This is a genomic window from Lacinutrix cladophorae, assembly GCF_053604645.1.
Genome location: NZ_JBSHNR010000110.1, coordinates 230,687 through 288,357 on the forward strand (window position 1 = coordinate 230,687; position 57,671 = coordinate 288,357).

Genomic DNA, 57,671 nt, shown 5'->3' on the forward strand with positions numbered 1-57,671 from the left:
TTCGGTACGAATAGGAATATTCTGTAAGTTTGGGTTGTTGCTACTTAAACGTCCTGTTGCAGCAACGGTTTGCATATAATCGGTATGTACTCTTCCTGTAGCTTCTTCTACCTGTAAAGGTAAAGCGTCTACATAGGTGCTTTTTAGTTTTGCTAAACCGCGATACTCTAATATATTTCTAATAATTTCGTGGTCTTTGGCTAAAGCAGATAAAATATCTTCTCCCGTTTTGTACTGTCCTGTTTTTGTTTTTTTAGGCTTATCTACCAGTTTTAGTTTTTCAAATAAAACGATTCCTAATTGCTTTGGTGAGGCAATATTAAATGCTTCGCCAGCAACCTCATAAATTTTAGAAACTAAGGTTTCAATGTCTTTGTTTAAGTCTTCCGAAAGCGAATTTAAAAAAGGAACATCTAGATTAATACCTTCTAATTCCATAGCAGCCAAAACGCGTAGTAAAGGCACTTCTATGTCGTCAAATAATTTTTGTGTGTTGGCCTCTCCTAATTCTTTTTCAAAATGCTCTTTTAACTGTAACGTAATATCTGCGTCTTCTACAGCATATTCGGTTTGCTTGTCTAAGGGAACCTCACGCATAGACAATTGGTTTTTGCCTTTTTTGCCAATCAATTCGGTAATCGAAATTGGCGTGTAATTCAGGTAGGTTTCTGCCAGCACATCCATATTATGTCGCATATCTGGATTAATTAAATAATGTGCTAACATGGTGTCAAACAGTTGTCCTTTTACTTGTATGTTATATTTTGCAAGTACTTTGATATCGTATTTTAAATTCTGACCAATTTTCTGAATGTTTTCTGCTTCAAAAAAGCATCGTAATAATTCGATGATAGCTTGTGCTTCTTCTCTTTCTTCTGGAAATGGAATGTAGAACCCTTTACCGGTTTCCCAAGAAAATGAAATACCTACCAGTTCGGCGGTTAAGGGATTTAAGCCTGTGGTTTCGGTATCAAAACACACGCTAGTTTGGTTCATTAAGTTTTTAATAAATAGCTTGGTAGCCATTCCTGGCGCTATACTTTGATAAAAATGCGAGGCTGTTTCTGCGGTTTTACGTACAAATGCATTGGTTTCTGTTTTCGCTTCCGCGGAATTTGGTTCGCCTCCAAATAAAGAGAATTGCCCAGCTCCAGCATTTTCTGCTTCTTTTGGTGTTACTTTTGGTGCTTCTTTTTTGGAAACTATTTCGGTAGGCGTAGCAATTGCTTCCGCTGAAAATGTTTTTAAGAAATTATCGATTAAACGTCTAAATTCTAATTCCTGAAAAATTTCGGTCACTTTAGGAATATCTGGTTCCGACATTTCAAAATCCTTAGCATCAAACTCCACAGGAACATCTAGCATGATGGTTGCTAATTTTTTAGAAAGCAATCCTAATTCTTGATTGGCTTCTACTTTTTCTTTCATTTTTCCTTTAAGCTCGTGCGAATTTGCAAAAAGGTTTTCCATACTACCATAAGCAGCTAGGAATTTCTTGGCTGTTTTTTCTCCAACTCCAGGAAGCCCTGGAATATTATCGCTGGCATCTCCCATCATTCCTAAAAAATCAATCACTTGTAACGGATCTGTAACCTCAAATTTCTTTTGGACTTCTGGTATTCCCCAAGTTTCATAACCACCACCAAAAACAGGTCGATACATAAATATATTTTCGGAAACCAATTGCGCAAAATCCTTATCTGGAGTAACCATAAAGGTTTGGTAGCCTTCTTTTTCGGCTTTTTTTGCTAAGGTTCCAATCACATCATCTGCTTCAAAACCTTCTTTTACCATGATTGGAATATGCATGGCTTTTAAAATTTCATAAATATATGGAACAGCAGTTTTTATACCTTCTGGAGTAGCGTCTCTATTGGCTTTGTATGCTTCAAACATTTCTACACGATCTGCACTTCCGCCTTTATCAAAACATACGGCTAAATGGTCTGGTCTTTCTCGTTTAATAACGTCTAAAAGCGAGTTCATAAATCCCATAATAGCAGAAGTGTCTTCGCCTTTAGAATTGATTCTTGGGTTTTTAATAAAGGCATAATACCCTCTAAAGATTAAAGCGTAAGCATCTACAAGAAATAGGCGTTTTTGTTGTGACATGGTAAATATTTTGAAAGGATTTCAAAGCTACGAAAAAGTTATTAGACCTGTAGAATTTTAAAAGGACACTTTCTTTTTTTCGAACCTATAAATAGCATTATGCTTACTCCATGGATACTAAAAGGAAAGTCCATGTGTGATTTTTAGTAAATATTTTGTTTTTTTTAGACATAAAGGCGTGTTTAGTTTTCAGTAGCAAAGTGTATCTTTGAAGTATAAAAAGAATACTAATGAATACATTTTCAATTGCCATTCATGGTGGGGCAGGAACTTTAGTAAAAGGAATGATGACACCAGCATTGGAAGCGAAATATAAAGCCGCTTTACAATTAGCTTTAGATGCAGGATATAAGGTGTTAGAAAATAATGGTACAGCAACTGAAGCTGTAGAAAAAGCAGTTGTTGTTTTAGAAGATTCACCATTATTTAATGCAGGAAAAGGGTCCGTCTTTACAGCAACCGAATCTCATGAAATGGATGCGTCTATTATGGATGGAAAAACTTTAAATGCAGGAGCAGTAAGTTTAATTACTGGAATTAAAAATCCGGTTGCATTGGCTCGTGATGTTATGGAAAAAAGTGAGCATGTTTTTCTGGCAGGAGCAGGAGCAATGCAGTTTGCAAAAGAGCTAGATTACACTATTGAAGATGCCTCGTATTTTTACGATGCATTTAGACATAAACAGTGGGTAGAAATTAAAGATACCGATAGTTTTCAGTTAGATCATGCGAAGAAGAAAGATTCTAAATTTGGAACTGTTGGTGCTGTTGCATGTGATAAGGATGGTAATATTGCAGCAGCAACTTCTACAGGAGGAATGACCAATAAAAAATGGGGAAGAGTAGGAGATAGCCCTATGATTGGTGCTGGTAATTATGCGAATAATAAAACGTGTGCAATTTCCTGTACAGGAAGTGGAGAGTTTTTTATTCGTGGTGTGGTTGCTTATGATGTTGCCTGTTTAATGGAACATAAAGAAATGAGTTTAGAAGACGCATCTAACGAAGTAATAAACAAACGTATTCTAGAAATAAAAGGTGATGGTGGTCTTATTGCTGTAGATGCCAAAGGGAATATTGCAATGCCTTTTAATACCGAAGGTATGTATCGTGCTAGTAAATCTTCTACTGGTCAAGAGGAAGTTTCTATTTATAAATAATACATTATTATTGACTTCTCGATACTGTTTGCTCATGCTTGGCAGAGCACTCGAAGTGACAAGTAAGATGCTAATTTAGTTTTATTGTCAGTTCGAGTGAAATTGTTTTTTTACAATTTTGTATCGAGAACCAATAAGTAAAATTAAAGACGAGGTGGTTTGCGTTAGGGATTGCAGCGACATCCTTTTTTATTTTTCTTAAAAAAGATAAAGCGGAAAGCGCGACCTTTAGGTAACGCCCAAAAAAACATTAAGCTTCTACAAGTGTTGGAGTTCAGATAAAAGGTGCTTCAATAGGTAATACTTTTACCTTTTTGTTTTTAATGTTAAAACGGTCACCATTAGATAAAATGTGTGTTTTTAAATTGGTTAAAGACATTGGTGTGCCTTCTTTTAAACGCTTGTGGTTGTTGTGTTTTATTTTTCTACCATCAAAAACAATTACCATTCCAGAGCCAATTACTCGTAGTCTACCGTTTTTAATAATTAATCCTGTGTCCTCTGCTAAACCAATACCTACAAGTTTTGGGAATTGTGCAACGGCTTCCGACACACGACCAAAACGACCTCGTTTAATAAAATGAGTGTCAATAATTAATTCCGGAATTAAAGCCAGTCCCTTGTACATGGTTACCGCACCTTTAATAAATGCTTCCGATGCGCTTCCTCCAGCAATCATTTCGTTAGACATCATCATGGCTCCCGCACTGGTGCCTGCAATTACAAAACCTTTTTCGTTTTTGTAGCGTTCTGTTAAAATAGTGTGTATGGTTGTGCCTCCAATTTTATCAGTGATTTTAGATTGATCGCCACCAGAAAACATTACGCAATTTGCGTTTTGTATTAAATGTATAGCGTCTTGTTTTTCAGAATCTTCTTTACTTCTTATATCCAGTATAGTTACATTTTTACAACCTAAAGTGGTAAAGGCTTCCATGTAATTTTCGCCTACTTCAACAGGAATACTAGATGCTGTAGGTATAACAACAATATTTGCATCTATTCCTCCAGCCTCTTTAACTACATGAAATAAAATACCTTCGTCAATAAATTCGAGGGTATACATTTCGTTTTCTTCAATACCTTTATCTTCATTTCCTCCAATAGGAATTAACGTTCCGTTAAATCGATGCATCTATTTTTCCTTAAAATTTTAAAGTGCAAAAATAGACTAATTTTTTGCAGAATTTGTATATATTTATAATCTTTCACATAAACTAACTTAAACCTAACCTTGCATGAAGATACGCGAAATTAACGCCATGAGAGGGCCAAACTACTGGTCTGTAAGACGTCACAAATTAATTGTAATGGTTTTAGATCTTGAAGAAATGGAAGAATTGCCATCGAATAAAATAGATGGATTTCCAGAAAGATTAAAAGCCATGTTTCCTAGTATGTATTCGCATCGATGTTCGGAAGGTTGCGAAGGTGGTTTTTTTATGCGAGTAGATGAAGGTACTTGGATGGGACATATTATTGAGCATATTGCTTTAGAAATACAAACCTTAGCAGGAATGGATACTGGTTTTGGAAGAACTAGGGGATATGGAGAAGAAGGTGTCTATAGCGTTGTGTTTTCCTATATTGAAGAATCTGTTGGGCGATTTGCTGCAAAATCTGCAGTACGAATTTGCGAAGCATTAATTGCTGGCGAAACGTATGATTTAACAGAAGATATTCAAGAAATGCGCGAGCTGAGAGAGTCGGAAAGATTAGGTCCTAGTACAGGGTCAATTGTGGAAGAAGCTGAAGCACGAGGAATTCCTTGGATACGCTTAAATAAATACTCCCTTTGCCAATTAGGGTATGGTGCGAATCAAAAACGTATTCAGGCCACTGTAACTAGTGAAACAAGTAGTATTGGTGTGGAATTAGCATGCGATAAAGAAGATACAAAATACTTGTTAGAACAAGCTGAGGTAGAAGTGCCTCGAGGTGATATTATTAGACGCGAGCGTAGTTTAGAAGAAGCCTGTAAATATGTTGGTTATCCATTAGTGATTAAGCCTATAGATGGAAATCACGGTCGTGGTATTACAGTAAATATTAATAATTATGAAGATGCTTTAACTGCTTTTCATCATGCAAAAGATAGCTCTAAAAGTGGTGCGATAATTGTCGAAAAATTTATTGTTGGTGAAGATTATAGATTACTAGTTATAAATAATGTTTTGGTTGCTGGAGCTATTAGAACTCCTGCGCATGTTATTGGTGATGGAAAATCAACGGTTCAAGAATTAATAGACAAAGTAAATAGCGATCCGCGTCGTGGTTTTGGACATGAAAATGTATTAACCAAAATTACTACCAACGAGCTCACACAAACCATTATAAAAGATGCTGGATATACTTTAGAATCGGTTTTGCCAGCAGAGGAAAGACTTATCTTAAAAGATACAGCAAACCTAAGCACAGGTGGAACAGCTGAAGATATTACAGATATTATTCATCCTGCAAACGTAAGTATGGCAGAACGTATTTCTAAAATTATAGATTTAGATATTTGTGGAATTGATATTATGACCACAGATATTACAAAACCTTTATCCGAAACTGGTGGTGCTGTTTTAGAAGTAAATGCTGGTCCAGGATTTAGAATGCATTTAGCACCAACCTCTGGATTGCCAAGAAATGTTGCTGCTCCTGTAATTGATAAATTATTTCCACAGAAAGGAGATACTGGACGTATTCCAATTATTGCTACATCTGGAACCAATGGAAAAACGACAACAACAAGATTAATTGCGCATATTGCGAAGATGAACGGTCATCGTGTTGGCTATACCACAAGTGATGGTGTATACATACAAAATAGATTACTCATGACCGGGGATTGTACAGGTCCTGCAAGTGCAGAATTTGTATTAAAAGATCCTACTGTAAACTTTGCCGTTTTAGAATGTGCAAGAGGTGGATTGCTTCGCGCCGGATTAGGTTTTAAAAAGTGTGATGTTGCGGTAGTAACTAATGTAGCTGCAGATCATTTAGGCTTAAAAGGTATTCATACCATCGAGCAATTAGCTAAAGTAAAAGCGGTAATCCCAGAAACCGTTTTACCAGATGGCTATGCCATTTTAAATGCAGATGACGATTTGGTTTACGATATGCGACGCAATGTAAATTGTAATGTGGCCTTGTTTTCTATGGATGAAAACAATCCAAGAATTAAAGCTTTACAACGCTTAAATGGAATCACTGCGATTTACGAAAATGGTTGGGTTACTATTTGTAGAGGCGAATGGAAAATGCGCATCATGGAAGCAGTAAATATTCCATTAACCTATGGTGGGAAAGCAAAATTTATGATTCAAAATGTACTAGGAGCTGTACTTGCTGCCCATGTACAAGGCATTAGTATTGAAGATATGAAAGCAGCATTAGAAACTTTTATACCTTCGGCTTCACAAACACCTGGACGTTTAAATTTATTCGAATTCAATAATTTTTCAATCCTATTAGATTATGCACATAATCCAGCAGGAATGCGTGCTTTACAAAAGTTTACAGACGAGCTAGATGCTACTGTAAAAGTTGGAATTATTGCAGGAATTGGAGATAGAAGAGTAGAAGATAATAATGAAATGGGTAGTATTGCTGCCGAAATGTTTGATGAAATAATTATTCGTCAAGACAAACGCTTACGCGGAAAAACAGAAGAAGAACTTATTAAAATGCTAGATGATGGTATTAAAATGAAAGATCCGAATAAGAAAACAACCATCATTCCGTCGGAAAAAGAAGCGATTAAATTTGCGGTTAAAAACGCAGTAAAAGGTTCGCTAATTATTTTGTGTAGTGATGTGATTCCGGATGCTTTAGAATTGGTAAAAAAGTTTAAAGAACAAGAGGCTAATGGCGAACTAAACTATGCAGATTAATGAAGGATACGGCGAATAGATTTTCAGATGTATTTAATAAACAAAAAGCGAATCAATTTAATATAGGAAATACAACCTATATGCAACGTATTAAAAAGTTAAATGCCTTAAAAAAGGCTATTGAGGTTACGTATAAAGATAAAATTCGTTTGGCTTTGCATGCCGATTTTAAAAAACCTTTTGCCGAAACCGATTTAACAGAAATTTATCCTGTTCTTGGAGAAATTAAATTCGCGAAGAGCAACTTGAAATCTTGGATGAAACACCAAAAAGTGGATACGCCAATGGCTTTAATTGGGTCTTCTTCTTGGTATGTATACGAGCCAAAAGGGGTTTGTTTGCTTATTTCGCCTTGGAATTTTCCACTAAACTTAACTTTCGGACCGTTGGTTTCTGCTATTGCTGCAGGTAATACCGTAATTATTAAGCCTAGTGAAATGACACCACATATCTCTGCTGTTATGGCCGAGATTGTTGCTGCACTTTTTAATGAAAATGAAATTGCTTTGGTAGAAGGAGAGGTCGACGTTTCTACCGAATTATTAAAACTACCATTTAACCATATCTTTTTTACTGGATCTCCACAGGTTGGAAAAATAGTAATGAAATCTGCTTCATCACACTTGTCTTCCGTGACTTTAGAGCTTGGTGGTAAATCACCAACCATTATAGACGAAACCGCAAACTTAAAAACTGCTGCAAAAAGAATTGCTTGGGGGAAATTTGTAAATAGTGGACAAACCTGTATTGCTCCAGATTATATTTTAATACAAGAATCTGTAAAAGATAATTTTGTAGCTGAATTAAGGGAGCAATTAAAGTCGTTTTTTACCGAAGATACTTCGGCTTCCGATTCGCTTTGTCGTATTGTTAATGTGAAACATTTTAAACGTTTAGAAGCACATTTAGAGAATGCAAGGTCGAATAATGCAACTTTTGAAATTGGTGGGCAAATAGCTTCTGAAGATAATTTTATTGCGCCTACAATAATTTCCAATTTACCAGAAGATGCTTCCCTTTTGCAAGACGAGATTTTTGGGCCTATTCTTCCTATAAAAACATATACAATTCTAGACGAAGCAATAGACTATATTAATGCTAAAGAAAAACCTTTGGCACTTTACATATATAGTAAAAGCAAGAAAAATATAAATCACGCTATAAAAAATACAAGAGCAGGAAGTACAGCTATTAATAATAATGTGCTGCAATACTCAAACCATAATTTACCTTTTGGAGGGAGTAATAATAGCGGGATTGGTAAAGCACATGGTGTTTTTGGCTTCCAAGAGTTTTCTAATATGCGTTCGGTATTAAAGCAACATACCAAAGGTTCTATTGAATTATTATTTCCGCCTTACACTAGTTTTAAGCAAAAAATTATAGACGTAACACTAAAGTGGTTTTAAATAAAAAAGAGGCGTATTAGTTACCTAATTACCTCTTTTTTCCGATTAATAGCGTCTTTAATATTTTATTGAATGACAATCCTTTTGGTTACTTGTCCTTTTTCGGTTTCTATTTTTAGTAGATAGATTCCTATTTGAAAACTACTAACATCTATCGTTTCCGATTTTGTTTTAAGTACTTTTTTTCCTAGCATATTAAATAACTCAATAGAAGAAATAGAAGTGTTATTGATATTAGAAATAGTAATTACAGTATCTGCGGGATTAGGATATACATGTATAGTATTCTCTAAAGAAGATATGTTTGTACTTAATGTTTTTGTGCTTTGAATGGTAAAGTTTTTATAAGATTCATTGTCTGCAAGAGCTAAGGTTCTAAAAACACGAAGCTTGTATTCAGTTCCGTTTGTTAATCCTGCAATAGTACCTTCATTAGAAAAACAACCTAATTCATTTCCATTACAGGCATCGTAAAGTGCAAAGTTATTCCATCCTATATTACCGTCAATAAGTATATAACCGTCAATTGGCATTGTGAAATCATACCAAACATCTGCGTAATCTTGAGCGGTAGTTCCAGTGCAGCCTATTTCATTATTAATAGTGGCGCCACCAATACCGAAGTTTACAGTAGTTGGTGTTTCGGTAACAATAATGTTTTCTGCAGAAGCGCAATCGTCGTTATTAATTATTTCGAATGCTTGAATAGTAAAGCTTCGGTAGGTGTTATCTGCGCTATTTTCTGTTCTAAAAAGTCTCAATTTATAATCTACTGTAGCGCTTAATCCTGTAAAAAGTTGGTTGGTATCATCACATTGAATTTGTGTGCCTCCGCAAGAATCATAAAGCGCTAATTGGTTCCAATTGATACTTGCATCTACATAAAGGTTTCCGTTTACAGGCATGGTGAAATTGTACCAAATATCTACATAGTCATCTACGGCTCCAGTGCAACCAACTTCGTTGTTTATGGTTGCTCCTCCAATTTCGAAATCTATGGTAGTTTCTGTTGTTGTTACGGTAATGTCTTCCGCGGAAGCGCAATCGTCGTTGGTTACATTTTCGTATGCCTGTATAGTAAATGCTAAGTAATTGTTCTCTGCATTGGCTATAGTTCTAAATACACGAAGTTTGTAGTTTGTTCCTGAGCTTAGGTTTCCAATTAATTCGTTAGTAGATCCACAATGTATTTGTGTGCCACCACAAGCATCATATAGAGCAAAGTTATTCCAGTTAATGGCTCCTTCAATATATAAATTCCCGTTTACTGGCATAGTAAAATCATACCAAATATCTACATAGTCATTTGTCGTTCCTGTACATCCTTCTTCATTATTTATGGTTGCCCCTGCAATTTCAAAATCGACAGTAGTTTCCTCTGTAGTAACGGTTAATGTTTGTGCAGAAGCACAATCGTCGTTTAATGCTTCCGGATATGCTTTTATAGAAAAACTTAAGTAGGTATTGTCTGCAAGCGCAACAGTTCTATAAAGGCGTAATTTATAATTTGCTCCCGCTGTTAAACTAGAATATAATTCATCGGAAGAACCACATTGTATTTGTGTACCACCACAAGCATCATATAGAGCAAAGTTGTTCCAGGTACTTGCTCCTGCAACAAATACGTTTCCGTTAAAAGGCATGTTAAAATCGTACCAAATATCTACATAGTCACTTGTCGTTCCAATACATCCTTCTTCATTATTTATGGTTGCCCCTCCAATTTCAAAATCGACAGTAGTTTCCTCTGTGGTTATGGTAATGTTTTCGGCAGAAGCACAATCGTCATTTGTTGCTTCAGGGTATGCTTTTATAGAAAAATTTAAGTAGGTGTTGTCTGCAAGTGCAACGGTTCTAAAAAGGCGTAATTTATAATTTGTTCCCGCTGTTAAACCAGAATACAGTTCATCGGAAGAACCACATTGTATTTGCGTACCACCACAAGTATCATATAATGCAAAGTTGTTCCAAGTACTAGTTCCTGCAATAAATACGTTTCCGTTAACAGGCATGTTAAAATCATACCAAAGATCTACATAGTCATTTGTCGTTCCAGCACATCCTTCTTCATTATTTATGGTTGCACCACCAATTTCAAAATCTACAATAGTTTCCTCTGTTGTTACGGTAATATTTTCTGCGGAAGCGCAATCGTCGTTTGCTACTTCAGGGTATGCTTTTATAGAAAAATTTAAGTAGGTGTTGTCTGCAAGTGCAACCGTTCTAAAAAGGCGTAATTTGTAATTTGTTCCCGCTGTTAAACCAGAATACAGTTCGTCGGAAGAGCCACATTGTATTTGTGTGCCACCACAAGTATCATAAAGTGCGAAACTATTCCATGAAGTTGTTCCTGCAATAAATAAGTTTCCGTTAACAGGCATGTTAAAATCATACCAAATATCTATATAATCACTTGTCGTTCCCGTGCACCCTTCTTCATTATTTACGGTTGCACCGCCAATTTCAAAATTAACAATAGTTTCCTCTGTAGTAACGGTTAGTGTTTGTGCAGAAGCGCAATCGTCGTTTGCTACTTCTGGATATGCTTTTATTGAAAAGTTTAAGTAGGAAGTGTTGGTTGCTAGAGCTGCTGTTCTATAAACACGTAATTTATAATTTGTTCCCGCTGTTAAACCAGAATACAGTTCATCGGCAGTACCACATTGTATTTGTGTGCCGCCACAAGTATCATAAAGTGCAAAACGATTCCACGAACTTGTTCCGTCAATGAATATATTTCCATTTATAGGCATATTGAAATCATACCAAATATCTGCAAAATCAGCTGCTGTATCTCCATCGCATCCAACCTCGTTATTAATTACTGCGGTACTAATCTCAAAATTAACAGCAGTAAAATCGGTTGTAACGTTTATAAATTCTGCATTAGCGCAATCGTCATTTGCAGGCTGAGAAACTGCAAATTGTGTTATTAGTATGGTGCTTAATAAAAAGTATAGTTTTTTCATGGTTTAGTGTTTTAAAAGTGCTAAATATAAGTTGTTTATATATTTTTGTGAAGTAGATTTACTCCTTATTGTATAGTTGGTTATGTATTTTGTATAGCTGGTGTTTTTTTAAAAGAAAGCCACTGTTTTAAGTAGCTTTCTTCTTTAAAAAATAGTTAAATTCACTTCAACCATTTCGATTAATAGCATCTTCATGTTTTATAACTTGTTTATAGCATAGCATAAATTTAGTTTCTGAATGTTCGTTTTTCGATGTTGTAAAATTCGTATTTTATTAAGAATGTTTTTTCATCCTAATGGGTGATTTTTTAGAAAACAAGATGTTGTACTTTTGTGTCCTAATGATTAAAAGCAAATGAAATTTTCCTTAATACTCTTTTATTCTTGTATGCTAACTTGTTTCTTGTCTTATGCGCAAGATGCAAAACCAGATGGCTACCAGGATAGTTTGCAATCTGTAATTAATACAAGCACCATTAAAAAAGAAAAAAAAGAAGCTCTCTTTGTATTGGGAGAATATTTAGTGCAACGCGATCCTGAATTGGCAAAAAAAATAGCCAACCAGTTACAAAGTGAATTTATTCTAGAAAAAGATAGTATTGAAATAAGACGTAATAATTACATTTTTGCTGCAAGCAGTAGATGGCATGGGGATTATGCTACAGCGCTTAACTATTATCAAAATATTTATAATTATTCTAAAACGCATAAAGACGCTTTAGATATTGCAACTAGTGGACATTTTATAGGTACCTTAAATATGTATTTAGGTAATAATGTGGTTTCTCAAAACCATTTAATTGAAGCTGCTAAAATTTACGATAGTATTGGAACTGCCGAGCAAAAAGCTAGAATTAATAATTCGTTGGCTGGTTTTTATATGAATATAGATCAGTTAGAAAAAAGTAAAGAACAATATCTAAAAGCATTGCAGCAGTTCGTAACGTTACAAGATAGCTCCGGAATGGCGGGAACCAATGCTAATTTGGGTTTGTTGTTTACTAAATTAGGCGAATTTGATAAAGCAGAAATGCATTTAATGAAACAAAAAGAACTCAATAAAGTATTTCCTACACTACGAGAAATGGGGTTTCATCATGACTTTTTAGGGCTTTTACGTCAGGAGCAAGGTAGATTAGAAGAAGCGTATTCAGAACATTTTAAAGCATTGAAAATTAGAGAAAACTTAAGCAGTACCTATAATTTATGTGAGTCTAAATTAAATATGGGTGACATTCTTATTAAATTAAAAAAGTATCCCCAGGCGATTTCTCATTTAAAAGATGTGTTTAAATATGACGAGCATGAATCACTATACCAACAACAAACGGCATATCAGCTATTATCGGAAGCTTATGAGAAAAGTGGAAATTATAAAGAAGCTTTAATCGATTTTAAGTCTTATAAAAAGATTAGTGATTCTATTTACTCTAACGAGTCTATTGAAATTATAGCAGAAAAAGAGGCCTTATATAAAAAACAAAAACAAGATGTTAAAATAGAATTGTTAAATAAAGAGAAGGAAGTTTCTGAAGCTAAATTTTCTAGAACAAGAACAATATCTATTGGTACTTTTATTGTGTTGTTGTTACTAACCATTGCAGTGTTTAGTCTTTATAAAATGTATGATAAAATAAAAACAAAAAATCAAATTATTACCAAAGCACTAAAAGATCGCGAATTACTATTGCATGAAACGCATCATCGTGTAAAAAATAATTTACAAATGATTTCTAGTTTACTTAATCTACAATCTAAATATGTAAATGATGAAAAAGCTTTTGAAGTATTACAAAATGGAAGAAATCGAGTGCAGTCTATGGCGATTTTACACAAAAATTTGTATGCAGGTAAAGATTTAACTTTAGTAAATATTCAAGAGTATTTCGAAGAGCTTGTAAATAGTATATTAAACTCGTACAAAAAAGCAGAAAAGGAAATACAAGTTACTATTCAAGCAAAAGAAATAGACATGGAGATTGAATCTGTTGTGCCTATAGGTTTAATTGTGAATGAATTAATAACCAATTCTCTAAAGCATGCTTTTGAAGGCGAAATAGATGCAAAACCTGAAATTAAAATTGTAATGAATGAATATGCTAACACTTATGAGTTATCCGTTAAAGATAATGGCGTTGGTATTAATGAAGCAATTACCTTAGAAAAATCAACAGAAACATTTGGGCAACGATTAATTAAATCGTTTGTTCAAAAATTAAAAGCTACTCTAAAAATAGATAACAAAAACGGTACGGAAGTGGTATTAAAGATTCCTAAAAAGTTAACGAAGTAAGTTATTTAATAAGTTTATAGTTTCCAGACGTGTATGCGTATTTAGTTTTTCGTAAATATTTTTAACATGTGTTTTTATGGTATTGATACTTATAAATTGATCGTCTGCTAATTGTTGGTTGTTTTTACCATCATATATTCCTTTTAAAACATCAAACTCTTTTTGTGTTAGTGGCGTTGTAACTAGTTTATTAATGACTTCTCTATCCAGTTTTAAAGGAAGAATAAATTTTGAAAAATTATAAAAAGCAATTTCAATACTTGTAAATAATTCTTGCTCATTAAATGGCTTTACAATGTAGCCCATTGGCAAAGTTTGTTTAGCTTGATTTATTATTTCTTTTCCAGAGTAAGATGTTAAATAAAGAAAAGGAATTTTACGGGTTTTATTAATATGTTCTGCAATTTGGAAACCTTCATAATTTCCTTCTAAATTTATATCTAATAAAACAACATCTGGTTTTGTTTTTTCAATGCAATGTAATGCTTCTTCCATATCGTAAGCGATACCAGAAATTTGATAGTTTACACTTGTAAGCATGTCCTTAATATCTTCAGCAATAATAGGGTCATCTTCAATAATTAATATTCGAATAGCTGGCATACAAATTCTATTTCAATTTTAATGTAAATTTATAAAAATGGAAACTAAAGTTATTTGTAATTTATAAATAATTTCTATGTAAAAATATCAAAACCAGTTATTTAGTTTTTTTAAATTAAATTATTAATATGTAACACCCTGTTTATCTAAAACCGTTTTTGTTCTAAATGCATAAAATAATAAATAAGCAAAACATAATGCAGCAATCCAATACGAAGATTGAATATTAAAAACATCTGCCAGTTTACCTTGTAGCGGTGGAATAATAGCGCCACCAAGAATCATCATAATTAAAAATGCAGAACCTTGCGATGTGTATTTCCCTAAGCCAGCAATACTAAGTGTAAAAATGCAAGGCCACATGATAGAGCAAAATAATCCGCCAGATAAGAAAGCAAATAATGCAATATTACCTGAAGAAAACAAACCTATTAATATAGCAATAACGCCAAAAAGGCTAAATAGTTTTAATGTTTTTACAGGATTGTCTTTGGCTAAAAAGAAACCAACAATTTGTACCGCAATGCAAATCGCAAAAAAGAAAATTTGATCTAGCGAGTATTTGCCAAAGTTAACTAGTAGAATGACTCCAAAAGCGATGTAAGGTATTATAATTAATAAAGCTTTTTTTAGTCCTTTACTAGGGTTAAAAACTGTTATAGCACCAACCCAACGGCCAACCATTAATCCTCCCCAGTATAGAGAAATGTAAGGCGCTAATTGTCCATCATTTAATGTTGGTAAGCCTAATGCGTTTAAGCTTGTTCCATGTATTGCTTGTTTTAATAATTCGCCTAAATTACTACCTATTGTAACTTCTACTCCAACGTAGGTAAAGATAGCCAGCATGCCTAATACAAGTTGTGGGTATTTCATTGCTCCCCAACCTTCAGCTTTTTTTGAAGAACTTGAGTATGCAAAAACAAGACTTCCAATAACAGCCAATAAAGCAATTATTAATAATATTAATCTTTTGTGTTCTAAAGTTTCCGAAGATACTTCCCCACTTGTGTAAGTGCTAAAAATATATCCAAAACAAGCAATGATTATTATCGTTAAAACGAGAAGAGTATTTTTCGCTTTATTAGCAGGTTCAAAAGCGGTTTCCGATTTTAAAGCAGGTAGTTTTTTTGAAAAATGAAATAAAGCTGCTGCAGCTAAAAACAATAACCCTACACCCATATATAGCCCTTGAATTGTAGTTAGTTTAATTTCGTTATTTTTAATCATAGTAGTTAATTCTTCACCAGATAATGGTGCCGAACCAAAAATTATAAATGCCACTACAATTGGTCCAATGGTAGTTCCAAAAGAGTTTATTCCTCCTGCTAAATTAAGTCTGTGAGATCCTGTTTCTGGATCACCAAGAGCAATTGCAAATGGGTTAGCAGCTGTTTGTTGTAACGAAAAACCTAACCCAACAATAAATAGAGCAATTAAAACAAAATAAAAAATTTGTGTTTGACCTTGTTCGGCTCCCAAAGTTGCAGGAAACATTACAAAAGCACCAACAGCTGAAAGGAGTAATCCATAAACAATACCATTCTTATAACCCCAAGAATTTAGTATGTCTTTTTTTATAGAACTAGATAAAACAAATAAGAATAATGCGCCTAAATAATATGCACCATAAAAAGCAAAATCTACTAATTGCGATTGAAATTGGTCAATATTAAAATAGGTTTTACAAAAAGGTATAAATACACCATTAGAAGCAGCTATAAATCCCCAGAAAAAGAATACTGTAACTAAGGTTGTTAATGCCGATTTGTTGTTTTGATTATTCATATGTTTAATTAATTAGTTGGCTAAATGTAATTAAAATAAGTTTTAAAATTCCTGATTTCTATGGTATGTATTGTTTTTGTATGGTTATTTATTGCCGATTTTAGTCTTTAAAATTAAAATATAACAAGGTTTATTAACACGTTCTTAAGTAGATTTCATTTTTATATAAATTATCTTTGCAAGACTTAATAAACTAAAATGCGATTTATAATTCCTTTTCTTCTAGTTTTTATCCTAGAACTGTATACTTTTTTTGCTTTACGAACATTAACAAAAAACAAAATGATTCTTATTGGTTTTTGGGTGTTGTTTGCTATAATTTGTACGGTGTTTTTTTACCAAATTACTTTTGCAGGAAAAGAGAGTAGGTTTAGTTTAAACACAGGTTATGCTATTGCTTTGTTTTTAACTTTTGTAGTTCCAAAACTTTTTGTGTTTGCCTTTCTTTTTTTGGAAGATATTTTAAGGGTTTTTCAAACACTTTTTAATTATTTTCAACACGATAGTAGTCTTAAAGAGGCTATCCCTTCTCGAAGAAAGTTTATTAGTCAAATAGCGTTAGGTGTTGCAGCTATCCCTTTTGCTGGTTTTGTTTATGGTGTGTTTAAAGGGAAATATAATTTTAAAGTAATAAAACAACAAATTGTTTTCGATGATTTGCCAGAAGCTTTTGATGGTTATAAAATTACTCAAATTAGCGATATTCACTCTGGAAGTTTTGATAATAAAGAGAAAATAGAATATGCTGTTAATTTAATCAATGAGCAGCAAAGTGATGCTATTTTATTTACAGGAGATTTGGTAAACGCTGTTGCGGAAGAAATGCATCCTTGGATAGATACTTTTAATAAACTAGAGGCAAAAGATGGATTGTTTTCGGTTTTAGGAAACCATGATTATGGCTATTATGCTTATAAAACAAAGGAAGAAATAGAAGAAAACCATAGAAAATTAGGAGAGATACATAAGCAAATTGGTTTTGATTTATTGCTGAATGAAAGCCGAACCATCGAAAAGGGGGGTGAAAAAATTAATATTCTTGGTGTAGAAAATTGGGGAGCATCTAGGCATTTTCCAAAAAGAGGAAGCTTAAAAGAAGCAACAAAAAACGTTGAAGATAATGGGTTTAATATTTTATTATCTCACGATCCTTCACACTTTGATTTTAAAGAAGTTGAGGTTAATAAAACAGACAGGTACTTGTTGGATAAAGTGTTAGATGAAACGAATATTATTGATTTTGAAAAGAAAATTCATTTAACTTTATCTGGACACACACATGGTATGCAATTTGGTATCGAGATTCCTTTTTTAAATTTTAAATGGAGTCCCGTAAAATATCGCTACCCTAAATGGGCAGGTTTATATAAAGAAGCAGGACAATACCTGTATATTAATAGAGGTTTTGGTTTTTTAGCTTTTCCAGGCCGTGTTGGTATTTGGCCAGAAATTACAGTTATTGAATTAAAACGTGGTACAATTAGTGCATAATTATCAATAAATGTTATATTTAATATAAAATAGTTATTTTTACTATACCATATTTTACCAAAAACTATTGCGTATGTCAAAATTTGGAGAACTTATAGATGTTGAAATCCCTGTACTATTAGACTTTTTTGCAGTTGATGAACAATCTCATGATATGCACGCAGTATTGCGTGATGTAGCTGCTGCTCTTGGAGATAAGGCAAAAGTGATTAAAATAGATGTGCATAAAAATCAAGAACTCGCAGAAGCACTACGAGTGAAGAGTTCGCCTACTCTAATTATCTACAAAAATGGCGAAATGAAATGGAGGCAAACAGGAGAACAAGATTCTGATACACTTATTGGTTTAATTCAAGAGTATGTTTAATTAAGAAATACTTTTAAAAAGATATCCTTTTTTACTAAAATGTTCTAATACCTTAGGTAATGCATATTGCATGTTTTTGGAGGCTTTAATGCTATCATGAAACACAATAATATTTCCAGATTTAGCTTTTGTGATCACATTTTTTAAGCTTGTTTTTCTAGAAATAGAGCTGTCCCAATCTATAGATAGTACAGTCCACATAATTATTTTATATCCAATATTTATTAGTGCTGTTCCTTGTTTTGGTGTTATTTGTCCGTATGGAGGACGAAATAATTTGGTGTTAGATTTTATTTTAGAATGAATTACATTTTGAGCAAGTTGTACATTTTCTAAATAATCTATAACCGAAGTCTTCCAACCTTTTACATGATTGTGTGTGTGGTTTCCTATGGTGTGACCTTGCGTTATTATGTCTTGAAATATTTCGGGATGCTTTTCTATATTGTTTCCAATACAAAAAAAAGTTGCTTTTGCATTGTACTGTTTCAATAGGTCTAAAACCCAGTTTGTTATTTCTGGTGTTGGGCCATCATCAAAAGTTAGGTAAATTTCTTTAGTATTAGAAGCTATTTTCCATGTATACTTAGAAAATAGCTTCTGAACAATTAAAGGTGTTTTTACAGGAGTAAAATTCATGTTTTCCAGATCTTATTCTGGTGCTATAACGGTATCTTTTTGATGCAAATCTATGTCTTCTTCTTGTCTTCTTGTCGTTTCATCAGGAATTCCTGCGTTGAAATGATCAAACAGCTGTAAGAAGTTTGTAAAGGTTTTCGCTTCTGTTTTTGCTAATTCATCATCATAATCTAAAACAACATCTACAAGTGCCTTATAGCGCTCAATATCTGTAATAATAAGTTCGCCTAATTCACGTTGTTTACTTTGCTCTAAAGTACTGTAATAGGTTAGGTTTTCTTGGTATTTAATACTTACATCTTTAAAGAGTTTTCGTGCTTTTTCTTTTGCATCAACTTCATAATAAGCACTTATATAAGGTTCTAATAAGGTATAGTAACCAAAATAATCTACAGGCATTTTATCCATTGCTAAATCGGCAATTTCTTCGGCTTTATCTGGTTTGTCTTCGTTTATAAATTGCTCTATTAAACGTGCTAGATTTCCTCTATAGGTAATGGAGTTTGTTCTAGTTTCAACGTCATGATAAATGTCTGGACTGTTGCTATTTCCCCAATCCCATTTTTTAACAATGTTATACATTTTTTCACTATCTACTCTTCCCATGTCAAAAGGGTTTGCTCTGTCTACAGGAGTTTTAATAGGTGTTAATTTATAGCACATACCATCTAATTGAAGGTAATCTTTCATCCAGATGTAATCATCTTCAGCAAAAGCACCGCCAGTAAAGTAAATAGGTCTTTTCCAATCGTTGTAGGCAACAATATCTAGCATTAAAAGACGGTTTTTATAAAGTGCACCATCTGTAATTTTAATTTGAATATGATCTTCAATTTTTTCAGCGTCCTTCGCTTTTACAATTCCATGTTTTAAAGCATTCTCTTTGTTTACGGGAATAACAACATCTTCTACAGGGAAATAATTTGAGTTTACTAATTGACTTGGGTAATCATTAGGGTTTTCTTGTTGTTGTTGTAAAATATATTTAAATTTAGTTTTTGGGTTTTCACTTCCAATAAAATCTAAAAAATCTTTAATCATCATAGTGTCTTGAGAAATTTGTCTTTTCATCACATAATCTCGAGTACCATGTTTGTATTGGTCGTGTGTAAAATGTGATGGAATTGGGTCACTCTCATAGGCTTTACGTTTCATTTGGTCTATATACCAATCGGTTTGAAAAAGACTGGTGTTAACCACACGAACATCTGTTCTGTAACCTTCAATTTCTTGTGCATACCAAAGCGCAAAAGTATCATTATCTCCAATAGAGAATAGAATAGCATTTTCATCACAAGAGTCTAAGTACATCTTGGCCATTGCTTTAGCTGTATATTTTCCGGATCTGTCATGATCATCCCAATTGTTTGCGGCTAAAATTCCTGGAACTAAAATTAAGCAAATCAATGTGATTCCTGGGGCTAGCATTTTTGAGGATGCATACTTTTTGAGCGCATCATAAATTGCATAAACGCCAAAACCAATCCATAAAGCAAATACATAGAATGATCCAACTACAGAGTAGTCTCGTTCACGAGGTTCAAATGGTCTTACATTAGTGTATACTTGAATTGCTAATCCTGTAAAAAGGAAGAACACAAGCATGGTCCAAAATAATTTTTTGTCTTTATTAAAAAGAAAGAACAAGCCAATTAACCCAAGAATTAATGGAAAGAAGTAATACGTGTTTCTAGCCTTATTGTTTTTAATGTCTCCAGGTAGGTTTTCTTGCGATTGATCTAAGTGCCAAGAGTCGATAAAATTAATACCACTAATCCAGTTTCCATGGTTGTCATATTCGCCTTGCATATCATCTTGTCTTCCTGTGAAATTCCACATAAAATAACGCCAATACATGTAACCTAATTGATATTCAAACATGTAAACAATGTTGCTCATTAAGGAAGGTTTTTCAATGTCAAGATATTGTGGGCCAAATTGCTTTAAAAAATTATTGTAATCTTCATAATCAATTAACCCTTGAGATAAATCTGATCGAAAATCTGAAATAGATTTACGCAATTCATTTTCTAATTGGTATTCTGGTTTTAGTTTAAAATCTAAAATACCAGTAAACATTAAGTAGTTTTCTGCATTTTCTGCACTCCACATTCTTGGCAGAATAGAAGCGTGCTCATGATTATAGTTTTGCTTCGCTTTTTTGTAATCGTTTACAATTACATATTCTCCCTTTGCTAAGTCTTTTTCGTATTTAGGTTTGTCGTCTACGTAAGGTTCAATTGTATCTAAACCAGAATATTGATCTGTAAATTGTGGACCATAAAACAAGTGTGTTTCTGGATATTGTTCTAAGTTATAATAGGCTAATAGTTCTCTAGCACTAGAGGGGTTATTTTCGTTAATAACCACATTTGCATTAGCTCGAATAGGAAGCATGGTCCAAGAAGAAAAACCAATAACTATAAATGTCAAGCATAAAATACCTGTATTTAAATGCTTGTAATTTTTCTTTCTGGTGTATTGTAATCCAAAATAAACTAATGCAATTAAAAGTAATGCGGCAATAATAGATCCAGAATTAAAAGGAAGACCGATTGAGTTCACAAAGAAAATTTCTAAAACACTAAAGAATCTTAAGATGTTAGGTGCTAAAAGTTTAAATATAAAAAGAAGAATTGCAACAGTAACAATGTTAGCAACTATAAAACTTTTGACAGTAATTTCTTTGAAGTTTTTAAAATAGTAAATAAGCCCGATTGCAGGAATAGTAAGTAACCCCATAAAGTGTACACCAAATGAAAGCCCAATTGTAAAAGCAATTAAAATTAGCCAGCGGTTACCTCTAGGAGCATCCATTTCTTGTTCCCAGCGTAAGCCTAGCCAAAATAAAATAGACATAATTAAAGTAGCCATAGCATACACTTCTGTTTCTACAGCGTTAAACCAAAAAGAATCTGTAAATGTGAAAGCTAAACTACCAACAAGAGCAGAACCTAAAATAGCTACAGATTGATTTTTGCTTAACTCGGTATTATTAGCAACTAGTTTTTTTAGTAGAAGACTAATGGTCCAGAACATAAATAAAATAGTAAAAGCACTAGATACAGCACTCATCATATTCATTAGTAATCCAATTTGTGAAGGTTCTAAAGCAAATATCGAGAAAAAAGCACCAAGCATTTGAAATAGTGGCGCTCCAGGAGGATGTCCTACTTGTAATTTTGAAGCAGTTAAAATGTATTCGCCAGCATCCCAAAAACTAACTGTAGGCTCAACAGTTAGGCTATATGTTATTAAAGCTATTAAAAAAGAAAACCAGCCTAAAATGGTGTTCCATTTTTTAAAATTGAATTGTTTCATGTATCTATCTTGTTAACATGGCGAATTTAATAATAAATATGAAATGAGCATAGATTTTAAGGTTTTCATAACTAAATTGCTAAAGATTATGGGCTAAATTACAGAAGTGAAATATCGGTTATATTAGTGTTTTAAAAGAAAGATGAAATTTTAATTTTTTTTCTTTAAAAAAGTTTGCTCAAATAAAACTTTGTGTTAAATTTGCAATCTCGTTTTGAGATATTGGCCCATGGTGTAACTGGCAACACGTCTGTTTTTGGTGCAGAAGAGTCTAGGTTCGAGCCCTAGTGGGCCAACATTAATTAAATTAATCCTTACTTTAAATAAGTAAGGATTTTTTTGTTTTTAGTATATGGTAAGCTAGAAATTAGTGCTTAGCGCACAGTTATAAAGAGCTAATAAAAAAGACTTTCTTTTAGTGAAATCTTTTTTGTTTCAATGATTTGTAAATTATATCTTAAAAGTAATTACAGGGCGTTTAGCATGATTTACAAGATCTTCGCTAATACTTCCGTTGAAAAAATGTGCAATTCCTTGTCTACCATGTGTGCTTATTCCTATTAAATCTGCACCAATAATGTGCGAAAAATTTAAAATTCCTTTTTCTACAGATTCGTCATTAAAGATGTTGATCTTATAATTAGTAAAGTCATAGTCTTCAATAAATTCTAAGATTCTTGTGTTGGCTGTAGCGGTAGTTGTAAATCTATTTGGTGTATTAACAAATAATAAATGGATTTTAGAATTAAAAAGTTGAGCAAACTCAATCGCTTGTTTGTAAGTCTCCTTACTGTCATTCTTAAAGTCTGAAGCAAATACAAAATCATTCACAGTAAAATTTTTATGATCATTTTTAATTACAAGAACTGGAACATCAGAAGAACGTACTACTTTTTCTGTATTCGAGCCAATAAACATTTCTTTTAAGCCACTAGCTCCATGGGAGCCCATTATTATCATGTCAACATTGTTTTCTTTGCAGGTTTTTTTTATTCCATCAAAGGTTTGATGAAAGTTAACGGTTTCATGTACTGTTATTCCTTTTAAAAAATCTTGCTCTAAAATTTCTTCAAATTTTTTGTGTGCCAATTTCATAAAAAACATTGCTTCTGGGATGTTTCCTGCTGTATCTCCTCCAAGTTCGGGTATTTGATTTAAAGGTAAATCTAGCATATGAAGTAAGAAGATTTCACCATTATTTTTTTTTGCAAGTTGCGCAGCAACTTCAAGAGCGTAATTTGCTTGATCTGAAAAGTCTGTTGGTACAAGTATTTTTTTCATAATATTTATAAAATTTAGTTTAGAGGAATAGCTTCTTAAATTTAAGAAATATAAATGACATTTTTTTGCTTTGAGGAATTTTTATGGATTTTTTATAAAAAAAAGAACGCTTCGTTTATGTGTAACTTATTTTCTTTTAATTATTTAGTTTCGTTTCTGTTCGATTTAGAATAATTAAAAGTAAAATGGATAGTGGCATTGAGGGGATACCTTATCAACTAAATAGATTCGTGTTTTTTCTGGTTGATTTTTTAATGTAAAAATATATTTTAAAAAGTTGAAAATTCATAAGTTATAGAGGTTAAAGAGAACAAGTGATCATTTGTAATTGTTAATGAGAGCGATTAGAAAGTAGTTTAGCTTTTGAAGAAAAAGAAATTCTTTAAATTATAACTATTGTTGTTTCAACAACTTTTGCAATTCAAGATAAAAATTGTATATTTGCAGCGTTGAAACGAAAAAGAAAAAGATGAGGGGACGAAAAGTCCCCTCTTTTTATACCAAAAAATGTTTAAGAATACAGTACAAGACTTGTTAGAAGCTGGTTTAGAAGAAAAACCGAATCTTTTCCTTATAGAGTTTTCTATAGCACCAGATAACGCAATAAAAATAATTTTAGATGGCGATAATGGCGTAACCGTAGAAGATTGTATCTTTATAAGTAGAGCTGTTGAAAATAATTTAGACAGAGAAGAAGTAGATTTCTCCATAGAAGTAGCATCTGCAGGAGCAACCTCTCCTTTGTCACATAAGCGTCAGTACATCAAAAACATTGGTAGGTCTTTAGAAGTTAAAACAAAAACAGAAAATATAGAAGGGAAGCTTACAAAAGCTACCGAAAATGAAATTACTTTGCAATGGAAAAGCAGAGAGCCTAAACCAGTAGGTAAAGGTAAAGTAACAGTCCAAAAACAGGCAGATATTGCCTACGAAAATATTGTAGAAGCAAAAGTTATGATTAAATTTTAATTTAAAGGAGTTATGGAAAATCTTGCATTAATTGATTCTTTTTCAGAATTTAAAGACGATAAATTAATAGATCGTGTAACCTTAATGGCTATTTTAGAAGATGTTTTTAGAAACGCCTTAAAAAAGAAATTTGGAGATGATGATAATTTTGATATTATTATTAACCCAGATAAAGGGGATTTAGAAATTTGGAGAAATAGAATTGTAGTCGCAGATGGTGAAGTAGAAGAGCCAAATCAAGAAATATCGTTAACGGAAGCACAAAAAATAGAACCAGATTTTGAAGTTGGTGAAGATGTATCCGAAGAGGTAAAGTTAATAGACCTTGGGCGTCGTTCCATATTAGCATTAAGACAAAACTTAATATCTAAAATTCACGAACACGACAATACTAATATTTACAAGCAATTTCAAGAATTAGTAGGCGAAATTTATACAGCAGAAGTTCACCATATTCGTCACAGAGCTGTAATACTTTTAGATGATGAAGGAAATGAAATTATCTTACCAAAAGATAAGCAAATCCCTTCCGATTTTTTCCGTAAAGGAGATAACGTAAAAGGAATCATTGAAAGCGCAGAGTTAAAAGGAAACAAGCCAGCAATAATCATGTCTAGAACTGCACCAGCATTTTTAGAAAAATTATTTGAGCAAGAAATCCCAGAAGTTTTTGACGGTTTAATTACAATTAAAAATGTTGTGCGTATTCCTGGCGAAAAAGCAAAAGTAGCTGTAGATTCTTATGACGATAGAATAGATCCAGTAGGAGCATGTGTAGGTATGAAAGGATCTAGAATTCATGGTATTGTTCGTGAATTAGGAAACGAAAATATAGATGTAATTAATTACACAAACAATTTACAATTGTATATTACAAGAGCATTAAGTCCAGCTCGAGTAACATCGATTAAAATTGATGAAGAAAACAAAAGAGCAGAAGCAATTTTAAAACCAGAAGAAGTAAGTAAAGCTATTGGTCGTGGAGGACACAACATACGTTTAGCTGGAAAACTAACAGGTTACGAAATTGACGTATTTAGAGAAGGAGCAGAGGAAGATGTAGAATTACGAGAATTCTCAGATGAAATTGATGGGTGGATTATAGAAGAATTTAGCAAAGCAGGACTAGATACAGCAAAAAGTGTACTAGAACAAGACGTTGCTGATTTAGTAAAACGTACAGATTTAGAAGAAGAAACAATAAACGAAGTTGTTAGAATTCTTAAAGCAGAATTTGAAGACTAACACATTTTAGGTTATATTACAAGTAATTTATGGCTGGAACAGTAAGATTAAATAAAGTATTACGCGAGCTTAACATCTCTATCGATCGTGCAGTAGATTTTTTAGAATCTAAAAGCATCGAAATAGAGAAGCGTCCTACTACAAAAATTTCAGAAGAAGTTTATCAAATTCTTTCAAACGAATTTCAAACAGATGCTACCAAAAGAATGGCATCACAAGAAGTTAGTGAAGCAAAACTCAAAGAAAAAGAGGCTTTACGTGTTCAACGTGAGAAAGAATTAGAAGAAAAACAAAAAGCTGAAACCAAACGAGAAGAAGCCAAACAACAAGAAATTGTTAAAGCAAAATCTACTCTGTCTGGACCAAAGCAAGTTGGTAAAATAGATTTAGATCCAAAAGCTAAAAAAGCTGTAGAGGAACCAAAACCTAAGACCGAAAAAGTTAAGCAAGAAAAAACGGTTAAAGAAGTAGCTCCAACACCTATAGAAGTAGAAAAACCTAAGGAAACCAAACAAACAGAAGTAGAAAAACCTGCTAAAGTTGAAAAGGTAGAAACTCCAGTTCAGGTCGATAAAGTTAAAAAAGCTGAAATAGTAGATAAAGTTGAAAAACCAATAACTACAAAAAAAGAAGAAGCTAAAACCGAAAAAACCAAAACAGAAGATCAACCAATTCTGGAAGAAAAGGTAGAAACAAAATATCAAAAACTTACTGGTCCTAAAATTTCAGGTACTAAAATTGATTTAAGCCAATTTAATAAGCCTAAAAAGAAAAAAGAAGACAATAAGAAAGACGATAAATCTTCAGATAATAAACGTAAACGTCGTAGAATTTCTAAACCAGGAGATAATAGGTCTGGAGGAAATACTGGTGGTAACAACAGATTTAAAGGAAACAAACCAGGGCAAGGCAAAGGAAGAAGAAATATTGTTAAAGAAGAGCCAAGTGAAGAAGACGTTAAAAAACAAGTACGTGAAACCTTAGAAAAACTACAAGGTAAATCTAATAAAGGTAAAGGTGCTAAATATAGAAGAGACAAAAGAGATCAACACAGAGAACAAACGGAGATTGATCAACAAATAGAAGCTGCAGAAAACAAAATTCTTAAAGTAACCGAATTTGTAACTGCAAATGAAGTAGCAACCATGATGGATGTTCAGGTTACACAAATTATATCAGCATGTATGTCACTTGGTATGATGGTAACTATGAACCAACGTTTAGATGCCGAAACACTTTCTATAGTTGCAGACGAATTTGGTTATCAAGTAGAATTTATTACTGCAGATATCGAAGAGTCTATTGAAGAAGTTGTCGATAAACCAGAAGATTTAAAACCACGTGCACCAATTGTAACTGTAATGGGTCACGTTGATCACGGTAAAACATCACTTCTAGATTATATTCGTAAAGAAAATGTAATCGCTGGTGAATCTGGAGGAATTACACAGCATATTGGTGCTTATGGTGTAACCTTAGATAACGGGCAAAAAATAGCGTTTTTAGATACTCCAGGTCACGAAGCCTTTACAGCAATGCGTGCGCGTGGAGCGCAAGTAACAGATATCGCTATTATTGTTGCAGCAGCAGATGATGATATCATGCCACAAACAAAAGAAGCAATTTCGCATGCACAAGCAGCGGGAGTGCCAATAGTTTTCGCAATTAATAAAATAGATAAACCAGATGCAAACCCAGAAAATATTAAAAGTGGTTTAGCGCAAATGAACTTACTAGTAGAAGATTGGGGAGGTAAAATTCAATCCCATGATATTTCTGCTAAAATGGGAACAGGTGTAAAAGAACTTTTAGAAAAAGTACTTTTAGAAGCAGAGCTTTTAGAGTTAACTGCAAACCCAGATAAATTAGCGCAAGGTACAGTGGTAGAAGCATTCTTAGATAAAGGTCGTGGATATGTGTCTACAATCTTAGTGCAAGCAGGTACATTACGTATTGGAGATTATGTGTTAGCTGGTAAAAACAGTGGAAAAATAAAAGCAATGCATGATGAACGTGGTAACGAGATTAAAGAAGCTGGACCATCTACTCCAGTATCTATTCTTGGTTTAGATGGCGCACCACAAGCAGGAGATAAGTTTAATGTTTTTGAAGATGAAAGAGAAGCAAAACAAATTGCAACAAAACGTACACAATTACAACGTGAGCAATCTGTACGTACACAACGTCATATAACACTAGATGAAATAGGACGTCGTATTGCACTTGGTGATTTCCAAGAATTAAACATTATACTAAAAGGTGATGTGGATGGTTCTGTGGAGGCTTTAACAGATTCTTTCCAGAAATTATCTACTGAAGAAATTCAAATAAATATTATACATAAAGGGGTTGGACCAATTACAGAAAGTGATGTATTATTAGCAACTGCTTCAGATGCTATTATTATAGGATTTAATGTTCGTCCAATGGGTAATGCAAGACAAATTGCAGATAACGAAGAAATCGATATCCGAATGTACTCCATTATTTACGATGCTATTAATGATCTTAAAGACGCAATGGAAGGTATGTTATCTCCAGAGCTTAAAGAAGAAATTACTGGTACCGCAGAAATTAGAGAAATATTCAAGGTTTCTAAAATTGGAAGTATTGCAGGTTGTATGGCATTGACAGGTAAAATTATGAGAAACTCAGGAATACGTCTAATACGTGATGGAGTTGTAATTTACACTGGAGAATTAGCTTCATTAAAACGTTTTAAAGACGATGTTAAAGAAGTTTCTAAAGGATACGATTTTGGTACACAAATTAAAAACTACAACGACATTAAAGAATTAGATGTTATTGAAGCATTCCATGAAGTAGAAGTAAAAAAGAAACTTAAATAGTATATTTTTTACACGTATAAATACCTGAAAAGCGACCATTTGGTCGCTTTTTTTTATGATTAAAAAAAAAATAACGTTCTTTGATTAAAGCTATTAACAATTTAAAATATTTTAATCATGAAAAAAACCATTTCAATTTTATGCCTTTTGCTATGTTTCAGTTTTAGTAATACTACTAATGCGCAATCCGACCCTTACTTAGGGCAAATTAGTATGTTTGCCGGTAATTTCGCACCTCGAGGATGGGCTTTCTGTGATGGGACATTACTTCCCATTAACTCTAACCAAGCTTTATTTTCTTTATTAGGAACTATTTATGGTGGTGACGGTAGAACAACTTTTGCTTTACCAGATTTAAGAGGTAGAGCTCCTATTCATGCGGGGCAAGGACCAGGTTTGTCCAATTATAGTTTAGGACAAGGTGGAGGTGTAGAGCAAGTATACTTAACTACAAATCAATTGCCAAGTCATTCGCATACTACACAGGTTAATGCAACATCTCCAGTTGGGCGTGGCCAAAATTCTGATGATCCCACTAATAACTTTTGGGCAGAAGGAGGTAGTTATGCTCCTACGTCTAATACAACCATGTCTACCAATGCTGTAATTGTAGTACCTACAGGAGGCAGTCAAGGGCATGAAAATAGACAACCATACACCACAATAAATTATATTATTGCTTTGCAAGGAACTTACCCTTCAAGAAATTAATTTAAAGTTAAATATTAATTTAATAAGTAATAAGATGAAAAAAATAATAACTATTTTAAGTTTGGTTATATGCCTAAGCTTTATAAATACAAGTCAAGCACAGACAGACGGTTTAATTGGTGAAGTACAAATGTTTGCAGGTAATTTTGCACCTCGAAATTGGGCATTTTGCAATGGTCAATTACTTTCGATTTCTGATAATACAGCTTTATTTTCTATCCTGGGAACCACCTATGGTGGCGATGGAAGAACCACTTTTGGACTACCAGATTTAAGGGGTAGAGTAGTAATTCATCCTGGGTCGGGTCCAGGATTAAGTCCGTATAGCCTTGGACAAAACGGCGGAGTGGAATCTGTTACATTATCGCCAAATCAAATACCTAGCCATGCGCATACAACACAAGTAAATGCGGCTGCACCAGTAGATAGCGGACTCGAAACAGATATACCCAATACTGCAGTCTGGGCGCAAGGAGAAGGGTATGGGACTACGGGCAATACGCAAATGTCTCCAACAGCAGTGCAACTTGCAAACACAGGTGGTTCTTTGCCTCATACTAATATAGCGCCTTATAAAGCGGTTAATTATATTATATGTTTAAATGGGTATTATCCTTCCAGAGATTAAAGGTGTCCAATAAATTAAAGGCCTAGAAATAAGAGATATAATTTATATTGTAATTCTACTCTTTATAATTCGATATATTTTTGGACAAAAGTAGAAATCTTAAATCTCTACCCCCTTCTAATAATGGTGTTTAGGATTGAGTTAGTGCAAGTTTATTTGTTTAAAAAGTTATACTGAAGAGATAGAATTAACTACCTAAGCTATTAAAAAGATACTAGATAAATTTTTAGATTAAAAAAAGCGACAATTGGTCGCTTTTTTTGTTTCATTATTATTCTTGCTTCTTTTTTGGTTTAAAAAGAAAAGCATTAGGGAATTTATTTTTCACTTTCAATAAAGCTCTTTCTGCTTCTAATCTATTTCTAAAACTGCCAACCCAAACTTTATAATTGGGTGTTTCGTAAACTAACTTACTGGACCATTGCGCATAAGCACCTTTAAAATCAGTTTGTTTTGTTTCTGCGATACCCCTTCTTCCAGAAAATATCTGAATTTTATATCTGTCACTTGTATCTTCATTCGTGTTAATTTCTTTTTTTAGCTTTAATAAAGCTGTAATTTCTTTGTCCTGATTTACTGTTACAGTGCCTTGTTGCGCATTGCAAATGGCTGTAAATGTAAAAGTTAAAAAGAGAGAGGTAATAATGTATTTTGTTTTTAATAATTTCATTTTTAACAATATTTAATGCAAATGTAAATGTTATAAACTAAATAGTTAGGTGATTTATTATTTAGAATTTCTCTAAATTAGCAATTAACAGTTCCCTAACATTTCTAAAATCGACTTTTAATATTACTTTTGCTTGAGATTTTATAACTGTATTTTTTCTTTTAGTAAATGAAAAAACCATACCAAAGTTTAGAAGTTAATTCAACCAATAATATGAAACAGGTGATTCACCGTAAATTAAGTGCAACTATTCTTCGTTTAAGCTTAATTATTTTACTAACGTTTTCCATGGCGCTTTCTGCTCAAGAAGGTGATCCAGCAAAGGGTAAATCTTTATTTAATGCAAATTGTGCTGCTTGTCATAAACTAGATAAGAAAATGACAGGTCCTGCTTTACGTAATGTAGAGCAACGTTTGTCAGACGATGAAGGTTTAGATAGAGCATGGCTTTCTGCTTGGATTCGTAATAGTTCAGGAGTAATTAAGTCTGGAGATGCTTACGCAAACAAAATTTATAATGAGTATGGCGGAGCTGCAATGACTGCTTTCCCGCAATTATCAGATGATGATATTAATAATATTTTAGCATATACTGCCGAAGAAGCAAAAGCGCCAGCTGCTAATACTGCTACTCAAGTTGGAGTGACTCCAGCAGCAGGAGATGGAGATAGCGTTTCTAATAAATTGATTTTAGGGGCTCTTGCTGTGTTGTTTGGATTGTTAGCATTAGCATTAGTGTTGGTGAATAAAACATTACGCAGATTTGCAGATGCTAAAGGAGTTGAGATTGATACTGAAGATAAAAGCTTGCCAATATGGAAGGCCTTTGCACAAAATCAATTCTTAGTATTAGTAACCGCAATATTCTTTTTATTAGCTAGTGCTTATTTTGTATATGGTTACTTATCTCAAGTTGGTGTAGATCAAGGCTATCAGCCAGTACAGCCAATACATTTTTCACATAAAATACACGCTGGAGATAATGGTGTAGATTGTAAATACTGTCATTCTTCTGCTAGAGTAAGCAAGACTTCAGGGATTCCTTCATTGAATGTTTGTATGAACTGTCATAAGTCGGTATACGAATATACAGGAGAAACATCAGCAGAATACACAAAAGAATTCTACGATGGTGAAATTCAAAAGTTATATGCAGCTGCAGGATGGAGTGATGCTGATCAAAAATATTCAGGAAATCCACAACCAGTGAAGTGGATACGTATTCATAATTTGCCTGATTTTGCATATTTTAATCACTCACAACACGTAACTGTTGCAGGATTAGAATGTCAAACATGTCATGGTCCTGTTGAAGAAATGGAAATAATGTACCAGCATGCGCCATTAACTATGGGTTGGTGTATTAATTGTCACAGAGAAACAAACGTAAAAGTAAAAGACAACGCATACTATACAAAAATTCACGAAGAGCTATCTAAAAAATATGGAGTTGAGCAGTTAACTGCAGCACAAATGGGTGGATTAGAATGTGGTAAATGTCACTACTAATAGAGTAGTTTCCCTTTCGCTTTCGCGGAAAAATTTTAAAAATAATTAATAAGAAGTAATTCAATTATATAATATGTCATCAAACAAGAAATACTGGAAAAGTGTTGAGGAGCTAAACGAAAATAGCTCTATTGTTGAGACGCTAAAACAAAACGAATTTGTTGAAGAAATTCCTACAGACGAATTTTTAGGAGACAAAGAGACTCTAGAGTCTTCTTCAACTACACGTCGTGATTTCTTAAAATATGTTGGTTTTAGTACAGCTGCAGCATCACTTGCTGCCTGCGAAGGACCAGTTATTAAATCTATTCCTTATGTAGTGCAACCGCAAGAAATTATTCCTGGTGTTGCTAACTACTACGCAACTACTATTGCAAACGGATTTGATTTTGCATCTGTTTTAGTTAAAACTCGCGAAGGTCGTCCTATTAAAATCGAAAACAATACCATGGCTCCTTCTAACGGAAGTGCCAATGCTAGAGTAAATGCTTCGGTTTTAGGATTGTATGATAGTTTAAGAGTTCAAGGCCCAATGCATGGCGAAAAGGCTATCTCTTGGACAGAACTTGATAATGCAATGCAACAGAAACTAGAGGCTGTTAAAGGTTCTAGTAAAGACATTGTTTTATTAACACAAACTTTTGCAAGTCCATCAACTTCAAAATTAATTTCAGAGTTTAAATCTAAATATGGTAATGTTCGTCATGTAGTTTATGATGCTGTTTCAGAATCTGCTGCATTAGATGCTTACCAAGCTAAATACGGAGAGCGTGCTTTAGCTAATTACGATTTTTCTAAAGCCATGACAATTGTTTCTATTAGTGCAGACTTTTTAGGAGATTGGCAAGGTGGAGGATTTGATTCCGGATATGCAAAGAACAAAATTCCTAATCATGGAAAAATGTCTCGTCATATTCAGTTTGAATCTAATATGTCCTTATCTGGAGCTAATGCAGATAAACGTATTCCTTTAACACCAAGTCAACAAAAAATAGCTTTAGCTAAGTTGTATTCTTATGTTGTTGGAGGTTCAGTTTCAGGAACATTGCCAGAAGCAATGGATAAAGCTGTACGTCAAGCAGCTTCTCAGCTTAAAAAAGCAGGTAGAAATGGAGTTGTTGTAACAGGATTACAAGATGTAAATGCACAAACAGTTGTTTTAGAAATAAATGAAGCTTTAAATTCTAAAGCTTTTGATACTGTTTCTCCAATAAAAACAAGACAAGGAAATGATAAAGCGGTAGATGCTTTAGTTGCTGATATGAAAGCAGGTAAAGTGGGTGCTTTAATCATGAGTGGAGTAAATCCATTATATACATTACCTAATGCAGCAGATTTTGCTGAAGGGTTAAAAAATAAAGATTTAGTTTCTGTTACTTTCTCTATGAAAGCTGATGAAACTGCATCTGCTTCTACATATATTGCAGCAGCACCTCATTATTTAGAATCTTGGGGAGATGTAGAAATGAAAAAAGGACAATTCGCGTTGACGCAACCAACTATTCGTCCTTTATTCGACACAAGACAATTTCAAGATGCTTTATTAAAATGGACAGGAAGTGAGCAATCATTTCATGATTATATCAAGCAAACATGGAAATCTAGTATAGTTAGTGGTGGATCTTTTAACAAAGCATTGCATGATGGTGTTTTTGTTTCAGGAGTATCTTTAGGAGCAACAAATGGAAGTTCTTCTGAAACAACACATACAACTACTACAGGATTAAAAGATAAAAAAGATAGAACTTGGGTTGGTGGTGTTATTCATAAAGCTGCCGTTGGAGTTGGTATTAAAGATGAAGATAAGGATGAGTATACAACTACTACTTCTTCTTCAACAACTACGACTACAAATAGTGGGTCTATTGCTGGTGTGTCTGCTAAATCAGGTGGAGATGCAGCTAGAGCTTTAGCAGCTTCAGCTAAAACATCAGAATTAGAGTTAACCTTATATTCTAAAACAGGAATGGGAGATGGGCAACAAGCCAATAACCCTTGGTTACAAGAGTTTCCAGATCCTATTACAAGAACAACTTGGGATAACTACCTAACCATGTCTGCTAATGATGCAGAAAAGCTTGGTGTTAAAAACTGGCATGTTGCTACAGGTGGTTTAAATTCTAGTTTAGTAGAATTAACTGTAAATGGTATTACAGAGGTAGTTCCTGTAATTATTCAACCGGGTCAAGCGGTTGGTTCTTTAGGAATGTCTTTTGGTTTTGGACGCAAAAACGGATTAAAAGAAGAAATGCAAACAGGTACGAATGCATTCCCATTTTATCAAGATTTTAATACGGTTCAAAATAATGTTTCAGTAAAAGTAATACCAGGAGAACATGAATTTGCTTGTGTACAATTACACAACACATTAATGGGACGTGGTGACATAATAAAAGAAACAACATTAGAAGTATTTAATACTAAAGATAAAAAGTATTGGAATACAATGCCAGTTGTTTCTTATAATCATGATGAAATCCCTGTAACTTCTAAAGATGCAGATCTTTGGGATGAGTTTGATCGTTCAATAGGACATCACTTTAATTTATCGATTGATTTAAATGCCTGTACAGGATGTGGATCATGTGTTATTGCATGTCATGCAGAAAACAATGTTCCAGTTGTAGGTAAAGAAGAAATTAGACGTAGTCGTGACATGCACTGGTTACGTATAGATAGATATTATTCTTCAGAAGAATCTTTCGCTGGAGATAATGAAAAGAAAGATAATATTTCTGGTTTAAGTAGTTCATTAAGTGAATTTGGGGAATTAGAACAAGCTTCTGATAATCCTCAAGTAGCTTTTCAACCAGTAATGTGTCAACATTGTAACCATGCACCTTGCGAAACTGTTTGTCCAGTTGCTGCAACTTCTCATGGTCGTCAAGGTCAAAACCATATGGCATATAACCGTTGTGTAGGTACGAGATACTGTGCAAATAACTGTCCGTATAAAGTGCGTCGTTTCAACTGGTTCTTATATAATGGTAACGATGAGTTTGATTACCATATGAATGATGATTTAGGACGTATGGTGTTAAATCCAGATGTTGTAGTTCGTTCTCGTGGAGTTATGGAAAAATGTTCTATGTGTATTCAAATGACACAAAAAACAATTCTTGATGCAAAACGTGATGGAAGAGAAATTAAAGATGGTGAATTCCAAACCGCTTGTTCAGCTGCTTGTAGTAGTGGAGCAATGGTTTTTGGAGACATTAACGATAAAGAATCTAAAGTTGCAGAACTTAAAGAAGATAACCGTATGTATCACTTATTAGAAAGTGTTGGTACTAAGCCGAATGTGCAGTACCATACTAAAGTGAGAAATACAACCGAAGCATAAAAAATTAATTAAGAAACAATTATAAAGCATTATGGCGTCTCATTACGAAGCACCTATTAGAAGACCTTTAGTTACAGGTGAAAAATCATACCACGATGTTACTGTGGATGTGGCAAGACCTATAGAAGGTAAAGCAAATAAGCAATGGTGGATAGTATTTTCTATAGCATTAGTAGCTTTTCTTTGGGGAATAGGATGTATACTTTACACAGTATCTACAGGTATTGGTACTTGGGGTTTAAACAAGACCGTTGGTTGGGCTTGGGATATTACTAACTTCGTTTGGTGGGTTGGTATTGGTCACGCAGGAACATTAATTTCTGCAGTACTTTTACTTTTCCGTCAAAAATGGAGAATGGCAATTAACCGTTCTGCAGAAGCAATGACAATTTTCTCTGTAGTTCAAGCCGGTTTATTCCCTATTATACATATGGGAAGACCTTGGTTAGGATATTGGGTATTACCAATCCCAAATCAATTTGGATCTCTATGGGTAAATTTTAACTCTCCTTTACTTTGGGATGTATTTGCAATTTCTACGTACTTATCTGTATCTCTAGTTTTCTGGTGGACAGGTTTATTACCAGATTTTGCCATGTTAAGAGATAGAGCAGTGAAACCTTTTCAAAAGAAAATTTACGCATTGTTAAGTTTCGGTTGGTCTGGTAGAGCAAAAGATTGGCAACGTTTTGAAGAAGTATCTTTAGTACTTGCCGGATTAGCAACTCCTTTAGTACTTTCTGTACACACAATTGTATCTTTTGATTTCGCAACATCAGTTATTCCTGGTTGGCATACTACCATTTTCCCTCCATACTTTGTTGCAGGAGCAGTATTCTCAGGATTTGCAATGGTAAATACACTTCTTATTATTATGAGAAAGGTATGTAACCTTGAAGATTATATTACAGTACAACATATCGAATTAATGAACATTGTAATCATGATTACAGGTTCTATTGTTGGTGTTGCATATATAACAGAGTTATTTATAGCATGGTATTCTGGTGTAGAATATGAACAATTTGCATTCTTAAACAGAGCAACTGGACCATACTGGTGGGCATATTGGGCAATGATGACATGTAACGTATTTTCTCCACAATTTATGTGGTTTAAGAAATTAAGAACAAGTATCATGTTCTCTTTCTTCATCTCTATTATAGTAAATATTGGAATGTGGTTCGAGCGTTTTGTAATTATTGTAACTTCATTACATAGAGATTACTTACCATCCTCATGGACAATGTTCTCTCCTACTTTTGTAGATATTGGAATATTCATTGGTACTATAGGATTCTTCTTTGTATTATTCTTATTATATTCTAGAACTTTCCCTGTAATTGCACAAGCAGAGGTTAAAACCATCTTAAAATCTTCAGGTGAACGTTACAAGAAGATTAGAGAAAGAGGAGATAGCTTAGTTGGTACTGGAACAGATGAAAGAACATCAGGAAAGGCTGTTGTAACTTCAACACCTAAAGTTGAAAAAGTAGAAACAGTTTCTACCGAAGAAAATTCGGCTAAAGTAAGTAACCTTTTAGGTAGCATAGGAACTTTCGATCCTAATACACAACAAGCAGATGATCTTAAAAAGATTAATGGTGTTGGTCCAAAAATGGAAGAAGTATTAAATAGTATTGGAATATATACTTTCTTACAAGTAAGTAAGATGACAAATAATGAATATAACTTGTTAGATTCTATTACTGAATCTTTCCCAGGAAGAGCAGAACGTGATGATTGGGCAGGACAAGCTAAAAAATTAATAAACTAAAATAGCAAATGAAACCTCAAGCTAGTAAAATTAATATAAATAATGATGCTGTTTTGAGGTTGCATCTGACAATAAAAAAACAATAAGAATTAACAGATGAAAGCTTCAAAAGTAATTCACGCTATTTATACAGACGACGATGTGTTAATGAATGCTGTAAAAACGGTTAAAGCCGAAAAGCATCACATTGAAGAAATATATACACCTTTTCCAGTTCACGGACTAGATAAGGCAATGGGATTAGCTCCAACTAGAATAGCAATTACATCATTTATGTATGGATGTGTTGGTTTAACTGTAGCAATTTTAATGATGAATTTCATTATGATTGAAGATTGGCCTCAAAATATTGGTGGTAAACCTAGTTTTAGCTATATCGAGAATATGCCTGCGTTTGTACCAATCATGTTTGAGTTAACCGTATTCTTTGCAGCCCATTTAATGGTAATAACATTTTACTTACGTAGTAGAATGTGGCCATTTAAGAATGCAGAAAATCCAGACCCAAGAACGACAGATGACCACTTTTTAATGGAAATTGCAGTTCATGATAACCAAAATGAATTAACAAACTTGTTAAAAGAAACAGGTGCTGTAGAAGTAAATATTATTGATAAAGAAGATGAACATTAATATGAAGCATTTAATAAAAATATTTGTATTCGTACTTGTAGTAAGTTCAATAGTATCTTGTAAAAAAGATTCTAGACCTAACTATCAATTCATGCCTAATATGTATGAACCTGTACCTTATGAAGCGTATGGCGAATCTACTGCTTTTAAAAATGGAGTAGAAGCACAATTGCCTGTAGAAGGAACAATTCCAAGAGGATATACTCCTTTTGAAATAGAGAATACTACAGCAGGCTACGAACTAGCGAAAGCAAGTTTAACAAGCCCTTTAGCTACCTCGCAATATGATGAAACTAAAGCTAAAGAACTATATGATATTTACTGTGGTATTTGTCATGGTAATAAAGGTAATGGTCAAGGAAACCTAGTTAAACGTGAAAAAATATTAGGTATACCGAGTTATGACGATGCAGGAAGAGCTATCACAGCAGGAAGTATTTATCATACTATTTATTATGGTAAAAATGCAATGGGTTCTTATGCAAACCAACTTAATGAAGAAGAACGTTGGCAAGTTGTTGCTTATGTTTTAAAGTTGAAAGCAGATTTAGAAAAATAAGATTAGATAAAGTTTATATATAGATATGTACACATTCTCAAATAAATTAAAGACATTTTCTTTTGCACTAATAATTTTAGGATTACTAGGTGTAGGATATGGTTTTATGACCTCTCATAAATCTTTTGAAGACGTTGAAAACCTATTAGCTGAAGAAGCACACCATGGTGGCGGTCATGGCGAAGAAGCCGCACACGCAATAACAGAAAATGGCCACGATACACATGCTACTGAAAAAGCGCATGCAGATGATTCTCATAGTACTGAAGCTGGTGCACATGTAGATGAACACAAAAAACATGTAGAACATGTACAACATCAAATAGCAAATAGACCTTGGGCTGCATTATATGTAGCAGCATTCTTTTTTATGATGATTGCACTAGGTGTTTTAGCTTTTTATGCAGTACAATGGGCATCCCAATCTGGATGGTCTCCTGTATTATTTAGAGTAATGGAGGGTATCACTGCATACCTACTTCCAGGTGCTTTAATAGTAGTAGCTATAGCTGCTGCTTCTCACTTTATTGGTCATAACAATATTTTTGTTTGGATGGATCCTGAAGTAGTTGCTCATGATAAACTTATTCAAGGTAAATCTGGATGGCTAAATGTTTGGGGTTTCATTATTAGAGGTTTAATTTTTATTGGTGGATGGGTTTTATATCGACAATTTTCTCGTAAATTTTCTATCGCTCAAGATAATGCAGACGATAATAAGAATTTTAAAAAGACATTTCGTATTTCAGCAGCATTTTTGGTATTCTTTTTATACACAGAATCTATGATGTCATGGGATTGGATTATGAGTGTTGACCCTCACTGGTTCTCTACTTTGTTTGGATGGTATGTTTTAGCAGGAATGATGGTTTGCGGTATTACTGTAATCGCTTTTATTTCTTTATACTTAAAATCTAGAGGGTATTTAGAATTAGTAAACGATAGCCACTTACATGATTTAGCAAAATTCATGTTTGGGTTTAGTATATTCTGGGCTTATTTATGGTTCTCACAATTCATGCTAATCTGGTATGCTAATATACCAGAAGAAGTAACTTACTTTGTAACAAGAATAAATGACTATAGATTACCATTCTTTGGTATGTTAGTACTAAATTTAGTATTCCCTTTCTTAGTATTAATGAATAGCGATTATAAACGTATCCCTTGGTTTGTAGTTATGGCTGGTATTGTAATCTTAATTGGTCACTATGTAGATGTTTTCAATATGATTATGCCTGCAACAGTAGGAGATAGATGGTTTATAGGTATTCCAGAAATAAGTTCATTATTATTATTTGCAGGACTATTCATATTTGTAGTATTTACAGCTTTAACAAAAGCACCATTATTAGCAAAACGTAATCCTTTTGTAAAAGAAAGCGAAAATTTTCATTATTAATAAAATATAAATAAAGACGATAGACAACAATGACTGCTTTATTAACAATTTTAGTTTTAGTATTTATAGCAATTGCCATTTGGCAAATGGTTAAAATATTCGATTTAGCTCAAGTAGGTACATCTAATAGCCAAGTTGCAACAGATAAGGATAATACTTTAAACGGTTACTTAATGATGGGCTTTTTAGCTTTCATCTATTTAATAACAATTTGGAGTTTTGTAGAATTAGGTGATTTACCATTAATGTCTAATTCAGCATCAGAACATGGTCCTGAAATAGATAACTTAATGATCATATCTATGGCACTTATTTTTGTAGTGCAAACCATTACACAATTTCTTTTACACTACTTTGCATACAAGTACAAAGGAGAAAAAGGAAAACAAGCATTATTCTTTGCAGATAATAACACATTAGAGTTTATTTGGACAATCATTCCTGTTATTGTTTTAGCTGGTTTAATTATCTACGGACTATTCACGTGGTCTGCAATAATGAATGTTAATGAAGATGAAGATCCTTTAATAGTAGAATTATATGCACAACAGTTTAACTGGAAAGCTAGATATGGAGGAGCAGATAATACATTAGGAAAAGCAAATGTTCGTTTAATAGATATCGATAGAGCTAATATTTTAGGTCTAGATGAAGCTGATCCAAATGCACAAGATGATGTTATAACTTCAGAACTGCATTTGCCAGTTGGGCGTACTGTATTATTTAAAATGCGTTCTCAAGATGTTTTACACTCAGCATACATGCCTCATTTTAGAGCACAAATGAACTGTGTTCCAGGTATGATTACACAATTTGGTTTTACACCAACAGTTACCACTGCAGATATGCGCCAAAATCCAGACATGATTGATAAAGTGGCAAATATTAACAGTATTAGAGCCGAAAAAAGCGAAAAATTAATTGCTAAAGGAGAAGAAGCTCTAGAAAGATACGATTTTGATTATTTATTATTATGTAATAAGATTTGTGGAAAATCACATTACAATATGCAAATGAAAATCATTGTTGAAACTCAAGAAGAGTATGACGCTTGGATGAAAGAACAAAAAGCTTTCAAAAACTCACTAATTAACTAAATTTAATAAGACAAAAGAATATTAAATTATGTCAGCACACGCAGATACACACGATCACGAAGCACACGAAGAGCATCACCATAAAGAAACCTTTATAACTAAATACATATTTAGTATAGATCATAAAATGATTGCAAAACAGTATCTTATTACTGGTACAATCATGGGAGTAATTGGAGTAATTATGTCTCTAATGTTTCGTATGCAAATTGCATGGCCAGAAGAACCTAATGTATTGTTTGAAGCATTATTAGGAAAATGGGCTCCAGGTGGAGTTATGGATGCAGATATTTATTTAGCATTAGTAACTATTCACGGTACCATTATGGTATTCTTTGTTCTTACTGCTGGACTAAGTGGTACGTTTAGTAACCTGTTAATCCCGTTGCAAATTGGTGCACGTGATATGGCATCTGGTTTCTTAAACATGGTATCATATTGGTTATTCTTCCTTTCTAGTGTAATTATGTTAATCTCACTATTTGTAGAAGCAGGACCAGCAGCAGCAGGTTGGACAATCTACCCTCCATTATCCGCATTGCCATTAGCATCTGGTGGTTCAGGAATGGGTATGACTTTATGGTTAGTTTCTATGGCTATATTTATTGCATCCTCTTTATTAGGATCATTAAATTATGTAGTAACTGTTATTAATTTACGTACTAAAGGAATGTCTATGACTAGACTACCATTAACAATCTGGGCGTTTTTTGTAACCGCTATCATTGGTATCGTATCTTTCCCAGTTTTATTATCTGCAGCATTATTACTAATAATGGATAGAAGTTTTGGTACATCCTTCTTCTTATCCGATATATTTATTCAAGGAGAAGTTTTACATTATCAAGGAGGTTCACCAGTATTATTCGAACACCTATTTTGGTTCCTTGGACACCCAGAAGTATATATTGTAATCTTACCAGCAATGGGATTAGTATCCGAAATTATGGCTACTAATTCTCGTAAACCAATTTTTGGTTATCGTGCCATGATTACTTCTATTTTAGCAATTGCATTTCTTTCAACTATCGTTTGGGGTCACCACATGTTTATATCAGGTATGAATCCTTTCTTAGGTTCTGTATTTACATTTACAACATTATTAATTGCAATTCCTTCCGCTGTAAAAGCATTTAACTGGATAACCACCATATGGAAAGGAAACATACAAATGAACCCAGCAATGCTGTTTTCTATTGGATTTGTTTCAACTTTTATTACTGGAGGTTTAACTGGTATCATTCTTGGAGATTCTGCATTAGATATTAATGTTCACGATACATACTTCGTAATTGCTCACTTCCACTTAGTTATGGGAATATCTGCCCTGTACGGAATGTTCGCAGGTATTTACCATTGGTACCCAAAAATGTTTGGTAGAATGTTAAATAAAAACCTTGGATATATTCACTTCTGGATTACTGCAATTTGTGCTTATGGGGTGTTTTTTCCAATGCATTTTATAGGAATGGCAGGATTACCAAGACGTTATTATACAAATTCTAACTTTCCATTATTTGACGATTTAGCAAATACAAACGTAATTATTACTGTTTTTGCTTTAATTGGTGGAGCTGTTCAATTAATTTACTTATATAACTTCTTTAGTAGTATGTTCTTTGGTAAGAAAGCAGAAAAGAATCCATGGAGATCAACTACTTTAGAGTGGACTACAGAAGTAAAGCATATACATGGTAACTGGGAAGGAGATATTCCTCACGTATATAGATGGTCTTATGACTATTCTAAACCAGGTCATGATGACGATTTTGTTATGCAAAATGTTCCTTTAAAAGAAGGCGAAGAAGAATTACAACATTAAAACCTTTAAAAATAGAGGTCTCATAATTGAGATTCTATAACATATTAAAAAGCCTTTCTCTTAAAACAGAAAGGCTTTTTCGTTATATTTGTTTGTATTGAATTAGTTTCAGTATTTTACTGGCCACTCTGCGGCACAGTCGAAGAGTCTTTATTTATTAAAATTATATTTCCGCTTTTGCGAAAAGTGAATATGAACGAAAACCTAGATCCAACAGATCAAAATCTTTCACCCGAAGAATTTGACGTAGAAAAAAAATTAAGACCATTATCCTTCGACGATTTTACTGGTCAAGATCAAGTATTAGAAAATTTACAAATATTTGTTCAAGCAGCAAATGGTAGAGCAGAAGCTTTAGATCATACCCTTTTTCATGGACCTCCAGGATTAGGTAAAACTACTTTGGCAAATATACTAGCCAACGAATTACAAGTTGGTATTAAAGTAACCTCAGGACCAGTTTTAGATAAACCAGGAGACTTAGCAGGATTACTTACCAATCTAGAAGAACGAGATGTTTTATTTATAGATGAAATTCATCGTCTTAGCCCAATTGTAGAAGAATACCTGTATTCTGCAATGGAAGATTACAAAATAGATATTATGATCGAGTCTGGACCAAACGCAAGAACGGTTCAAATTAATCTAAACCCATTTACTCTAATTGGAGCAACTACACGATCCGGTTTATTAACTGCTCCAATGCGAGCACGTTTTGGTATTCAAAGTAGACTACAATATTATAAAACAGATTTACTAACGACTATTGTACAACGTAGTGCAGAAATTTTAAATGTGCCTATATCTATGGAAGCAGCTATCGAAATCGCAGGTAGAAGTAGAGGAACACCAAGAATTGCTAATGCATTATTACGTAGAGTTAGAGATTTTGCACAAATAAAAGGAAATGGTAGTATAGACATAAAAATTGCACGATATGCCTTAGAAGCGCTACATGTAGATGCACATGGATTAGACGAAATGGATAATAAAATTTTAACCACTTTAATCGATAAGTTTAAAGGAGGGCCTGTAGGTATTACCACTTTAGCAACAGCAGTTAGTGAAAATTCAGAAACCATAGAAGAGGTTTATGAACCTTTTCTTATTCAGCAAGGTTTCATTATACGTACACCAAGAGGTCGTGAAGTTACCGAACTTGCATACAAACACCTTGGTAAGGTAAAAGGACCAATACAAGGAGGATTGTTTTAGGGCATTTCCTTACAGGTCACGCTTTCGCAAGTCGCTCTCTGCGAGGAGCTCCAACAATTGCTCAATCGTTAATGCAAATAATGAACACAAAACAAAAGTATAGTAGCAGTATTAAATCCGAAGCCAAACGCCTCGGTTTTTTGTCTTGTGGTATTAGTAAAGCAGCATTTCTAGAAGAAGAAGCACCACGATTAGAAAAGTGGCTTAAAAATAATAGTCACGGTGAAATGCGTTATATGGAAAACCATTTCGATAAACGTCTGGATCCCACCAAACTCGTAGCGGATTCTAAATCTGTAATTTCTTTACTCCTAAATTATTACCCGAGTAAAGAACAAACAGCGAATAGCTATAAACTATCCAAATATGCCTATGGAAATGATTATCATCATGTCATTAAATCCAAATTAAAAGAACTCTCCCATTTCATCCAAGATCAAATAGGCGAGGTTCATGGTCGCGCATTTGTTGATTCTGCTCCTGTTTTAGATAAAGCATGGGCAGCTAAATCGGGTTTAGGTTGGATTGGTAAACACAGTAATTTACTAACGCAACAAGTTGGGTCGTTCTATTTTATAGCAGAATTAATTATAGATTTAGATTTAGAATACGATGCGCCAGTAACAGATCACTGTGGTACCTGTACCGCATGTGTTGATGCTTGTCCAACACAAGCCATAACAGAGCCATACGTGGTTGATGGCAGTAAGTGTATTTCCTATTTTACCATCGAGTTAAAAGAAAATATTCCAACCGAATTTAAAGACAAATTAGACGATTGGATGTTTGGTTGCGATGTTTGCCAAGACGTTTGTCCTTGGAACAAGTTCTCTAAAGCCCATAATGAGCCCCTTTTCAATCCGCACCCAGAACTGTTATCGATGACCAAAAAGGATTGGGAAGAAATTACAGAAGATGTATTTCAAAAAGTGTTTCAAAAATCTGCAGTAAAGCGTACCAAATTCTCTGGGTTAACACGCAATATCCATTTTCTTAAAGAGTAAAATCAACTTATTGTCTGGTAATTAGTGTTTTACAGTAAAATTATTTTGTTATATATAGAAAATATTCTATATTTAGTTGTTATTAATTATAAAAAGTAGAATACGAAACAGAAAGGAAATAATTAAAAAAGAGAAAGCCTCTACTAGGTAAAGGCTCTCATAGGTTCGCTAAAACCAAAATAAACAGTGTTTATCTTTTATAAAGATACAAAAAAATTAAATAAGATAGAAGCAAGTTTGTTTTGAAGAGTGTAAAGCTTACACACTTTAAAAAGCCGGGTATACCGAAAAACGTATAGAGTAGGTGATCTTATTTAAATCTTATTAAAATGAAAAACTTAAAAAATGTTGTTTCCGTAATCAGCTTAACTTTAATACTATTGATTTCGTTTAGTGTTAAAGCTCAAGAAAATGAATATTCAAAAGAGCAAATTGAAGATGTGAAAACTAAACTTCGTCAAGGGATGAACACCTTTGTTGAAAAGGTAAAGCCTTTTTATAAAAAAGGGATGTCTTATACTGATTTTAAAAATGTTTTAATTGGTGAAAACAATAAAAACATTAGTAAACAAGGAGATGAATTATTAAGTAAGTCCTATTTGTATTTATCCAAAAACGTGGATTCTAAGCAAATACTAAACAGTGATTCTGGTGAAGAATTTGCTAAAGCATATCTTTTTGTAAACGATTATAATAAAACCAGTAAAAGACAAAATGGAGACTTAGTTTTATTTGGAAATCCAACTGGTGACACCTATCCAGATTTTAACTCTACTAAAACAGCAGCACCATGTAAATGGTATCAATTAAGTTGTTGGATGGTGCAAATATTTGGCGATTATGCTGAAGATATAATATTCTTGTTGTTGAATTTTTTATTTCCATAATATTAACAACCATATAAATGCTAAAACATTTATATGGTTATAATTTTTTTAAATATGAAAAATACTATTCTTTTATTATTAATTAGCATCCTATTTTTAAGTTGTATGAAGTCATTGTATAATTATAATTTAGAGAAAAAAGGAATTTTCAATGATGAAATTCAATTAAAGAAAATCAAAAAAAAAGATAAGCATATCGTTTTTTTTCCAATAGCCCATTTGGGAACCAAATTGTTTTACAATGATGTAAAGAGTAAAGTAGATTCTTTGAACGAAGATGGCTATTATTTTTATTTCGAAAGAGTAAAATTAGATGTTGCAGATTCTTTGTTATATAGAAAATTTAGAAAAGTAGTAGGAATGCCATATTTGAAAAATGGTTATATAGAGATTATTGATTCAACTTTACAATTGAAACTTAAAAAAGAATTAATTAGCCAACCCTCGTATGATTTATTAGGTTTAGACTCTATAAACTCTAAAAATGTAGATGTTTCTTTAGATGCCATGATCAATTATTTTGAAGAAAATCATACTGAAATTATTTTAGAATCATGTGATTTTGAAACTTCTATTTTTGAAAAATCAACCTGTGATAATCAAAAACGAAGTGATGTCTTTAGGGAAGAAGTAATTGTCAATTATCGAAATAATTATGTTGTAAAAGAAGTAGAACAAAGTAGTCTTAAAAAAATAGCAATCATTTATGGTGCAGCTCATATTCCAGGAATAAAAAAGCAACTAATATCTATAGGATATAAATAAAAAACATTTAAAATGATAAAACATGAAAAAGCTAAAATATTAATTATTATTGGTGGATTAACATCTAACCTGAATACTCAAACAAATTCTACAAGTGATAATGAAGAATTGCAAAAAAAATATGCAGAAACTTTATTACCCATGATATAAAGTGCAAAAACTTATCTATAAATCTTTCAAAATAATTATTAAATTTTCTGAAACTCAAGTTTAATAAAAACTTGAGTTTCAGAATTCAAATTAAATCTTATGACAAATAAAGAAAATTTCACTTTAATAAGTAAATCTGCAGGTCTCACTATTATAATCCTTTTAACAGTAAACTGTATTAGCTTATTGGTTGCTTTTATTCAAATGGAGAAGCGAAATGAATTTAATTTAAAGTTTAATGATGGTATGTTTTGGTTAAATGGAGAAATTGTTGGTGTGAATTTTATAGAGTTAAAATATTGGTTGTTTTACTTGTTATTATTTGTGATTTCCTTTCTATACTTAAAGAGAAAAACCAGTGTCGAATAAGGATCAATTAAAACAGTTCGCACAGCGTATTCAAGAAGAAATAAGAGAATTGGCTAGATGTGCTCTTGGTGTAAATTCTTTAGACCACATAAAGAGCTGCTTTTTAAACCACATCCAGAACTATTAACAAGGATCAAAGGGTTTGGGAAGAAATCACACTGGAAATGTTGATTAAAAGTGCTTCTGGAATTGGTAGTAAGGTGTACCAAGTTTTCTGGCTTGCAACCTAATTTCGGTTTTGTTAAAGATTAAAACAGTCTTATTATTTGATAATTAGTGTTTTACAGTGAAATTATTTTGTTTTATGTAGAAAATATTCTATATTTAGTTATTATTATTAATCTTAAAAGTGGAATACGAAACAGAAAGGAAATAACTAAAAAAAAGAGAAAGACTCTACTAGGTAAAGGCTCTCATAGGTTCGCTAAAACCAAAATAAACAGTGTTTATCTTTTATATATACAAAAAATTTAAATAAGATAGAAGCAAGTTTGTTTTGAAGAGTGTAAAGCTTACACACTTTAAAAAGCCGGGTATACCGCAAAACGTATAGAGTAGGTGATCTTATTTAAATCTTATTAAAATGAAAAACTTAAAAAATGTAGTATCAGTTATTACTTTAGTTTTTATGATATTGATTTCTTTTAGTTCTAAAGCACAAGAAAGTTTTAAGACAAATGATAAAATTCCAACTTCCGTAAAATTAGTTGGAAAGTTTCATGCAGTTATTACGTATTTAGAAACAAAAGAATTCTATAAAAACGGCATGACTAAAGATGAGTTTGTTAAATCAACAACATCTTGTGTAGATGATAAAGAATTAATAAATATTTTTAAACCTTGCATGGAAGAAATTTATGTGTTTCACACAAAGAAATTAAGTCCAGATCAAGTTTACGATTATATAGATGGGAATAGCTTTGCAAAAACTGCTATTGCCTTAAAAAAATATGAAATCAAGTATGATAGAGAGGCTTCTAGGATAAAGAAACCAAAATGGTTTAACTGGTTAAGAAAGTTTATTGATTGGTTAGATGATACTTGGGTGTAAGCTTTTTGAAGAGGTTGATTAATTGATCAACCTCTTATTTAGTATTAACTTAAATTACAAAAAATGAGGAACCTTTATATTATTGGAATTATATGCTTGTTTTGTAGCTGTAGCTTTATCAAGCTTAATAAGTTAGTTAATAATCAGGATATTAAATTTAGCAATCAATTAATCCCTTTTGAAATATCAAATAATAGGATCTCTCTAAAAGATAGTGTTAATTTCTTTTTAGATATCGGAGCCCCAAATATTATTTATAGCGAAAAATTAAAAAGTTTAAATATCAAAGACTCGATAAAAATTGGTGAATTAGTTAATTCAAATGGAAAACGAATTGAGAATAAATCAATAGTTATTGAATTAATTAAAAATAATTTTTTTGAAGTAAATAATGCAGTATTTCGAGTTTTACCAAATAATACTATTTGTAATGATAATTTAGGACTAATTGGGTGTGAGTTATTCTATAATGAAGTTATAGGTTTAGATTTTAAAAATAATATTATTCAAAAGTTACCTGTATCATTTATAAAAAATAATAAAGACTATAAAGAACTTAAAGTTTTAGACTTTGATGGTTATTATTTTATTATTTCTTTAAGTGTTAATGGTCAATATTTGAATGTTAAGCTAGATACAGGAAACCCATATTCACTTTTACTAACAAAAGAGGATTTTAATAAGATTAAAACAGAAACTTATTCTTCTTACTTTATGAATAGAGGTAAACTAGACACTGTTTTCAATTCTAGATTTAAATCAATGGAGAATGATTTTATAGTTAAATCAAATAATTATATTAAAAGAAATTTAATGGGGGTACAATTTTTGAAAAATTATAATTGGGTTTTAGACTATACAGAAGGTAAAGTTTATTATAAAAAAAATAAAAATAATAAAATTACTGAGAATACGAATAGATCAATAATCCAAGATGATAAATTGATTTTTTATCAATCAAATAATCAATCAGAAATTTATAAATTAGGTAATGTTATTAATTCAGTAGATAACATAATTGTAACAGAAAAGAATATTTGTTATTTAAACGATTTATTAAATAACAAGATTAATTGGTCAACTTTAAATATAGAATTTTTAAAGTAGCTAGGAGAAAAACACTATATATCAATATTATTTTTTCATAAAACATGAATAAAATGCGAAACCCGAAAAGCAATAAAAGAGTAGGGAATTAAAAACTTAAATTATGAAAAATTTACACTTTATATACATAATTGTTATGGTATCATTTACCATAAATATATCAGCACAAACAAAATCTACAAATGACATTAAAGGTATGCAAAAAGAATTAGCAGAAACTTTAAACTCTATGCTAGAATTAGCAAAACCATATTACAAGGAAGGAGATAGCTATATCGTTTTTAAGAAGGAATTATATGGTACGTCTAAAATAACTCCAATTTCAAAAGAAGGAGAAGCAATAATAAAAAAAGTGTTTTACTATTTATCCAATAATACATCAATGAATATTGTATTAGAAGATTCAGGGAAAGTGATTTATGACGCAATAAATTATATGAATAATTCAGGACAATTAAAAAAGGATATAAGTAAAGAACAAAGTTTGTTTGGTATTATAATAATTGAGGATAATTTAGATAACTATAATAACAATAAAATGTTTAATGGTTGTTGTTTTTTTTGTTTTAGATGTCATGTTCTTTGGGCTTTAAATGGTTTTGAATATTAATTTATTAACTATCTGCTTCTATTTTTTAATAGGTAGTTAATTTTCATGTAAAATATCTATGAAAAAAATTATTCACATAGCGCTACTATGCCTAACCACTATTGCCTTTTCTCAAGTGAAAAATATTTCCGAGAAAACAACAATTAATACAGAATTATCGTTTGGGAGATTAGGATTAGATTGTAGTGGTAGAGGTGCTTGTGGTTTTAATACAAGTACTACTAAAGCACAAGCAAACACACAAGTAACCTATAATAAAGAGAATACCATAACCTTAATTATAGATAGATCTAAAATTACAAAAGAGGAAGAATATAAAATAGTCGGGCAATACCTTACTACAACCTCTAAAGTAAATGAATTAACCTTTATTATGGAAGAGGATTTAACGCTAGAAGCAGAAACCAAAATAGGTTTGAAAACAGCAAAACCTCTAACCAAAATAGCAAAGGGGAATTATCCAATAATAATAACAAAAGACACATTTACTATAAGGCTAAAATTAGAATAGTATGGTACAGTTTATAAAACATTTTATAGCAATAATACTCTTGTTGTTTATATCCTATTCTGGTTTTGCACATGTAAAACCAGAAAACAATATAGCTATTGTTTTAAACGAATTAGAACAAGAAACGAAGGCTGTTACTTCACGTTATGATTTTAAAAATATTGGTTTACAGAAAAGACTTGTCGTTTTAAATAAAAAACTTGCAAAAACAAATAATGCAAACCAGCAAGTCGCTCTTTTAATACAAAAAGATCAACTAAAAGAACAGTTGAATTTAAATGCTTTATCGGAAGCTAGTGATATAAGTAAAATACGCTATTTAAAAGGCTTACAGATTATTAAAATCTTATATGAAAAAACCTTGAGTTTAGATCATCATTTTTCTAGTGTAGCAACTTTTAACGAGATTAATAATTTAAGTAACCCTAATCATTATCCAGAGTTTGCTAAAATGAAAGATGTCATTAGTAGTAAACAAGATAAAAAAGAAGGTTTTAATCTATCAAATATTTTAGGAGATAATATATATACTTCTGTGGTACATTCAATCGTATCCCTATTTACAAATACTAGTTCTAGTAAAGCGGAAAAAGAAGCTAATTTAGAAGATGTAGAATGCATTTTAGATTTTACTTTACGCATGCATAATGATTTAAATACCATTTATTTTGAAACTGCCTTTTTGCAAAAAAGTAATGATAATATTATTAAGGAGTTAGAACAACTGTTTGTAGATTTTACAAAACCGATTCAATATAAAACACCACTAAAAGAATGTAGAAATGCAGATGATTGGGATGCTGTAAGAGGAAGTCTCAATGGGTTTTTAGAAGAATTAAACAAAGTCATTAATGACGAAACACAACGTTATAAAGCACATAAAATGCAGATAAATCTAGAATTTCCTATTGATAGGCTTTTGCAATTTATAACGCAATATAATTCACATATAAACCAAGGAGCAAAGTTTTATGAGAAATTTGGTATTATGCTAAACAGCTATGAAAACGAACAACAATGTGCAAGCAAAATACCTACAGAATATAAAACCTTAAAAGAAAATATAAAAACCAGTATTGAAAAGTTTAATACTGCCTACAAACCCGTTGAAATTAATGGAAGTAAAATGAAGCAAGTCCTTTACGGAATTAATGAATACGATTAGTTTTTTTCTTTTATTAGGAAGATTATTTAATCAAGTTTCAGGTAATTAAACTACAGCATCATTAAGTGATAGGTTTCATCCAGGAATCATTTTAAAATAAATTTATTTAATTTTGAAAGGTTCGAAGAATTATTTCGACTACGTTTTATTAATTAATAAAAAAGAATATAAAAAATGAAAATACCTTTTAACCTTCTAGGTTTATTTTTAGTATTAAATCTTGTAGCATGTAAAGAAACTACAAAAAAGGAAGCGGCTACTAGCGTGGAAGTGAAAACGTCTGAAACACAATATCATATTCCAGATTCTTGGATTAAAGAAAGAGTAGGGAAAGCGAATAAAAGATTGAATACTACAGAAGCAGGTAAAGTCCTGTGGAATGCTATGGAAGCTCACGGAGGTTTAAACACATGGTATTCTAATGGTTATTTATCTATGCGTTTTAATTATTTGCCAGTAAATGGTAAAGGTATTAGAGACTCTTATCAAACTATTGATACTTGGAGTAATAAAGCAAGACACAATAGTGTTACAGATACAACATCTACTTTTGGTTGGGATGGAAAAGAATCTTGGATAAAAGCAAAGGATAGTACATCGTTTAATTACGATACTAAATTTTGGGCTTTAACTCCATTGTATTTTTCTGGTCATCCATTTGTTTTGGATGGCGAAGGTGTTCGTCTTGAGTTATTACCAGAACAACAATTTCAAGAAGAAACACAAAAGGTTATAAAAGCAACTTATGATGCAGGTGTAGGTTCTGCTCCAGACGATTATTATATTCTTTATATAAATGCAAAAACCAACTTGGTAACAGCAATTAAATATATAGTTTCGTACCCTAAATACTTTCCAAATGGTGGGCATGCTCCAGAAAAAACGACAGTACTACAAGAAACAACAACCGTAGACGGTATTGTTTTTGCAACTGGCTTTAAAACCTATTGGTCTACTAAAGATACAGATGGATTAGGTGAATATATTACAAAAATTGAAGTAAGTGATCTTAGCTTTTCTCCAACGGTAGAGGAGAATTTCTTTTCTAAACCAGAAGGAGCAAAGGTGTTAATGGATTAGCTTTAAATGCTTTGAATTTAAGTAAAGTCTTAGAAATTATCTTTTGATTTCTAAGACTTTTTTATTCTTAAAAATATTAGTTCATTTAAAAAAATGTTGAAGCTTTTAATTCAAAATATAAAAGCCGAAAAAGAATATTCTGCCTAAAACAGTAGCGTTTTTTTATTACGCTATTTCTGGTTTTTTTCTATTCTATTTCATCATAAAAATTTACATTTGCAAGTCATCGTTAAATCATTTTTTATGAGTAAACAAAGCAAACGTAGAGAGGCATTAGTATATCATGCAAAGCCTACTCCAGGAAAGATAGAAGTAGTACCTACAAAAAAATATGCGACGCAAAGAGATTTATCTCTAGCATATTCACCAGGTGTTGCAGAGCCTTGTTTAGAAATTGAAAAAGACAAAGAAAACGCTTATAAATACACTGCTAAAGGAAACTTAGTAGCTGTAATATCTAACGGAACTGCAGTTTTAGGTTTAGGTAATATAGGTCCAGAAGCCTCAAAACCAGTAATGGAAGGAAAAGGACTTCTGTTTAAAATTTTTGCTGGAATAGATGTTTTTGATATTGAAGTAGATACCGAAAACATAGAAGAGTTTATCGCTACTGTTAAAAATATAGCCCCAACTTTTGGAGGAATTAATTTAGAAGATATCAAGGCTCCTGAAGCTTTCGAAATAGAAAGACGATTAAAAGAAGAATTAGATATACCGGTCATGCATGACGATCAACATGGTACTGCAATTATTTCCGCAGCAGCATTGTTAAATGCATTAGAACTTTCCGAAAAGAAGATTGAAGAAGTTCAAATTGTGGTAAGTGGAGCAGGAGCAGCAGCGATTTCTTGTACCAGATTATACCAAGCATTTGGTGCAAAACGAGAAAACATTGTAATGCTAGATAGTAAAGGTGTAATTCGTGATGATAGAGATAATTTAACAACTCAAAAAGAGGAGTTTGCAACACATAGAAAAATAGACACACTGGATGAAGCAATGCAAGATGCTGATGTTTTTATTGGCTTATCTACTTCCGATATTGTATCTCCTGAAATGTTAAAAACCATGGCTAAAAATCCAATCGTTTTTGCAATGGCTAATCCAGATCCAGAAATAAGTTACCAATTAGCAATTGATACTAGAGACGATATTATTATGGCTACTGGTAGAAGTGACCATCCTAATCAAGTAAATAATGTACTTGGATTTCCATTTATTTTTAGAGGAGCTTTAGATGTTCGTGCTACAAAAATTAACGAAGCTATGAAAATGGCAGCAGTTAAAGCGTTGGCCGAATTAGCTAAAGAACCAGTTCCAGAGCAAGTAAACATTGCTTATGGTGAAACGAGATTAACTTTTAGTAAAGAATATATAATTCCGAAACCTTTTGATCCTCGTTTAATAGCAACAGTACCTCCTGCTGTTGCAAAAGCAGCAATGGAAAGCGGTGTTGCTAAAGAACCAATATTAGATTGGCAAAAATACGAAGACGAACTATTAGAGCGTTTAGGAAGTGATAATAAAATAGTTAGACTTTTACTCAACAGAGCAAAAACAAATCCTAAAAGTGTTGTGTTTGCAGAAGCAGACCAGTTGGATGTTTTAAAAGCAGCGCAAATTGTTTACGAAGAAGGTATTGCACACCCAATTCTTTTAGGAAGAAGAGATGAAATTGAAAGACTTAAAGAAGAAATCGAGTTCGAAGCAGATGTCCTAATTATTGATCCTAAGTCTGACGAAGAATTAGAACGTAAAAATAGATATGCAGAAGCATATTGGCAACAACGTAAACGTAGAGGTGTTACCATGTATTCTGCTCAAAAAATAATGCGTGAGCGTAATTATTTTGCAGCAATGATGGTAAATCAAGGAGATGCAGATGCCGTTATTTCTGGTTATTCTAGAAGTTATCCATCGGTTGTAAAACCAATGTTAGAACTTATTGGAATGGCACATGGAACCACTCGTCTTGCAACTACTAATTTAATGATGACTAAAAGAGGTCCGTTGTTTTTAAGTGATACAGCAATTAATATTGATCCAACAGCTAAAGATTTAGCTATAATTGCTCAAATGACAGCAAGAACAGTGAAAATGTTTGGTATGGATCCTGTAATGGCAATGACTAGTTATTCCAATTTTGGATCTTCAACTAATGAAAAAGCTTCAAAAGTAAGAGAAGCTGTTTCTATGTTGCATAAAGCTTATCCAGAGCTAATTGTAGATGGCGAACTACAAACCGATTTTGCTTTAGATAGCGAAAAAATAAAAGAGATTTTTCCATTTTCAAAATTAGCTGGTAAAAAAGTGAACACATTAATTTTTCCTAATCTGGATGCAGCAAATATAACCTACAAACTTCTTAAGGTACTTAACAAAGCAGATTCTATTGGTCCTATTATGATGGGAATGCGTAAACCTGTTCATATTTTGCAACTTGGTGCAAGCGTAGATGAAATTGTAAATATGACTGCGATTGCAGTTATTGATGCTCAAGAAAAAGAAAAATGGGAAATAAAACAAAGTAAAAAGTTAAGTAACAAGTAAGTATTTTATCGATTAAATTAACATTTTATTATGATTTAACATATCGCAATGGTATTGCATAATAATTTTATTACATTTGAAGGTTTAATGCGAATTTTTACATGATAACACATATACAAGGAAAATTAGTAGAAAAAAACCCAACAGATGTTGTTATAGACTGCAATGGTGTTGGTTATATGATTCATATTTCCTTACATACCTATTCTCAAATTCCAGATCAAGAAAACCTGAAACTGTATACACATCTTCAAGTTAAAGAAGATGCACATACCCTCTTTGGATTTTCTTCTTTAGCAGAAAGAGAAATGTTTAAATTATTAATATCAGTTAGTGGTATTGGTGCAAGTATAGCTCGTACCATGCTTTCTTCATTAACTCCAAAACAAGTTAGAGAAGGTATTGCTGTTGGTGATGTGGCTTTAATTCAGTCTATTAAAGGCATTGGAGCAAAAACAGCACAACGTGTTATATTAGATTTAAAAGATAAAGTTTTAAAGATTTATGATATTGATGAAGTTTCCGTATCTCAAAACAATACAAGTAAAGATGAAGCGTTATCTGCTTTAGAAGTTCTTGGTTTTAATAAAAAGCAGGCAGAACGTGTAGTAGACAAAGTGATAGCTGTACAGCCAGATGCTAACGTAGAAGTGATTATTAAGCAAGCTTTAAAAAATTTATAATAAGATTTGAATACAATTAACTATAAATCAACAAACGCTATTAAAAAGCAACTTTTTACAACTGTTGCAGTTTTATTATCTTTAGTAGCTTGGTCACAAGAGCCAACACCACAAGATTCTATAAGTACTGGTTATAGTCTTGGTAATTTACAAATGCCAAATCCTACTAGTATTGTTTCACAATATACCTACGACCCTGTTACCGATAGATATATTTATACAGAATCTGTAGGTACATTCAATATTAACTATCCAGTAATTTTAACACCAGAAGAATATCAAACTTTAGTAGCAAAAGAAAACCAAAGGAGTTACTATAAACAAAAAATTGACGCTTTTGATGGTAAAAAAGAAGGAAGTGAAGAAGAACAAAAAAACCTATTGCCAGAATTTTATGTAAACTCTGGACTTTTTGAAACTATTTTTGGAAGTAATACCATTGAGGTTGTACCACAAGGATCTGTTGAAATGGATTTAGGAGTGTTGTTTTCTAAACAAGATAATCCAGCATTTTCACCTAGAAATAGAAGCAATTTCACTTTCGATTTTGATCAACGTATTAGCCTAAGTCTATTAGGAAAGGTGGGAACACGTTTGCAAGTTACGGCAAACTATGATACAGAATCTACCTTCGATTTTCAAAACCTCGTTAAATTAGAATACACGCCAACCGAAGACGATATTATTCAAAAAATAGAAGTTGGTAACGTAAGTATGCCGCTTAATAGTTCTTTAATTACAGGAGCGCAAAGTCTGTTTGGTGTAAAAACCCAACTGCAATTTGGAAAAACTACCGTTACTGCAGTTTTTTCTGAACAGAAATCCGATACTAATACAGTGGTAGCACAAGGTGGAGGAACATTAGAAGAATTTGATTTTTTTGCTAGAGATTATGACGAAAATCGACACTTCTTTTTAGCGCATTACTTTAGAGAAAACTACGATAATGCATTAAATAACTACCCTTTTATTAATACACAAGTACAAATTACTAGGATAGAAGCTTGGATTACCAATAGAACCAATAGAACCGAAAATGTTAGGAATATTGTTGCACTTCAAGATTTAGGGGAAACCGCTAGAGTGGGATCTGCAGTTTCTGTAAGTGGAGGGCCAAATGCATATCCAGATAATGATAATAATGCATTCGATCCAACAAACATTGGAGGAGCAGGATCACAACTTAATGATTTAATTAGAGATATTGCCACTGTGCAATCTGGTATTTCTGTAGCAGGCGTTACAGAAGGTGCAGACTATGCAAAATTAGAAAACGCAAGAAAACTAACAGAAAGTCAAGAATATACTTTAAATACACAATTAGGATACATTTCTTTAAATCAACGTTTAAATAGTGACGAAGTCTTAGCAGTGGCCTTTCAGTTTACCGTTGCAGGTCAAGTTTATCAAGTTGGTGAGTTTGCTAATGACGGTGTAGATGCAACAGGAGTTACAACAGATGCTAATGGAGATGTGACCTCAGTAACCAATAATAACTTAGTATTAAAATTATTAAAAAGTCCAATTACATCAACTTCGCAACCTATTTGGGATTTAATGATGAAAAATATTTACGATACAGGAGCATACCAATTAAGTCAAGAAGATTTTAAATTAAATATTTTTTATAACGAAGGTTCTCCTGTAAATTTTATTACACCAGTTTCAGGAACAACATTTCCAACTTTTGATGCGAATACAACAAATACTGCAGATGACTCAGAAATTACAGAAACACCATTAATACGTTTATTTCATTTAGATAAATTAAACTACAATAATGATCCGCAAGTTGGAGGAGATGGTTTCTTCGATTATGTTTCTAGTATTACTATTCTTCCAGATAATGGTAAAATTGTATTTACTAAAGTAGAGCCATTTGGAGAATATCTGTTTGATGTTTTAGCTTTAGGCGGAGAAGATTATGATATGACAACTTCATATAATGATAATCAAGCAAAATATGTATACGATGTTTTGTATAAAGAGACAAAAA

The 57,671-nt window shown here is 32.6% G+C and carries 43 protein-coding genes and 1 tRNA gene (2 of these 44 running past the window's edge); 35 read left to right on the forward strand and 9 right to left on the reverse strand.

Features of this window, described 5'->3' with window-relative positions:
- Positions 1 to 2,112 carry the 5' portion of a DNA polymerase I gene (gene polA, locus ACVC3Y_RS08375; protein WP_452226627.1) on the reverse strand. Its footprint begins 738 nt before the window's first position, so only the first 2,112 of its 2,850 coding nucleotides appear in the window; its start codon is at positions 2,110 to 2,112; its stop codon lies beyond the left edge, outside the window.
- Positions 2,113 to 2,342: 230 nt separating this feature from the next.
- On the opposite strand from polA, the gene ACVC3Y_RS08380 reads away from it, so the two are divergent.
- Complete coding sequence (locus ACVC3Y_RS08380) at positions 2,343 to 3,272, forward strand: isoaspartyl peptidase/L-asparaginase family protein (protein WP_452226628.1); 930 nt, start codon at positions 2,343 to 2,345, stop codon at positions 3,270 to 3,272.
- A 274-nt stretch (positions 3,273 to 3,546) separates the two neighbouring features.
- Here the strand turns inward: ACVC3Y_RS08380 and ACVC3Y_RS08385 are convergent, their stop codons facing one another.
- Positions 3,547 to 4,407: a cyanophycinase gene (locus ACVC3Y_RS08385; RefSeq protein WP_303422682.1), complete on the reverse strand. Its 861-nt coding sequence runs from the start codon at positions 4,405 to 4,407 to the stop codon at positions 3,547 to 3,549.
- Positions 4,408 to 4,510: 103 nt separating this feature from the next.
- Between ACVC3Y_RS08385 and cphA the strand changes: the two genes are divergently transcribed.
- A complete protein-coding gene (gene cphA / locus ACVC3Y_RS08390; protein ID WP_452226629.1) occupies positions 4,511 to 7,153 on the forward strand; it encodes a cyanophycin synthetase in 2,643 nt (880 codons plus the stop codon).
- Positions 7,153 to 8,562, forward strand: a complete 1,410-nt coding sequence (locus ACVC3Y_RS08395; RefSeq protein ID WP_452226630.1) for an aldehyde dehydrogenase family protein — start codon at positions 7,153 to 7,155, stop codon at positions 8,560 to 8,562. Before cphA ends, ACVC3Y_RS08395 begins: the two co-directional genes overlap by 1 nt.
- 65 nt (positions 8,563 to 8,627) lie before the next feature.
- On the opposite strand, the gene ACVC3Y_RS08400 is transcribed toward ACVC3Y_RS08395, so the two are convergent.
- On the reverse strand, positions 8,628 to 11,531 hold the full coding sequence (locus ACVC3Y_RS08400) for a T9SS type A sorting domain-containing protein (protein ID WP_452226631.1): 2,904 nt from the start codon (positions 11,529 to 11,531) through the stop codon (positions 8,628 to 8,630).
- A 355-nt stretch (positions 11,532 to 11,886) separates the two neighbouring features.
- Here ACVC3Y_RS08400 and ACVC3Y_RS08405 point away from each other — a divergent pair, with 355 nt between their 5' ends.
- On the forward strand, positions 11,887 to 13,824 hold the full coding sequence (locus tag ACVC3Y_RS08405; RefSeq protein WP_452226632.1) for a histidine kinase dimerization/phosphoacceptor domain -containing protein: 1,938 nt from the start codon (positions 11,887 to 11,889) through the stop codon (positions 13,822 to 13,824).
- Here ACVC3Y_RS08405 and ACVC3Y_RS08410 read toward each other — a convergent pair.
- Positions 13,813 to 14,427 (reverse strand): response regulator, encoded by a 615-nt coding sequence (locus tag ACVC3Y_RS08410; protein WP_303422666.1) that lies wholly within the window; start codon positions 14,425 to 14,427, stop codon positions 13,813 to 13,815. The two genes, ACVC3Y_RS08405 and ACVC3Y_RS08410, sit on opposite strands and share 12 nt — an antisense overlap.
- Before the next feature lie 123 nt (positions 14,428 to 14,550).
- Positions 14,551 to 16,215: an MFS transporter gene (locus tag ACVC3Y_RS08415; RefSeq protein WP_303422664.1), complete on the reverse strand. Its 1,665-nt coding sequence runs from the start codon at positions 16,213 to 16,215 to the stop codon at positions 14,551 to 14,553.
- Positions 16,216 to 16,413: 198 nt separating this feature from the next.
- Here ACVC3Y_RS08415 and ACVC3Y_RS08420 point away from each other — a divergent pair, with 198 nt between their 5' ends.
- Together ACVC3Y_RS08420 and ACVC3Y_RS08425 are read left to right on the forward strand one after the other, a co-directional pair.
- Positions 16,414 to 17,706: a metallophosphoesterase gene (locus tag ACVC3Y_RS08420; protein WP_303422661.1), complete on the forward strand. Its 1,293-nt coding sequence runs from the start codon at positions 16,414 to 16,416 to the stop codon at positions 17,704 to 17,706.
- Positions 17,707 to 17,779: 73 nt separating this feature from the next.
- Positions 17,780 to 18,073, forward strand: a complete 294-nt coding sequence (locus tag ACVC3Y_RS08425; protein ID WP_303422658.1) for a thioredoxin family protein — start codon at positions 17,780 to 17,782, stop codon at positions 18,071 to 18,073.
- Here the strand turns inward: ACVC3Y_RS08425 and ACVC3Y_RS08430 are convergent, their stop codons facing one another.
- Complete coding sequence (locus ACVC3Y_RS08430) at positions 18,074 to 18,712, reverse strand: polysaccharide deacetylase family protein (RefSeq protein WP_303422655.1); 639 nt, start codon at positions 18,710 to 18,712, stop codon at positions 18,074 to 18,076.
- 12 nt (positions 18,713 to 18,724) lie between these two features.
- Positions 18,725 to 22,033, reverse strand: coding sequence for a protein O-mannosyl-transferase family (locus ACVC3Y_RS08435; RefSeq protein ID WP_452226633.1), 3,309 nt, complete (start codon positions 22,031 to 22,033; stop codon positions 18,725 to 18,727).
- 223 nt (positions 22,034 to 22,256) lie between these two features.
- Between ACVC3Y_RS08435 and ACVC3Y_RS08440 the strand changes: the two genes are divergently transcribed.
- Positions 22,257 to 22,329 (forward strand) — tRNA-Gln (locus ACVC3Y_RS08440).
- Positions 22,330 to 22,483: 154 nt separating this feature from the next.
- Here the strand turns inward: ACVC3Y_RS08440 and ACVC3Y_RS08445 are convergent.
- Positions 22,484 to 23,314 (reverse strand): universal stress protein, encoded by an 831-nt coding sequence (locus ACVC3Y_RS08445; RefSeq protein ID WP_303422651.1) that lies wholly within the window; start codon positions 23,312 to 23,314, stop codon positions 22,484 to 22,486.
- Between the two features lie 507 nt (positions 23,315 to 23,821).
- Here ACVC3Y_RS08445 and rimP point away from each other — a divergent pair.
- The 5 genes from rimP to ACVC3Y_RS08470 all read left to right on the forward strand — a co-directional run bounded on the left by rimP (position 23,822) and on the right by ACVC3Y_RS08470 (position 29,716).
- Positions 23,822 to 24,283, forward strand: coding sequence for a ribosome assembly cofactor RimP (gene rimP, locus ACVC3Y_RS08450; RefSeq protein WP_303422648.1), 462 nt, complete (start codon positions 23,822 to 23,824; stop codon positions 24,281 to 24,283).
- 12 nt (positions 24,284 to 24,295) lie between these two features.
- Positions 24,296 to 25,528: a transcription termination factor NusA gene (gene nusA / locus ACVC3Y_RS08455; RefSeq protein ID WP_303422645.1), complete on the forward strand. Its 1,233-nt coding sequence runs from the start codon at positions 24,296 to 24,298 to the stop codon at positions 25,526 to 25,528.
- 29 nt (positions 25,529 to 25,557) lie between these two features.
- A complete protein-coding gene (gene infB / locus ACVC3Y_RS08460) occupies positions 25,558 to 28,377 on the forward strand; it encodes a translation initiation factor IF-2 (protein WP_452226634.1) in 2,820 nt (939 codons plus the stop codon).
- Positions 28,378 to 28,494: 117 nt separating this feature from the next.
- The gene (locus ACVC3Y_RS08465; protein WP_452226635.1) at positions 28,495 to 29,088 is read left to right on the forward strand and encodes a phage tail protein; all 594 of its coding nucleotides are present in this window, start codon (positions 28,495 to 28,497) and stop codon (positions 29,086 to 29,088) included.
- A 34-nt stretch (positions 29,089 to 29,122) separates the two neighbouring features.
- Positions 29,123 to 29,716 carry a phage tail protein gene (locus ACVC3Y_RS08470; protein WP_452226636.1) on the forward strand — a complete coding sequence of 198 codons (594 nt, stop codon included), beginning with the start codon at positions 29,123 to 29,125 and terminating at the stop codon, positions 29,714 to 29,716.
- A 271-nt stretch (positions 29,717 to 29,987) separates the two neighbouring features.
- Here the strand turns inward: ACVC3Y_RS08470 and ACVC3Y_RS08475 are convergent, their stop codons facing one another.
- The gene (locus tag ACVC3Y_RS08475; RefSeq protein WP_303422635.1) at positions 29,988 to 30,386 is read right to left on the reverse strand and encodes an SPOR domain-containing protein; all 399 of its coding nucleotides are present in this window, start codon (positions 30,384 to 30,386) and stop codon (positions 29,988 to 29,990) included.
- Positions 30,387 to 30,599: 213 nt separating this feature from the next.
- Here ACVC3Y_RS08475 and ACVC3Y_RS08480 point away from each other — a divergent pair, with 213 nt between their 5' ends.
- The 23 genes from ACVC3Y_RS08480 to sov form a co-directional block, all read left to right on the forward strand.
- Complete coding sequence (locus ACVC3Y_RS08480) at positions 30,600 to 31,895, forward strand: cytochrome c3 family protein (RefSeq protein WP_303423203.1); 1,296 nt, start codon at positions 30,600 to 30,602, stop codon at positions 31,893 to 31,895.
- A 73-nt stretch (positions 31,896 to 31,968) separates the two neighbouring features.
- Positions 31,969 to 35,238, forward strand: coding sequence for a TAT-variant-translocated molybdopterin oxidoreductase (locus ACVC3Y_RS08485; RefSeq protein ID WP_452226637.1), 3,270 nt, complete (start codon positions 31,969 to 31,971; stop codon positions 35,236 to 35,238).
- 31 nt (positions 35,239 to 35,269) lie between these two features.
- Positions 35,270 to 37,015: an NrfD/PsrC family molybdoenzyme membrane anchor subunit gene (nrfD, locus tag ACVC3Y_RS08490; RefSeq protein WP_303422629.1), complete on the forward strand. Its 1,746-nt coding sequence runs from the start codon at positions 35,270 to 35,272 to the stop codon at positions 37,013 to 37,015.
- A gap of 96 nt (positions 37,016 to 37,111) precedes the next feature.
- Positions 37,112 to 37,648, forward strand: a complete 537-nt coding sequence (locus tag ACVC3Y_RS08495) for a DUF3341 domain-containing protein (protein WP_303422626.1) — start codon at positions 37,112 to 37,114, stop codon at positions 37,646 to 37,648.
- A gap of 1 nt (position 37,649) precedes the next feature.
- A complete protein-coding gene (locus tag ACVC3Y_RS08500) occupies positions 37,650 to 38,207 on the forward strand; it encodes a c-type cytochrome (protein ID WP_452226638.1) in 558 nt (185 codons plus the stop codon).
- Positions 38,208 to 38,232: 25 nt separating this feature from the next.
- On the forward strand, positions 38,233 to 39,609 hold the full coding sequence (locus tag ACVC3Y_RS08505; RefSeq protein WP_303422620.1) for a quinol:cytochrome C oxidoreductase: 1,377 nt from the start codon (positions 38,233 to 38,235) through the stop codon (positions 39,607 to 39,609).
- Between the two features lie 29 nt (positions 39,610 to 39,638).
- On the forward strand, positions 39,639 to 40,706 hold the full coding sequence (locus tag ACVC3Y_RS08510; protein ID WP_303422618.1) for a cytochrome c oxidase subunit II: 1,068 nt from the start codon (positions 39,639 to 39,641) through the stop codon (positions 40,704 to 40,706).
- A gap of 28 nt (positions 40,707 to 40,734) precedes the next feature.
- A complete protein-coding gene (locus tag ACVC3Y_RS08515; RefSeq protein ID WP_303422616.1) occupies positions 40,735 to 42,528 on the forward strand; it encodes a cytochrome c oxidase subunit I in 1,794 nt (597 codons plus the stop codon).
- Positions 42,529 to 42,720: 192 nt separating this feature from the next.
- Positions 42,721 to 43,743, forward strand: coding sequence for a Holliday junction branch migration DNA helicase RuvB (gene ruvB / locus ACVC3Y_RS08520; RefSeq protein WP_303422613.1), 1,023 nt, complete (start codon positions 42,721 to 42,723; stop codon positions 43,741 to 43,743).
- A gap of 80 nt (positions 43,744 to 43,823) precedes the next feature.
- Complete coding sequence (gene queG / locus ACVC3Y_RS08525; protein WP_452226639.1) at positions 43,824 to 44,747, forward strand: tRNA epoxyqueuosine(34) reductase QueG; 924 nt, start codon at positions 43,824 to 43,826, stop codon at positions 44,745 to 44,747.
- Positions 44,748 to 45,076: 329 nt separating this feature from the next.
- Positions 45,077 to 45,634, forward strand: coding sequence for a hypothetical protein (locus tag ACVC3Y_RS08530; RefSeq protein WP_452226640.1), 558 nt, complete (start codon positions 45,077 to 45,079; stop codon positions 45,632 to 45,634).
- A 54-nt stretch (positions 45,635 to 45,688) separates the two neighbouring features.
- Complete coding sequence (locus tag ACVC3Y_RS08535; protein WP_452226641.1) at positions 45,689 to 46,399, forward strand: hypothetical protein; 711 nt, start codon at positions 45,689 to 45,691, stop codon at positions 46,397 to 46,399.
- A gap of 12 nt (positions 46,400 to 46,411) precedes the next feature.
- The gene (locus tag ACVC3Y_RS08540) at positions 46,412 to 46,549 is read left to right on the forward strand and encodes a hypothetical protein (RefSeq protein ID WP_452226642.1); all 138 of its coding nucleotides are present in this window, start codon (positions 46,412 to 46,414) and stop codon (positions 46,547 to 46,549) included.
- Positions 46,550 to 46,648: 99 nt separating this feature from the next.
- A complete protein-coding gene (locus ACVC3Y_RS08545) occupies positions 46,649 to 46,918 on the forward strand; it encodes a hypothetical protein (protein ID WP_452226643.1) in 270 nt (89 codons plus the stop codon).
- 583 nt (positions 46,919 to 47,501) lie between these two features.
- Complete coding sequence (locus ACVC3Y_RS08550) at positions 47,502 to 47,969, forward strand: hypothetical protein (protein WP_452226644.1); 468 nt, start codon at positions 47,502 to 47,504, stop codon at positions 47,967 to 47,969.
- A 63-nt stretch (positions 47,970 to 48,032) separates the two neighbouring features.
- Positions 48,033 to 49,076 (forward strand): pepsin/retropepsin-like aspartic protease family protein, encoded by a 1,044-nt coding sequence (locus ACVC3Y_RS08555; RefSeq protein ID WP_303422574.1) that lies wholly within the window; start codon positions 48,033 to 48,035, stop codon positions 49,074 to 49,076.
- A 103-nt stretch (positions 49,077 to 49,179) separates the two neighbouring features.
- A complete protein-coding gene (locus ACVC3Y_RS08560) occupies positions 49,180 to 49,686 on the forward strand; it encodes a hypothetical protein (RefSeq protein WP_303422571.1) in 507 nt (168 codons plus the stop codon).
- A gap of 58 nt (positions 49,687 to 49,744) precedes the next feature.
- On the forward strand, positions 49,745 to 50,197 hold the full coding sequence (locus tag ACVC3Y_RS08565) for a hypothetical protein (protein ID WP_303422565.1): 453 nt from the start codon (positions 49,745 to 49,747) through the stop codon (positions 50,195 to 50,197).
- A 1-nt stretch (position 50,198) separates the two neighbouring features.
- Positions 50,199 to 51,362 (forward strand): hypothetical protein, encoded by a 1,164-nt coding sequence (locus ACVC3Y_RS08570; protein WP_303422562.1) that lies wholly within the window; start codon positions 50,199 to 50,201, stop codon positions 51,360 to 51,362.
- A 174-nt stretch (positions 51,363 to 51,536) separates the two neighbouring features.
- The gene (locus tag ACVC3Y_RS08575) at positions 51,537 to 52,442 is read left to right on the forward strand and encodes a hypothetical protein (RefSeq protein ID WP_452226645.1); all 906 of its coding nucleotides are present in this window, start codon (positions 51,537 to 51,539) and stop codon (positions 52,440 to 52,442) included.
- A gap of 243 nt (positions 52,443 to 52,685) precedes the next feature.
- Positions 52,686 to 54,992 carry an NADP-dependent malic enzyme gene (locus tag ACVC3Y_RS08580; RefSeq protein WP_452226646.1) on the forward strand — a complete coding sequence of 769 codons (2,307 nt, stop codon included), beginning with the start codon at positions 52,686 to 52,688 and terminating at the stop codon, positions 54,990 to 54,992.
- A gap of 101 nt (positions 54,993 to 55,093) precedes the next feature.
- Entirely contained in the window at positions 55,094 to 55,675 is a 582-nt protein-coding gene (gene ruvA, locus ACVC3Y_RS08585) for a Holliday junction branch migration protein RuvA (protein ID WP_303422554.1), read from the forward strand.
- 6 nt (positions 55,676 to 55,681) lie between these two features.
- Positions 55,682 to 57,671, forward strand: the 5' portion of a protein-coding gene (gene sov, locus ACVC3Y_RS08590) for a T9SS outer membrane translocon Sov/SprA (protein ID WP_452226647.1). Its footprint extends 5,183 nt past the window's final position; only the first 1,990 of its 7,173 coding nucleotides appear in the window; the start codon lies at positions 55,682 to 55,684; its stop codon lies off the right edge, out of view.

Bases quoted from the DNA above. Each gene is read 5' to 3' on its own strand.
- ACVC3Y_RS08425 (WP_303422658.1), top strand. From the start codon at position 17,780: ATGTCAAAATTTGGAGAACTTATAGATGTTGAAATCCCTGTACTATTA.
- ACVC3Y_RS08530 (WP_452226640.1), top strand. From the start codon at position 45,077: ATGAAAAACTTAAAAAATGTTGTTTCCGTAATCAGCTTAACTTTAATA.
- ACVC3Y_RS08475 (WP_303422635.1), bottom strand. From the start codon at position 30,386: ATGAAATTATTAAAAACAAAATACATTATTACCTCTCTCTTTTTAACT.
- ACVC3Y_RS08405 (WP_452226632.1), top strand. From the start codon at position 11,887: ATGAAATTTTCCTTAATACTCTTTTATTCTTGTATGCTAACTTGTTTC.
- ACVC3Y_RS08485 (WP_452226637.1), top strand. From the start codon at position 31,969: ATGTCATCAAACAAGAAATACTGGAAAAGTGTTGAGGAGCTAAACGAA.
- ACVC3Y_RS08465 (WP_452226635.1), top strand. From the start codon at position 28,495: ATGAAAAAAACCATTTCAATTTTATGCCTTTTGCTATGTTTCAGTTTT.
- nrfD (WP_303422629.1), top strand. From the start codon at position 35,270: ATGGCGTCTCATTACGAAGCACCTATTAGAAGACCTTTAGTTACAGGT.
- ACVC3Y_RS08580 (WP_452226646.1), top strand. From the start codon at position 52,686: ATGAGTAAACAAAGCAAACGTAGAGAGGCATTAGTATATCATGCAAAG.
- ruvA (WP_303422554.1), top strand. From the start codon at position 55,094: ATGATAACACATATACAAGGAAAATTAGTAGAAAAAAACCCAACAGAT.
- queG (WP_452226639.1), top strand. From the start codon at position 43,824: ATGAACACAAAACAAAAGTATAGTAGCAGTATTAAATCCGAAGCCAAA.
- ACVC3Y_RS08515 (WP_303422616.1), top strand. From the start codon at position 40,735: ATGTCAGCACACGCAGATACACACGATCACGAAGCACACGAAGAGCAT.
- ACVC3Y_RS08480 (WP_303423203.1), top strand. From the start codon at position 30,600: ATGAAACAGGTGATTCACCGTAAATTAAGTGCAACTATTCTTCGTTTA.
- ACVC3Y_RS08505 (WP_303422620.1), top strand. From the start codon at position 38,233: ATGTACACATTCTCAAATAAATTAAAGACATTTTCTTTTGCACTAATA.
- ACVC3Y_RS08560 (WP_303422571.1), top strand. From the start codon at position 49,180: ATGAAAAATTTACACTTTATATACATAATTGTTATGGTATCATTTACC.
- ACVC3Y_RS08550 (WP_452226644.1), top strand. From the start codon at position 47,502: ATGAAAAACTTAAAAAATGTAGTATCAGTTATTACTTTAGTTTTTATG.
- ACVC3Y_RS08565 (WP_303422565.1), top strand. From the start codon at position 49,745: ATGAAAAAAATTATTCACATAGCGCTACTATGCCTAACCACTATTGCC.
- ACVC3Y_RS08495 (WP_303422626.1), top strand. From the start codon at position 37,112: ATGAAAGCTTCAAAAGTAATTCACGCTATTTATACAGACGACGATGTG.
- ACVC3Y_RS08510 (WP_303422618.1), top strand. From the start codon at position 39,639: ATGACTGCTTTATTAACAATTTTAGTTTTAGTATTTATAGCAATTGCC.
- infB (WP_452226634.1), top strand. From the start codon at position 25,558: ATGGCTGGAACAGTAAGATTAAATAAAGTATTACGCGAGCTTAACATC.
- ACVC3Y_RS08445 (WP_303422651.1), bottom strand. From the start codon at position 23,314: ATGAAAAAAATACTTGTACCAACAGACTTTTCAGATCAAGCAAATTAC.
- ACVC3Y_RS08385 (WP_303422682.1), bottom strand. From the start codon at position 4,407: ATGCATCGATTTAACGGAACGTTAATTCCTATTGGAGGAAATGAAGAT.
- ACVC3Y_RS08535 (WP_452226641.1), top strand. From the start codon at position 45,689: ATGAAAAATACTATTCTTTTATTATTAATTAGCATCCTATTTTTAAGT.
- ACVC3Y_RS08575 (WP_452226645.1), top strand. From the start codon at position 51,537: ATGAAAATACCTTTTAACCTTCTAGGTTTATTTTTAGTATTAAATCTT.
- ACVC3Y_RS08420 (WP_303422661.1), top strand. From the start codon at position 16,414: ATGCGATTTATAATTCCTTTTCTTCTAGTTTTTATCCTAGAACTGTAT.
- ruvB (WP_303422613.1), top strand. From the start codon at position 42,721: ATGAACGAAAACCTAGATCCAACAGATCAAAATCTTTCACCCGAAGAA.
- cphA (WP_452226629.1), top strand. From the start codon at position 4,511: ATGAAGATACGCGAAATTAACGCCATGAGAGGGCCAAACTACTGGTCT.
- ACVC3Y_RS08470 (WP_452226636.1), top strand. From the start codon at position 29,123: ATGAAAAAAATAATAACTATTTTAAGTTTGGTTATATGCCTAAGCTTT.
- ACVC3Y_RS08555 (WP_303422574.1), top strand. From the start codon at position 48,033: ATGAGGAACCTTTATATTATTGGAATTATATGCTTGTTTTGTAGCTGT.
- ACVC3Y_RS08540 (WP_452226642.1), top strand. From the start codon at position 46,412: ATGATAAAACATGAAAAAGCTAAAATATTAATTATTATTGGTGGATTA.
- ACVC3Y_RS08395 (WP_452226630.1), top strand. From the start codon at position 7,153: ATGAAGGATACGGCGAATAGATTTTCAGATGTATTTAATAAACAAAAA.
- ACVC3Y_RS08415 (WP_303422664.1), bottom strand. From the start codon at position 16,215: ATGAATAATCAAAACAACAAATCGGCATTAACAACCTTAGTTACAGTA.
- ACVC3Y_RS08410 (WP_303422666.1), bottom strand. From the start codon at position 14,427: ATGCCAGCTATTCGAATATTAATTATTGAAGATGACCCTATTATTGCT.
- nusA (WP_303422645.1), top strand. From the start codon at position 24,296: ATGGAAAATCTTGCATTAATTGATTCTTTTTCAGAATTTAAAGACGAT.
- ACVC3Y_RS08400 (WP_452226631.1), bottom strand. From the start codon at position 11,531: ATGAAAAAACTATACTTTTTATTAAGCACCATACTAATAACACAATTT.
- ACVC3Y_RS08545 (WP_452226643.1), top strand. From the start codon at position 46,649: ATGACAAATAAAGAAAATTTCACTTTAATAAGTAAATCTGCAGGTCTC.
- ACVC3Y_RS08500 (WP_452226638.1), top strand. From the start codon at position 37,650: ATGAAGCATTTAATAAAAATATTTGTATTCGTACTTGTAGTAAGTTCA.
- ACVC3Y_RS08430 (WP_303422655.1), bottom strand. From the start codon at position 18,712: ATGAATTTTACTCCTGTAAAAACACCTTTAATTGTTCAGAAGCTATTT.
- ACVC3Y_RS08380 (WP_452226628.1), top strand. From the start codon at position 2,343: ATGAATACATTTTCAATTGCCATTCATGGTGGGGCAGGAACTTTAGTA.
- ACVC3Y_RS08570 (WP_303422562.1), top strand. From the start codon at position 50,199: ATGGTACAGTTTATAAAACATTTTATAGCAATAATACTCTTGTTGTTT.
- rimP (WP_303422648.1), top strand. From the start codon at position 23,822: ATGTTTAAGAATACAGTACAAGACTTGTTAGAAGCTGGTTTAGAAGAA.
- ACVC3Y_RS08435 (WP_452226633.1), bottom strand. From the start codon at position 22,033: ATGAAACAATTCAATTTTAAAAAATGGAACACCATTTTAGGCTGGTTT.